The organism is Zoogloea sp. 1C4, from assembly GCF_009469605.1.
GTDB classification, from domain to species: Bacteria; Pseudomonadota; Gammaproteobacteria; order Burkholderiales; family Rhodocyclaceae; genus Zoogloea; species Zoogloea oryzae.
In genome coordinates, this window is sequence record NZ_SSXU01000020.1 from 1 (window position 1) to 56294 (window position 56294).

At 66.5% G+C, this 56294-nt stretch carries 50 protein-coding genes and 1 tRNA gene (1 of these 51 running past the window's edge); 26 read left to right on the top strand and 25 right to left on the bottom strand.

The window, feature by feature from the left end; genetic code table 11:
* Nucleotides 1–93: 93 nt before the first annotated feature.
* The 3 genes from GH681_RS18390 to GH681_RS18400 form a co-directional block, all read right to left on the bottom strand.
* On the bottom strand, nucleotides 94–429 hold the full coding sequence (locus GH681_RS18390; protein ID WP_153163000.1) for a hypothetical protein: 336 nt from the start codon (nucleotides 427–429) through the stop codon (nucleotides 94–96).
* Nucleotides 426–917: a hypothetical protein gene (locus tag GH681_RS18395; protein WP_153163001.1), complete on the bottom strand. Its 492-nt coding sequence runs from the start codon at nucleotides 915–917 to the stop codon at nucleotides 426–428. Before GH681_RS18395 ends, GH681_RS18390 begins: the two co-directional genes overlap by 4 nt.
* A gap of 71 nt (nucleotides 918–988) precedes the next feature.
* Complete coding sequence (locus GH681_RS18400) at nucleotides 989–2026, bottom strand: GTP-binding protein (RefSeq protein WP_153163002.1); 1038 nt, start codon at nucleotides 2024–2026, stop codon at nucleotides 989–991.
* 229 nt (nucleotides 2027–2255) lie between these two features.
* Here GH681_RS18400 and GH681_RS18405 point away from each other — a divergent pair, with 229 nt between their 5' ends.
* Nucleotides 2256–3407, top strand: a complete 1152-nt coding sequence (locus GH681_RS18405) for a glycerophosphodiester phosphodiesterase (RefSeq protein WP_153163003.1) — start codon at nucleotides 2256–2258, stop codon at nucleotides 3405–3407.
* A 459-nt stretch (nucleotides 3408–3866) separates the two neighbouring features.
* On the opposite strand, the gene GH681_RS18410 is transcribed toward GH681_RS18405, so the two are convergent.
* The 5 genes from GH681_RS18410 to GH681_RS18430 form a co-directional block, all read right to left on the bottom strand.
* Nucleotides 3867–4070, bottom strand: coding sequence for a YbdD/YjiX family protein (locus tag GH681_RS18410; RefSeq protein WP_153163004.1), 204 nt, complete (start codon nucleotides 4068–4070; stop codon nucleotides 3867–3869).
* Nucleotides 4071–4083: 13 nt separating this feature from the next.
* Nucleotides 4084–6144: a carbon starvation CstA family protein gene (locus GH681_RS18415; RefSeq protein WP_153163005.1), complete on the bottom strand. Its 2061-nt coding sequence runs from the start codon at nucleotides 6142–6144 to the stop codon at nucleotides 4084–4086.
* A gap of 353 nt (nucleotides 6145–6497) precedes the next feature.
* Nucleotides 6498–8459, bottom strand: coding sequence for a DNA topoisomerase IV subunit B (gene parE / locus GH681_RS18420; protein WP_153163006.1), 1962 nt, complete (start codon nucleotides 8457–8459; stop codon nucleotides 6498–6500).
* A gap of 82 nt (nucleotides 8460–8541) precedes the next feature.
* Nucleotides 8542–9027: a DUF302 domain-containing protein gene (locus tag GH681_RS18425; protein ID WP_228111977.1), complete on the bottom strand. Its 486-nt coding sequence runs from the start codon at nucleotides 9025–9027 to the stop codon at nucleotides 8542–8544.
* A 139-nt stretch (nucleotides 9028–9166) separates the two neighbouring features.
* Entirely contained in the window at nucleotides 9167–10399 is a 1233-nt protein-coding gene (locus GH681_RS18430; protein WP_153163007.1) for a porin, read from the bottom strand.
* 417 nt (nucleotides 10400–10816) lie between these two features.
* On the opposite strand from GH681_RS18430, the gene pyrF reads away from it, so the two are divergent.
* From pyrF to GH681_RS18445, 3 genes are all read left to right on the top strand, one after another.
* Nucleotides 10817–11635 (top strand): orotidine-5'-phosphate decarboxylase, encoded by an 819-nt coding sequence (gene pyrF, locus GH681_RS18435; RefSeq protein WP_153163008.1) that lies wholly within the window; start codon nucleotides 10817–10819, stop codon nucleotides 11633–11635.
* A gap of 171 nt (nucleotides 11636–11806) precedes the next feature.
* Nucleotides 11807–12685, top strand: coding sequence for a transglutaminase family protein (locus tag GH681_RS18440; RefSeq protein WP_153163009.1), 879 nt, complete (start codon nucleotides 11807–11809; stop codon nucleotides 12683–12685).
* 51 nt (nucleotides 12686–12736) lie between these two features.
* Nucleotides 12737–13261, top strand: a complete 525-nt coding sequence (locus tag GH681_RS18445; RefSeq protein WP_153163010.1) for an SHOCT domain-containing protein — start codon at nucleotides 12737–12739, stop codon at nucleotides 13259–13261.
* A 4-nt stretch (nucleotides 13262–13265) separates the two neighbouring features.
* Here the strand turns inward: GH681_RS18445 and GH681_RS18450 are convergent, their stop codons facing one another.
* Together GH681_RS18450 and GH681_RS18455 are read right to left on the bottom strand one after the other, a co-directional pair.
* On the bottom strand, nucleotides 13266–13877 hold the full coding sequence (locus GH681_RS18450) for a DUF938 domain-containing protein (protein ID WP_228111978.1): 612 nt from the start codon (nucleotides 13875–13877) through the stop codon (nucleotides 13266–13268).
* Nucleotides 13874–14776 carry a LysR family transcriptional regulator gene (locus GH681_RS18455; RefSeq protein ID WP_153163011.1) on the bottom strand — a complete coding sequence of 301 codons (903 nt, stop codon included), beginning with the start codon at nucleotides 14774–14776 and terminating at the stop codon, nucleotides 13874–13876. Before GH681_RS18455 ends, GH681_RS18450 begins: the two co-directional genes overlap by 4 nt.
* A gap of 98 nt (nucleotides 14777–14874) precedes the next feature.
* Between GH681_RS18455 and GH681_RS18460 the strand changes: the two genes are divergently transcribed.
* The 4 genes from GH681_RS18460 to GH681_RS18475 all read left to right on the top strand — a co-directional run bounded on the left by GH681_RS18460 (nucleotide 14875) and on the right by GH681_RS18475 (nucleotide 17844).
* Nucleotides 14875–16050 carry a YbfB/YjiJ family MFS transporter gene (locus GH681_RS18460; RefSeq protein ID WP_153163012.1) on the top strand — a complete coding sequence of 392 codons (1176 nt, stop codon included), beginning with the start codon at nucleotides 14875–14877 and terminating at the stop codon, nucleotides 16048–16050.
* A gap of 36 nt (nucleotides 16051–16086) precedes the next feature.
* Complete coding sequence (locus GH681_RS18465; protein WP_153163013.1) at nucleotides 16087–16482, top strand: tautomerase family protein; 396 nt, start codon at nucleotides 16087–16089, stop codon at nucleotides 16480–16482.
* A 29-nt stretch (nucleotides 16483–16511) separates the two neighbouring features.
* Entirely contained in the window at nucleotides 16512–16733 is a 222-nt protein-coding gene (locus GH681_RS18470; protein WP_153163014.1) for a 2-hydroxymuconate tautomerase family protein, read from the top strand.
* Nucleotides 16734–16827: 94 nt separating this feature from the next.
* Nucleotides 16828–17844, top strand: coding sequence for a Fe(3+) ABC transporter substrate-binding protein (locus GH681_RS18475; RefSeq protein WP_153163015.1), 1017 nt, complete (start codon nucleotides 16828–16830; stop codon nucleotides 17842–17844).
* A gap of 76 nt (nucleotides 17845–17920) precedes the next feature.
* Here GH681_RS18475 and GH681_RS18480 read toward each other — a convergent pair whose 3' ends face one another.
* Nucleotides 17921–19585, bottom strand: a complete 1665-nt coding sequence (locus GH681_RS18480; RefSeq protein ID WP_153163016.1) for an iron ABC transporter permease — start codon at nucleotides 19583–19585, stop codon at nucleotides 17921–17923.
* A gap of 40 nt (nucleotides 19586–19625) precedes the next feature.
* Here GH681_RS18480 and GH681_RS18485 point away from each other — a divergent pair, with 40 nt between their 5' ends.
* A complete protein-coding gene (locus GH681_RS18485; protein ID WP_153163017.1) occupies nucleotides 19626–20693 on the top strand; it encodes an ABC transporter ATP-binding protein in 1068 nt (355 codons plus the stop codon).
* 10 nt (nucleotides 20694–20703) lie between these two features.
* Here GH681_RS18485 and GH681_RS18490 read toward each other — a convergent pair whose 3' ends face one another.
* Complete coding sequence (locus GH681_RS18490; RefSeq protein ID WP_153163018.1) at nucleotides 20704–21372, bottom strand: pseudouridine synthase; 669 nt, start codon at nucleotides 21370–21372, stop codon at nucleotides 20704–20706.
* Nucleotides 21373–21549: 177 nt separating this feature from the next.
* Entirely contained in the window at nucleotides 21550–23493 is a 1944-nt protein-coding gene (locus GH681_RS18495; RefSeq protein WP_153163019.1) for an ATP-binding protein, read from the bottom strand.
* 461 nt (nucleotides 23494–23954) lie between these two features.
* Here GH681_RS18495 and GH681_RS18500 point away from each other — a divergent pair, with 461 nt between their 5' ends.
* Together GH681_RS18500 and GH681_RS18505 are read left to right on the top strand one after the other, a co-directional pair.
* Nucleotides 23955–25373 (top strand): circularly permuted type 2 ATP-grasp protein, encoded by a 1419-nt coding sequence (locus tag GH681_RS18500; protein ID WP_153163020.1) that lies wholly within the window; start codon nucleotides 23955–23957, stop codon nucleotides 25371–25373.
* A gap of 1 nt (nucleotide 25374) precedes the next feature.
* On the top strand, nucleotides 25375–26322 hold the full coding sequence (locus GH681_RS18505; protein WP_153163021.1) for an alpha-E domain-containing protein: 948 nt from the start codon (nucleotides 25375–25377) through the stop codon (nucleotides 26320–26322).
* An 84-nt stretch (nucleotides 26323–26406) separates the two neighbouring features.
* Here the strand turns inward: GH681_RS18505 and GH681_RS18510 are convergent, their stop codons facing one another.
* Complete coding sequence (locus GH681_RS18510; protein WP_153163022.1) at nucleotides 26407–27885, bottom strand: transglycosylase SLT domain-containing protein; 1479 nt, start codon at nucleotides 27883–27885, stop codon at nucleotides 26407–26409.
* A gap of 208 nt (nucleotides 27886–28093) precedes the next feature.
* Between GH681_RS18510 and GH681_RS18515 the strand changes: the two genes are divergently transcribed.
* Nucleotides 28094–29047, top strand: coding sequence for a diguanylate cyclase (locus GH681_RS18515; RefSeq protein WP_153163023.1), 954 nt, complete (start codon nucleotides 28094–28096; stop codon nucleotides 29045–29047).
* Between the two features lie 12 nt (nucleotides 29048–29059).
* On the opposite strand, the gene gloB is transcribed toward GH681_RS18515, so the two are convergent.
* The gene (gloB, locus tag GH681_RS18520) at nucleotides 29060–29821 is read right to left on the bottom strand and encodes a hydroxyacylglutathione hydrolase (RefSeq protein ID WP_153163024.1); all 762 of its coding nucleotides are present in this window, start codon (nucleotides 29819–29821) and stop codon (nucleotides 29060–29062) included.
* A gap of 49 nt (nucleotides 29822–29870) precedes the next feature.
* On the opposite strand from gloB, the gene GH681_RS18525 reads away from it, so the two are divergent.
* The 3 genes from GH681_RS18525 to dnaQ are packed head-to-tail and all read left to right on the top strand — an operon-like array spanning nucleotide 29871 to nucleotide 31886.
* Nucleotides 29871–30644, top strand: coding sequence for a class I SAM-dependent methyltransferase (locus GH681_RS18525; protein ID WP_153163025.1), 774 nt, complete (start codon nucleotides 29871–29873; stop codon nucleotides 30642–30644).
* Nucleotides 30645–30681: 37 nt separating this feature from the next.
* A complete protein-coding gene (gene rnhA, locus GH681_RS18530; protein WP_153163026.1) occupies nucleotides 30682–31155 on the top strand; it encodes a ribonuclease HI in 474 nt (157 codons plus the stop codon).
* A complete protein-coding gene (dnaQ, locus tag GH681_RS18535) occupies nucleotides 31152–31886 on the top strand; it encodes a DNA polymerase III subunit epsilon (protein ID WP_153163027.1) in 735 nt (244 codons plus the stop codon). Before rnhA ends, dnaQ begins: the two co-directional genes overlap by 4 nt.
* A gap of 62 nt (nucleotides 31887–31948) precedes the next feature.
* On the opposite strand, the gene fabI is transcribed toward dnaQ, so the two are convergent.
* Nucleotides 31949–32746, bottom strand: a complete 798-nt coding sequence (gene fabI / locus GH681_RS18540) for an enoyl-ACP reductase FabI (protein WP_153163028.1) — start codon at nucleotides 32744–32746, stop codon at nucleotides 31949–31951.
* Nucleotides 32747–32853: 107 nt separating this feature from the next.
* Here fabI and GH681_RS18545 point away from each other — a divergent pair, with 107 nt between their 5' ends.
* On the top strand, nucleotides 32854–35043 hold the full coding sequence (locus GH681_RS18545) for an ABC transporter substrate-binding protein (protein ID WP_153163029.1): 2190 nt from the start codon (nucleotides 32854–32856) through the stop codon (nucleotides 35041–35043).
* 248 nt (nucleotides 35044–35291) lie between these two features.
* Here GH681_RS18545 and GH681_RS18550 read toward each other — a convergent pair whose 3' ends face one another.
* Nucleotides 35292–35672 carry a rhodanese-like domain-containing protein gene (locus GH681_RS18550; RefSeq protein WP_153163030.1) on the bottom strand — a complete coding sequence of 127 codons (381 nt, stop codon included), beginning with the start codon at nucleotides 35670–35672 and terminating at the stop codon, nucleotides 35292–35294.
* Nucleotides 35673–35864: 192 nt separating this feature from the next.
* Between GH681_RS18550 and GH681_RS18555 the strand changes: the two genes are divergently transcribed.
* From GH681_RS18555 to GH681_RS18595, 9 genes are all read left to right on the top strand, one after another.
* Complete coding sequence (locus GH681_RS18555) at nucleotides 35865–36494, top strand: cyclopropane-fatty-acyl-phospholipid synthase family protein (protein ID WP_153163031.1); 630 nt, start codon at nucleotides 35865–35867, stop codon at nucleotides 36492–36494.
* Between the two features lie 514 nt (nucleotides 36495–37008).
* Nucleotides 37009–38184: a hypothetical protein gene (locus tag GH681_RS18560; protein ID WP_153163032.1), complete on the top strand. Its 1176-nt coding sequence runs from the start codon at nucleotides 37009–37011 to the stop codon at nucleotides 38182–38184.
* A gap of 6 nt (nucleotides 38185–38190) precedes the next feature.
* Complete coding sequence (locus GH681_RS18565; protein WP_153163033.1) at nucleotides 38191–39741, top strand: hypothetical protein; 1551 nt, start codon at nucleotides 38191–38193, stop codon at nucleotides 39739–39741.
* The gene (locus GH681_RS18570) at nucleotides 39738–40157 is read left to right on the top strand and encodes a hypothetical protein (protein ID WP_153163034.1); all 420 of its coding nucleotides are present in this window, start codon (nucleotides 39738–39740) and stop codon (nucleotides 40155–40157) included. The genes GH681_RS18565 and GH681_RS18570 overlap by 4 nt, the downstream gene beginning before the upstream one ends.
* 90 nt (nucleotides 40158–40247) lie before the next feature.
* Nucleotides 40248–40324: transfer RNA gene (locus GH681_RS18575), tRNA-Pro, on the top strand.
* Between the two features lie 458 nt (nucleotides 40325–40782).
* A complete protein-coding gene (locus GH681_RS18580; protein ID WP_153163035.1) occupies nucleotides 40783–41880 on the top strand; it encodes an FUSC family protein in 1098 nt (365 codons plus the stop codon).
* Nucleotides 41881–42190: 310 nt separating this feature from the next.
* Nucleotides 42191–42922: a polysaccharide deacetylase family protein gene (locus GH681_RS18585; protein ID WP_228111979.1), complete on the top strand. Its 732-nt coding sequence runs from the start codon at nucleotides 42191–42193 to the stop codon at nucleotides 42920–42922.
* A gap of 443 nt (nucleotides 42923–43365) precedes the next feature.
* A complete protein-coding gene (gene mutS, locus GH681_RS18590) occupies nucleotides 43366–45900 on the top strand; it encodes a DNA mismatch repair protein MutS (RefSeq protein ID WP_153163061.1) in 2535 nt (844 codons plus the stop codon).
* A complete protein-coding gene (locus GH681_RS18595) occupies nucleotides 45897–46865 on the top strand; it encodes a hypothetical protein (protein ID WP_153163037.1) in 969 nt (322 codons plus the stop codon). Before mutS ends, GH681_RS18595 begins: the two co-directional genes overlap by 4 nt.
* Nucleotides 46866–46867: 2 nt before the next feature.
* Here the strand turns inward: GH681_RS18595 and GH681_RS18600 are convergent, their stop codons facing one another.
* The gene (locus tag GH681_RS18600; RefSeq protein WP_153163038.1) at nucleotides 46868–47170 is read right to left on the bottom strand and encodes a hypothetical protein; all 303 of its coding nucleotides are present in this window, start codon (nucleotides 47168–47170) and stop codon (nucleotides 46868–46870) included.
* A gap of 72 nt (nucleotides 47171–47242) precedes the next feature.
* Here GH681_RS18600 and GH681_RS18605 point away from each other — a divergent pair, with 72 nt between their 5' ends.
* Nucleotides 47243–48007, top strand: a complete 765-nt coding sequence (locus GH681_RS18605) for a fused MFS/spermidine synthase (protein WP_153163039.1) — start codon at nucleotides 47243–47245, stop codon at nucleotides 48005–48007.
* 1 nt (nucleotide 48008) lies between these two features.
* Here GH681_RS18605 and GH681_RS18610 read toward each other — a convergent pair whose 3' ends face one another.
* The 7 genes from GH681_RS18610 to GH681_RS18640 form a co-directional block, all read right to left on the bottom strand.
* The gene (locus GH681_RS18610) at nucleotides 48009–48929 is read right to left on the bottom strand and encodes a hydroxymethylglutaryl-CoA lyase (protein WP_153163040.1); all 921 of its coding nucleotides are present in this window, start codon (nucleotides 48927–48929) and stop codon (nucleotides 48009–48011) included.
* Between the two features lie 13 nt (nucleotides 48930–48942).
* Nucleotides 48943–50634, bottom strand: a complete 1692-nt coding sequence (locus GH681_RS18615) for an AMP-binding protein (RefSeq protein ID WP_153163041.1) — start codon at nucleotides 50632–50634, stop codon at nucleotides 48943–48945.
* A gap of 238 nt (nucleotides 50635–50872) precedes the next feature.
* Nucleotides 50873–51148, bottom strand: a complete 276-nt coding sequence (locus GH681_RS18620) for a hypothetical protein (RefSeq protein WP_153163042.1) — start codon at nucleotides 51146–51148, stop codon at nucleotides 50873–50875.
* Nucleotides 51149–51319: 171 nt separating this feature from the next.
* Nucleotides 51320–53320 (bottom strand): acetyl/propionyl/methylcrotonyl-CoA carboxylase subunit alpha, encoded by a 2001-nt coding sequence (locus GH681_RS18625; protein ID WP_153163043.1) that lies wholly within the window; start codon nucleotides 53318–53320, stop codon nucleotides 51320–51322.
* 300 nt (nucleotides 53321–53620) lie between these two features.
* Nucleotides 53621–54409: an enoyl-CoA hydratase/isomerase family protein gene (locus GH681_RS18630; protein ID WP_153163044.1), complete on the bottom strand. Its 789-nt coding sequence runs from the start codon at nucleotides 54407–54409 to the stop codon at nucleotides 53621–53623.
* 138 nt (nucleotides 54410–54547) lie between these two features.
* Nucleotides 54548–56155 carry a carboxyl transferase domain-containing protein gene (locus GH681_RS18635; protein ID WP_153163045.1) on the bottom strand — a complete coding sequence of 536 codons (1608 nt, stop codon included), beginning with the start codon at nucleotides 56153–56155 and terminating at the stop codon, nucleotides 54548–54550.
* Between the two features lie 14 nt (nucleotides 56156–56169).
* Nucleotides 56170–56294: the final stretch of an isovaleryl-CoA dehydrogenase gene (locus tag GH681_RS18640; RefSeq protein ID WP_153163046.1), read on the bottom strand. Its footprint extends 1048 nt past the window's final position; 125 of the gene's 1173 nt are visible here — the last part of the coding sequence; its start codon lies beyond the right edge, outside the window — the gene reads right to left on this strand; the stop codon is at nucleotides 56170–56172.

A 56294-nucleotide genomic window follows, 5' to 3' on the forward strand; every position in this document is an offset into this window, starting at 1 on the left:
CCAGTCACGGCGGACAAGGTGCGCCAAGCAGAGGTCGGTGGGCATGGTGGTCTCCTGGAGTGAGGCATGGGAGCCACAGGAAACCACCAATGATTATGCGCAGGCGAGATCCGCCACCGGAGCCTGCAGAGGTGTTGGCCACGGCCATTTCAAGCCACGCCGCCGGCGACTCCGCATAATCGCGGACTGAACATAATTGCGCTTATGCTGAACTCGACATAATCGGAAGAACAGCTCCTTTTCGGGGCTGCGTCCGTCCCGCACCGCAAACATCGCCAGGGCCAGGGTGTGGGCTTCGATGGGCGTGAGGCGCACCTTCAGCGCGTCACCGAGGCGCAGCACCAGCAGCCGGCCGAGGCCGCGGTGTGTCGTGTCCGTGACGCTGAACGGGGGATTGTCGGTTTTGTGACCGCTCGCCGCCGTGCTCATACCGGCTTCCGATTGGCGAGGAGGGCGGCCACCACCGACCCGCCGACGCCGTCCTCGGGGTCGAGCTCCTCCAGCTTGGCGAGCGCCCGGGCGGAGGTGTCCTCATTGCCCCGGCGCAGCTCGATGAAGGCCAGGGCCTTCAGAAACTGCAGCAGGAAACGCCCCGGCAGCTCCGGCGCGGTAGCCCGTTGGGCAGGCGTCCAGCCTTGCCAGTCGAGGCTCATGGCGCACTGGGCCGCGGCCTGGGCGAGGCCGGCCGTGGCCGTGTCGAAGGCGGAATCGAAATCCCGCAGCTTGTTCTGCAGCTTGAACAGGCAGCGGTAAGACGGCAGCACCGCCGGCGCCACCTCGATGGCCGCGCGGAAGCAGGCCCGGGCGCGGGCCGGGTCGCTTGCATGGGCAGCGACGCCCTGTTGCAGCAGGGCGTTGACGTGTTCGGGCAGGTCACCGAAGTCGACGAGATCTTCGGTGAGGCTTGTCTGGACCATGAAACTCTCCGGGGAATAGTGATTCCGGAGGGCTTAGCAAGTATGGGGCCAGCATGCCGGCCCCGGCGGGATCAGCGGCAGGCGAGGCGGAAAGCGGCGGTGATGGCGGCCTCATCCAGGCGCCGCCCGATGACGACGATGGTCGTCTCGCGGGCCTCGCCAGCGGCCCAATCCCGCCCGTAATCAAAGCCAGTGATGCGATGCACGCCCTGAAAGACCAACCGGCGATCCTCGCCCCGCACCGCCAGCACGCCCTTGTAGCGCAGCATGTCGTTGCCGTGCCTGAGGAGCAGATCCTCCACGAAACTGCCCATCAGCCCCACATCCACCGCCCCGGCGTGGTGCAGCACCATGGACGCGATGTCGTCATCGTGGCGCACGAAGGCCCGGTGGCTGCCGCCGCCGCGGGTGAGGCCGGCGGGGGTGGCGTCGGTCAGGAAGGCCGGAATCTGCTCTAGCACGTCGGAGAGCACGAAGGCATCCAGCGCAAACAACGCGGCGAGCTCCGCCTCGGCCACCGGCACCGGCGCCAGCGGCGCCCGGGCGTTGATGCGGACGAGGCGATCCTGGAGCACGGCGAGGGCGTCGGCATCCACGCCGTCGGTCTTGGTGAGGAGCACCCGGTCGGCAAAACCGATCTGGGCCGCAGCGACGCGGTTCTCGTTGAGCTGCCGCCCGGCGTGGATCGCATCGACCACGGTGAGGATGCCGTCCAGCTCGTAGCGGTCGCGCACGCCCTCATCCACGAAGAATGCCTGGGCCACCGGCGCCGGATCGGCGAGGCCGGTGGTCTCCAGCACCAGATGGTCGAAGTCCAGCTCGCCCCGGTCCCGCCGGTCGGCCAGATCCGCCAGCGCCACCGACAGCTCGCCCCGCACGCTGCAGCAGATGCAGCCGTCGGTGAGCTCCACCACCTCGACCGCGGGCGAGCCGGCGATCAGCCCCCCGTCGATGCCCACCGCGCCAAACTCGTTCTCCAGCACCGCCACGCGGCGAGCCGGCTGGGTGGCGAGGTAGCGGTTGAGGAGCGTCGTCTTGCCGGCGCCGAGGAAGCCGGTAAGGATCGTCGCGCGGATCGGTGGGCGGGGGAGGGCGAGGGGGTTGGTCATGGCTGCGGTACGCGGCAAACACGGAAACGGCCCGCAGCTTGCCACAGCCACGCGCGGGTGGGCGGATCAATCCCGCGATTGGCGTGACGCAGGCTGCCGGGTGCGCTTTCGCTTCGTCGGGCAGATGCCGTCACGGGGCGTTCACGTGCCCTTAATTCCGGGGAGATAGATTGGTCGGGACCTATCACCCTTGCAAGCAGCGCTCTCCCACCTCGATCGGACCCTTCCCATGAAGATCAAAATCCTGATTCCCCTTCTTTCCCTCGCCTTTCTCCAGGCCTGCGGCGGCAGTGACGACGACAGCCAGCCGGCGTTCAAGACCCTCTCCGGTGGTGCGCCGCTGGTGATCGGCCACCGGGGGGCGTCGGGCAGTCTGCCGGAGCACACGCTGGAATCCTACAAGGCAGCCATCGAGCAGGGCGCCGACTTCATCGAACCCGATCTGGTGCTGACCAAGGACGGCGTGATGATCGCCCGCCACGAGCCGATGCTCGATGGCACCACCGATGTGGCGACCAAGTTTCCGGCGTCGCGCATGAGCACCCGAAACGTGGATGGCGTGCCCACCACCGCTTACTTTGCCAGCGACTTCACCCTGGCCGAGATCCGCACCCTGCGCGCGGTGCAGGCCCGCGCCAGCCGTTCGCAGGTGTACAACGGGCTGTTCGGCATCCCCACCCTCGACGAGGTGATCGCCCTGGCCAAGTCGGAAGGCGCCCGCCTGGGCCGCACGGTTGGCATCTATCCGGAGATCAAGCACTCAACCTTCCATGCCGACGAGGTGCGCTTTGGCGCCAACGTGTTCGAGGAAAAGCTGCTGACCACCCTGCACACCGCCTACGGCAACGTGGCAAGTGCGCCGGTGTTCATTCAGTCGTTCGAGGTGAGCAACCTGCAATACCTCAACACCAGGACCAACATCAGACTTGTGCAGCTGATCGACGCCGACGACGTGAAGGACGACGGCAGCATGTCGCTGGTGGCCCAGTACCACAAGCCCTACGACTTCGTGGTGAAGAATGACGCCCGCAGCTTTGCCGATCTGCTCACCTCCACCGGGCTGGACTTTGTGAAGACCTACGCCGATGCGGTTGGGCCGTGGAAACCCTATCTGGTGAAGACGGTGCGCGACGGCGTGGAGCGCACCGGCGACGCCACCCTCAACATCAACGACCGCCGGGTGGACGGCAGCACCGGGGTGATCGAGTTGGCCCACCAGAAGGGCCTGCTGGTGCACACCTGGACCTTCCGTGACGATGCCAGCGGCTACGGCTTCGCCGACCCGAAAGCCGAGATGCAGTACTACATGCGTCTGGGCATCGACGGAGTGTTCACCGATTTCCCCGCCACCGGCGTGGCCGCGCTCAACGGCATCCGCTGACCGTCACTCAGGCTTGAAGTCGGGCGCAGGGGCGACGCCTGCGCCCGAAGCCGTGTCGATTGCCTGGCTCTCCTGGGATGGAGGGCACCCATCCGACGGCGGTGGCAGCGATGCCTTGCGCGTGGATCTGTCACCCGACTTCGGCTGCGCGCGACCCTCGGCTGGACGAACCTGGAGCCGATGTCGGCTCGCCGCCCTCCGACTTCGACGAGTTGCGAGCCGACCTCGACTTCCCGGGAGGCGACCGAGGGGGCGCGCCGACCCGGGCAGGGGGTGGCGATCAGCCGATGTCGCCCAAAAATGAGGCGACTTCGGCCGGGCGCCAGCCTCACTGGGGGTGGCGCGACATCGCCGAGGATGCGCGGGAAGGCAACAGAGGGTGTTCGACGTCCGACCTTGCCTGTCGGGGAGGGGGCGTCGGATTGCCTGGAGCACCACCCCGAAGGTCGGGCACGTCCTTCAGCAACACCGCCCCGGCCGCCCATCCCCACCCCCATACCGCGCCTCCTGACGCTCCCGGAAGAACGCCTCGTAGGTCATCACCGGCTGGTCCGGGTGGGTCAGGCGCATGTGCTGCACGTAGGTGTCGTAGTCCGGCACGCCCACCATCAGGCGGGCGGCCTGGCCGAGGTATTTGCCCATGCGGGCAAGGTCGCCAAACATCTGCCGGATTCCGTCAGTTGCTGGCCGGCATCGGCTCGAACGGGGTTTCCACCGCCGTCGGCTTGCTGTTGCCCAGGGCGCGGAAGCAGGCGGGAATCGCGTAGGCGAGGATGCTCACCACCAGCAGCATGAACAAGCCCGCCAGGGCCGCATCCACGTAGTTGTTGGTGACGATCTGGTGCATCTGGTCCAGCGACTTGGCCGGGGCCAGCACTTCGCCGCGGGCGATGCCGGCTTCGTACTTGTGGGCGTTGGCCAGGAAGCCGATCTTCGGGTTGTCGTGGAAGACCTTCTGCCAGCCGGCGGTGAGGGTGCAGATCAGCAGCCACACGGTGGGCGTGACGGTGACCCACGCATAGCGCTGGCGCTTCATCTTGAACAGCACCACGGTGGCGAGGGTGAGCGCCACGCCGGCGAGCATCTGGTTGGCGATGCCGAACAGCGGCCACAGGGTGTTGATGCCGCCCAGCGGGTCGACCACGCCCTGATACAGGAAGTAGCCCCACGCGGCCACACACAGCGCAGTGGCGACGAGGCTGGCGAAGATGGAATCCATCTTGCGCATCGACGGCACGAAGGTGCCCATCAGATCCTGCAGCATGAAGCGCCCGGCGCGGGTGCCGGCATCCACGGCGGTGAGGATGAACAGGGCCTCGAAGAGGATCGCGAAGTGGTACCAGAAGGCCATCATCGCCTTGCCGCCGAGGGCGTTGGAGAGGATGTGGGCCATGCCGACGGCCAGCGTCGGAGCGCCGCCGGCGCGGGAGATGATGGTCTTCTCGCCCACATCCTGGGCGGTCTGGAGCAGCATCTCGGGGGTGACCACGAAGCCCCACTGGTTGATGACCTGGGCGGCGCTTTCGGCGGTCTTGCCGATCACGGCGGCCGGGCTGTTCATCGCAAAGTACACGCCAGGCTCGATGACCGACGCGGCCACCAGCGCCATGATCGCCACGAAGGACTCCATGAGCATGCCGCCGTAGCCGATGAAGCGGGCGTTCTTCTCGTTGTCCAGCAGCTTGGGGGTGGTGCCGGAGGAGATCAGCGCGTGGAAACCCGACACCGCGCCGCAGGCGATGGTGATGAACAGGAAGGGGAACAGGCTGCCCGACCACACCGGGCCGGTGCCGTCGATGAACTTGGTGAGGGCCGGCATCTGCAGGTTGGGGGCCACGACGGCGATGCCGATGGCGAGGCCGACGATGGTGCCGATCTTCAGGAAGGTGGACAGGTAATCCCGCGGTGCCAGCAGCAGCCACACCGGAAGCACCGAGGCGACGAAGCCGTAGCCGATCAGGAGCCAGGTGAGCTGCTTGCCATCAAACGTGAACAGCGGGCCCCAGGTGGGGCTGGCGGCGATGTCGCCACCGTAGATGATCGAGGCCATCAGCAGCACGAAGCCGATGATCGACATCTCGCCGATGCGGCCCGGGCGGATGTAGCGGCTATACACGCCCATGAGTAGCGCGATGGGGATGGTGGCGGCGACGGTGAACATGCCCCACGGGGATTCGGCCAGCGCCTTCACGACGATCAGCGCCAGCACCGCGAGGATGATGACCATGATCATGAAGGTGCCGAACAGGGCGATCACGCCGGGCACGGCGCCGAGCTCGGATTTGACCAGATCGCCCAAAGAGCGGCCGTCGCGGCGGGTGGAGATGAACAGGATCATGAAATCCTGCACCGCGCCGGCAAACACCACGCCGGCGAGGATCCACAGCATGCCCGGCAGGTAGCCCATCTGGGCGGCGAGCACCGGGCCCACCAGCGGGCCGGCGCCGGCGATGGCGGCAAAGTGGTGGCCGAACAGCACGTATTTGTTGGTGGGGACGTAGTCCAGCCCGTCGTTGTGACGCAGGGCGGGGGTCATGCGCTTGGGGTCGAGCTCCATCACCTTCTCGGCGATGAACAGGCTGTAGTAGCGGTAGGCGATGAGATAGCTGCATACCGCGGCGATGACCAGCCACAGGGCGTTGATGGTCTCTCCGCGGTTGAGCGCGACGATGGCGGTGGCAGTGGCGCCCAGCAAGGCGACAGCACCCCAGCCCAGGTGACGCTGGATGGCGTTCATGGCTTTCCTCTTTTCTTGTTGGCAAGGGCGGGCGGGCCCGGCCGACGAGAAAGAAGAAGCAACAGTTCGGGGCGACGCTGCGCGGGGAGCTGAAACTGGATCTCACACGGGGTCGGGGCACAACCCGCTGCAGGCTTGAATCCGCGGCCCGACCGCGAACTCAACCTGGGCGGATTCTTCCATACGCGTCCGTACGGTCAATCAGGGTTTTACACATCAATGGGGTGAGGTTGACCGAGATCAGACGATCGAGCCTCACGCCGACTTCGGCCGGACGCAGGTCGCCGCCAACCTGACGCAGGCGAAAAAACGGCCAGGAGATCCCGGCCGTGTGGATGCGAGTGGGGGACGGATCAGACGTCGGCTTCGACCGAGTCGCCTTTCTCTTCCATCCAGGCCCGGCGGCCGGAGGCTTCGCCCTTGCCCATCAGCAGGGTGAACATGCGCTGGGTTTCCTCGAAGGCGCCACCGCGCACGTGCACCGGCAACACCCGGCGGGTGGCCGGGTCCATGGTGGTTTCGCGGAGCTGTTCGGGGTTCATTTCGCCGAGGCCCTTGAATCGACCCACTTCGATGTGTTCGGGCTTGATGCCTTCGTGGCCGAGGCGATCGCGGAGCGAGGCCAGCTCCTGGTCATCCAGGGCGTAGAGGCGGCGCGGCGGGCGCTTCTTGCCTGAGGCGGGCACGTCGAGGCGGTACAGCGGCGGCTGGGCCACGTAGATGTGGCCGCGCTCGATGAGCTTGGGAAAGTGGCGGAAGAACAGGGTGAGCAGCAGGGTCTGGATGTGGGAGCCGTCCACGTCGGCGTCCGACATGATGATGACCTTGCCGTAGCGCAGCTCGGAGAGATCCGGCTCGGAATCCTGGGTGTGGGCATCGACGCCCAGGGCCACCGCGATGTCGTGGATTTCGGCGTTGGCAAAGAGCCGCTCCCGGTCCACCTCCCAGGCGTTCTGGACCTTGCCGCGCAGGGGGAGGATGGCCTGGGTGTCCTTGTCGCGGGCCATCTTGGCGCTGCCGCCGGCCGAGTCGCCCTCAACCAGAAAGAGCTCATTGCGCTCGATGTCCTCGGATTCGCAATCCGAGAGCTTGCCGGGCAGCACCGCCACGCCGGACGACTTGCGTTTCTCGACCTTCTGCGCGGCGCGGGCGCGGGCCTGGGCGGCCTTGATGGCCAGCTCGGCGAGCTTCTTGCCGTAATCCACGTGCTCGTTGAGCCACAGCTCGAAGGGGTCGCGCACCATCCGTGACACCAGCTGCACCGCGTCGCGACTGTTGAGGCGCTCCTTGGTCTGGCCCTGGAAGCTGGGGTCGAGCACCCGGGCGGAGAGCAGGAAGGAGGCGCGGCCGAAGGCGTCGTCGGCGGTGAGCTTGACGCCTTTGGGCAAGAGCGCGTGGTGGTCGATGAAGTTCTTGATGGCGGTGAAGATGCCGTCGCGCAGGCCAGCCTCGTGCGTACCGCCGGCCGGGGTGGGGATGAGGTTCACGTAGGATTCGCGCACCGGGGCGCCTTCCAGCGTCCACGCCACGGCCCACGAGGCGCCTTCGCCGGCCGCAAACGTCTCGTCGCCCTTGGGGGCGAACTTTTCGCCGGAGAACAGCGGGATCAGCGGCTCGTCGGTGAGGGCTTCGCCCAGGTAGCCGCGCATGCCTTCCTCGAACAGCCAGGTGCGGGTGTCGCCGCCTTCGATGGCGAGGCTCACTTCGAGGCCCGGCATCAGCACGGCCTTGGAGCGCAGCAGGCGCTCGAGCTCGGCGCGGGGCAGGTCGGGGGCGTCGAAGTACTTGGCGTCGGGCCAGGCGCGCACGGTGGTGCCGCTCTGCTTCTTGGGCGCATCGCCCAGGCGGGTGAGGGGTTCGATCACGTCGCCGCCCGAGAACACCAGCCGGTGCCGGCCGCCGTCGCGTACCACTTCCACCTCAAGCCGGTGGGAGAGGGCATTGGTGACGGACACACCCACGCCATGCAGACCGCCCGAGAAACGGTAGGCCGAGTCGTCATCGGTCTTGTTGAACTTGCCACCGGCGTGGAGGCGGGTGAACACCACCTCGACCGTCGACACGCCCTCGACCGGGTGGATCTCGACCGGAATGCCGCGGCCGTCGTCGGAAACGCTCACCGAGCCGTCGAGATGCAGGGTCACGCCGATCTTGCGGCAGAAGCCCGCCATCGCCTCGTCGGCGGCGTTGTCGATGACTTCCTGGATCACGTGCAGCGGGTTCTCGGTGCGGGTGTACATCCCCGGCCGCTGCTTGACGGGTTCGAGGCCCTTGAGAACGGTGATCGATTCGGCGGTGTAGGTTTTCTGGGTCATGCTTGAGGCGTGAATCCGGTGGGGTTTTCGAAGCGGTGCGGACTATACCGTGGGAGGCGGCTTCGGGCGAGACTCCCGGCGATCAGTCGCGGATGCTCACCCGCCCGGCGTTGTCGGCGGTCTGCCGGGCGATGCGGGCGAGCAGGACGTTGGCGGCGCGGGCGCCGGGGCTGTCACCCACCGCGGTGCGCCACGCCAGACGCACCGTGGACGGATCGCCGGGGAGGGTGAAGATCGCCATCGACAGGGGACACTGGGCCACGTTGAGGGGGTTCTCCTTCGCCATCTGCCAGGCGATGCGGGCGCTGCAGAAGTGGAGCACCTCGGCCTGGGCATAGACGGGCTTGTCTTCGCCCAGCGCGGGGCCGGTGCGGGACAGCATGTCACCAAAGACGCTCGGCGGGGAAGGAATCAACCCTTCGGCCTCGATGGCATCCACCAGCGCCTCGCGGGCGTCGGCGTAGCGGCTGGGGGTGATGCGCTGCTCGACGATGCCGTCGGCCGTGGCGGCCGGACTGGTGAGCAGAAAGGCGAGGGCGGCAAGGGCCGTGAAGAAGGGGTGCGACATCGGCGGCTCCGGTGGAACGGCGAAGATCGGACGATACAAAAAAAGATGGCGCCACGGGGGCGCCAGAAGGAGGGAGAACACAGCAAGAGACTGTTTCGATGGCGGGCCTGTGGCGGCCCGTCCATCCGATGTGTGTAGCCTAGAAGAACAGGATCGCGCCGGCGGACAAGGTGCGGTTCTTGGTTTCGCTGTCATCCACGGTGCTGGTGATCTTTTCCTGGTTCAGTTCGCCGACGAGGGTCACGAACTTGTTCAGGCTGTGATAGACGCCCAGGGTGTAGGCCTTGTTCTTGCGCTCGTTGCCGGCACCCAGGATGCCGTCGTTGTCCTTGTTCTGACCAAAGTTGATGCCGAACTTGGTCTTGTTGTACTGGTAGGTACCTTGCAGGAAGTAGCCCTTGGAGTCGGTCTTGTTGCCGAGGCCATCGGAGCCGCCGAAGAACTGGGCGCCCACGGTGGACAGGCCCAGGCCCTTGCCGGTGAAGGCGTAGGCGACAGCGCCGAAGTTGTTCATGCTGGCCTTGGCACCGATTTCGTAGCCGGAAGCGGTGAAGGACTTGTCCGGGTTACCGGTGGCACCGTCACAGGTGGAGCCCTTGGAGCAGCTGGTGCTCTGGGTGATCAGGCCGCCCCAGACCTTGCCCGGCGCCATGCCCTTCCAGTCGTAATCGACCTTGGCCTGGAAGCCTGGGGTCTTGGTCTGGTCGCCCGCGAAGGAGCTCGGCTGGAAGATGCCGGCAGAAGCTTGCAGGCCGTCGAAGTTCGGGGTGGTGTAGGTGATCTGGGCCTGGAAGCCGGTGTACATGTAACCGTGGCCGATCATGCCGAAGGTGGTGTTGAACGGGATGCCGGCGTTGGAGGTGCCGCCGACGCCCAGCAGGGTCATGTCGGACAGGATGATGTTCTGGCCGAACAGGCCGATGTCACGACCGAACTTCAGGGTGCCCCAGTCGTTGTTGCCAAACTGGAAGTACACGTTACGCACGTCGATCTGGCTGTACGGGCTGGAAGCGCCCGGCACGGCGCCAGCGCCGGTGCCGACGGTGGAGGGCAGGCCGACCACGGACGAAGAATCGTTGATACCCGGGGCGAAGCTGAAGTGAGCCTTGATGTCCTGATCAGCGGCCTTGGTGGTGACCACGAAGTTGATCCAACCCGGCAGCAGGCCGTTGGTCAGGGCGCTGTTCTGGGTCTTGGTCTCAGGACCGCCGGCGACGGTGGTCTTGGACTCGCGGTTGACGTAGAAGCCGTTGATGGTGCCGTTGATGTCGAGGGTGACATCGTTCTGGGTGAAGCTCACGGCTTGGGCGCCACCGGCGGCAGCGGCAAGGCAGGCGAGGGCGACGGACTGAGCCAGCAGGGACTTCTTCATGATCTTTTGTCTCCGGAATTTTCTGTTTGATTTCACCAGCGCAACGGCCACGGCCCTGCGCTTGTGCTCCGCTCCTCCCGTTGTCGCATTCCAGCGTCGATCGCGCCTTGAAACACGCCGTTACGGAGCGCACTACCCATTGCGAAGGCTGTGCCAGCTCGGGGCCAGATCCGGATCAAAATAGAACAAGCTTATGTTACGAAAAGGAATTTTTTGTTTTGACGCGGCGGGGACGTGATTTTTCGTCACATTTATGCTGTTCATTTCCTGAACAACTGCCCCGAGGGCGCTGAAACGGGGTGGAGCATGTTGTGACGCAACATGTGCCGTTTTGCACAGCGGCCGTCGATGTGCGCAGGGCTGGTAAAATTGCGGCCGACACTCAACTGCCCCGGCCGAACCCGGCCCGCCCTCCCCATGGATTTCCGTTCCAAGCTGGCTGCCGCCTGGCAGCGCCATGATTCCCTGCTGTGCGTCGGCCTCGACCCGGACGTCGCCCGCTTCCCGGCCCACCTGAAGGATCGCCCGGATGCCGTGCTGGCCTTCTGTAAGGGCATCGTCGATGCCACCGCCGACCTCGCCTGTGCCTTCAAGCCGCAGATTGCCTACTTCGCCGCCGCCCGCGCCGAAGACCAGTTGCAGGATCTCATCGCCCACATCCACGACAAGCACCCGCAGGTGCCCGTGGTGCTCGACGCCAAGCGTGGCGACATCGGCGCCACCGCCCAGCAGTACGCCCGCGAAGCCTTCGAGCGCTTTAAGGCCGACGCGCTGACGGTCAATCCCTACATGGGCTTCGATTCCGTCGAGCCTTATCTCGAATTTGCCGACAAGGGCCTGATCGTGCTGTGCCGCACCTCCAACCCGGGCGGTTCCGACCTGCAGAACCTGGAGATCGCTGGTGGCCGCAAGCTCTACCAGCACGTGGCCGAACTCGTGGCTGGAAAGTGGAACACCCACGGCCAGAACGCCCTGGTGGTCGGCGCGACCTTCCCGCAGGAGCTCGCCGACGTGCGCGCCATCGTGGGCGATCTGCCGCTGCTGGTGCCCGGCATCGGCGCCCAGGGCGGCGATGTGGAAGCCACCGTCAAGGCCGGTCGCACCGCCGCAGGCACCGGGCTGATGATCTCCTCGTCCCGGGCGATCCTCTACGCCGGCAAAGGCGAGGATTTTGCCGACGCCGCCCGCAAGGTGGCCCTGGCGACCCGCGAGGAAGTCAATCTGTACCGCCGCTGATCGGCCCAAAAACCGCTCAACTGCGCAGAAAACCCGCCATGTTGCAGCGCCGCAGAGTAGGATGAAGGGTCTCGCAACCGGGCCGGCGCCATGCCGCTGCCCGAGCGGAGCCTATTTGTCTTGCTGAATCAGGCGCAATCCCGCGTCAAAGCACGCTCTTTTGGAATGCCCATGATCAGGCTGAAGTTCTCGGTGGAATTGAATTACGAGGTCGCTGCCCCCGGTTGCGACTTCATCTTCAACATCCACGCCGCGCACACCCGTCGTCAGCGGGTGCTGACGGAAATGATGGAGATCGGCCAGTTCCTGCTGCCGCAGGTGCACACCGACGCCGCCACTTCCAACCGCTACATGCGCCTGAAGGCCGAGCCCGGCCCGCTGCGCCTGCGCTACAGCGCCACGGTCGAAGTCCAGCACCACGTGGCGGCGCCCGAGCTCATCGCCGAGCAGCCCGTCTCGCGTCTGCCGGCCGAAGTGCTCACCTATCTCTACCCCAGTCGCTACTGTCAGTCCGACCGTCTGTTTGACGTGGCGCTGCGCGAGTTCGGGCAGTTGCGGCCCGGCTATGCCCGGGTCAAGGCCATCTGCGACTGGGTGGCGAGCCATGTGCGCTTCAAGTCGGCCACCACCAACGCCAGCACCTCGGCGGTGGATACGCTGCACGACCGGGTTGGCGTGTGCCGCGACTTCGCCCACCTGATGATCGCCCTGTGCCGCGCGCTCAACATGCCGGCGCGCTTTGCCACCGGGATCGACTACGGCGCCGACCCGGCCCTCGGCCCCAGCGATTTCCACGCCTATGTCGAAGTCTTCCTTGGCGACCGCTGGTATCTCTTCGATCCGTCCGGCACCGCGATCCCCATGGGGCTGATGCGCTTCGGCGTCGGCCGCGATGCCGCCGATGTCTCCTACGCGACGATCTTCGGCGGCGTGCGTGCCGAGCCGCCCAACATCTCGATCATCGCCATCGAAGACGCGTTTTCCGGTGCCGAGCTCCCACGCCGCCGGCCCGAAGCCCTGTCCACCGACGACGGCCCCATCACAGCCTGACGCGCCCGAACCGGCCAAACCAATTCAGATCATTCCGACAGGAGAACCCCCATGAGCACCATCGACGACATCGCCGCCCGCCACGGTTTCAGTGCCGACGCCGGCCGCGCCGCCTATGCCGCGCTGCAGGCCGGCGGCTTCAGCCAGGCCCAGTTCAGCCACCCCGAGCTGGGTGGCATGGGCCAGTGGATGAGCGGCGGCATGATGATGATCGGCGACATGTTCAACGAAGGCCTGAAGTGGCGCGTGGGCGCGCTGCTGACCGATCTGTCCCAGCACCGCGAGCCGGTGCAGCAGGCCGCGCCGTCCTTCGGCGGCGACTTTGTGAACAACGCCAACTGGTGGCCCGCCGAGCTGGGCTATCCGTCCACCTCCGGCAGCCAGAACGACATGGCCTACGCGTGGTTCCCCAACTCTGCCAAGCTTTTGATGAAGGTGGGCAGTGACGTGTTCTCCTTCGACACCGGCGCGCTGACGATCTACGGCGTGCAGCAACAGCAGGGCGGCGGCATCGGCTCCGTGGTGCTCAACACCTCCAACGGCCCGATGGGGCTGCTCGGCCTCAACCGCTCCTGACCTTTCAGGGCCTGCGCCGCCACACCACACAGCGGTTGTTGGCGGGCATGGCCCGGTCTTCCACCAGCGCAAAGCCCCGGGCCCGGGCGAGGGCATCGACGGCCTCCAGGTCGCGGATGCCACGCTTCGGATCGTCGGCCCGCAGCGCCGCATCGAAGGCGGCGTTGCTCTCGCTGGTGAACTTTCCCCCCTCATTGAACGGCCCGTAGATCGCCAGCAGCGCGTCGGCGCCGAGCGCGCCATCGAGCCCGGCAAAGAAAGCCTCCACCTCCGGCCAGCCCATGATGTGCAGGGTGTTCGACGAGAACGCCGCGTCGAAGCCGCCCGCCGGCCATGGGCGGGTCACGTCCAGTTCGAGCGGCAGCGGGGTGTTGGGTAGCGCCGCCTGATTCAGCCACAGGCGGATGCCCGCCAGCCACTGGGGCCGGTCGCTGGTCTGCCAGACGAGGTGGGGCAGGGCTGCGGCAAAATGTACCGCGTGCTGGCCGGTGCCCGAGCCCACCTCCAGCACCCGACGCCGGTCGGCAAAGTGCTCGCGCAGCACCTCAAGGATCGGGCCGCGGTTGCGTTCGCAGGCGGCCGACCAGGGTTTCTCGGGCTGGATCTCCATCATCATTGCAGCGCTCCGTGTTCGCCGAGCTTCGCCGCAAGGCTGCCGGCAAAGGCCTCCCGCGCCGGCTGACGGCTGCGGGCCTTGTGCCAGATCATCACCGTCGTCACCCACGCCACGTCATCCGGCACCGGATGCACCCGAAGCACGCCGGCCGTTCCGGCAAGCTGCCCGCCAATGATCGCCCGCGGCACCAGGCTCACCCCCATCCCCGCCGCCACGCAACCGACGATCGCCTCGAAGGTGCCGAAGCTGCTGGTGCGGGCGATGGGCACGCCGTCGCGCCACAGCCAGTCGAGCAGGCGCTGGCGATAGCTGCAGCCCTCGCGGAAGGTGATCAGCTCCACCGGCCCGCGGGCGACAAGATCGGCGCTGGAGGCGATCGGCGCCCAGTCGGCGGCGCTGATGAGCACCAGCTCCTCGCGGATTACCGGCAGCTGTTCGAGATCCGGATGCTTGATCGGGCCTGCGACGAGGGCCGCATCAAGCTGATGGGCCAGCACGTCCTGCACCAGCCCGGCGGTGTGGGAGGTGGCAAGGCGCAGCTCGACCTGGGGATGACGCCGCCGGAAGTCCGCGATCACCGCCGGCAGGCGGGTGGCGGCGGTGGTTTCCATCGACCCCAGCCGCAGCAACCCTTGCGGTGCGGCGGCGCTGCGCACGGCGTCGCGGGCCTCGTCGGCCAGATTGAGCAGGCGGTCGGCGTAGCTTTCCAGCAGGCTTCCGGCCGGCGTGATCACCAAACGCCGATTGATGCGGTCAAACAGCGGGGTGCCAAGGCTTTCTTCCAGCAGGCGCAGGCGGGTGGTGACGTTGGACTGCACCGTGTGGAGGCGCTGGGCGGCGCGGGTGACGCTGCCTTCCTCGGCCACGGCACGAAAGAGGCGAAGATCGGCGAGATCCATGATCATCTCTTTTTGTGATGGAGTTGATCCTATTAAATCATTTTTAGTGCTGATCTGTCGCGCGTAACCTGCACGCATCCGAAACCGGGAGAGCCGTCATGCGCAGCACCACCGTTCCAGTTCCATCCGTCCTGTCCAGCCCGCCGGTCATTGCCGCCGCCGGGCTGCTCTCCTTGCTGCTGGCCATGGGCATTGGCCGCTTCGCCTTTACCGCGCTGCTCCCCCAGATGCGCGATGACGGGCTGGTGGACATCGGCAGCGCCGGCCTGCTGGCCGCGATGAACTACCTGGGCTACCTGGCAGGGGCGCTGTGGGCGGCCTTCAGCCGCAACGCCGATCCGGCCCGTCGGCTGGCTGGCGGACTCATCGCCAGTGTGCTCACCACTCTGGCGATGAGCGTCGACCTGGGCTTTGGCGGCTGGTGCGCGCTGCGCTTCGTGTCGGGCGTGGCGAGCGCGGCGGTTTATGTCTACGCCACCGGCATCGTGCTGCGCAGTTTGGCCGACGTGGGCGCGGCGGGGTGGAGCGCGCTGCATTACATGGGTGTCGGCGCGGGTATCGTCACCTCGGCCATCGTCGCGCAGAACCTTGCCGGCGGCGCTCTTGTCGGGTGGCGGATGCTGGGCCTGGTGGCCGGCGTGGCGGCTTTGGTGGTGGGCGCCGTGCTGGTGCCCCGCGGGCGCGTGGTACCGCTTGCGGGCGCAGCGCCCGTCACCCCTGCGGTGGCGCCACCGCTGGGGTGGCTGGCGGCGGCTTACGGGCTGGCCGGGTTTGGCTACATCGTCAATGCAACCTTCCTGCCGACCATCCTGCGCAGCCAGTCGGGCACCGCCGACGCGGCGCTCACCGGCTGGCTGGTGGTGGGCCTCGCGGCGCTGCCGGCTACCGCCCTGTGGGTGCGGCTGTCGTTCCGCCGCGGCGTGTATCCGGTGCTGATCGCCGCGACGTTGATCCAGGCCGTCGGCGTGGCGCTGCCGGTGCTGGTGGATGGGGTGGCCTCGGCGATGGCCGGCGCGGTGCTGCTGGGCGGCACCTTCATGGGCATCGCCGGGCTGGCCCAGTGGCTGGCGCGGGTGCCGGACGCCCAGACCACCGCCCGCCGGATCGGGCTGATCACCGCCTGTTATGGCGTCGGGCAGATCGTCGGGCCGCTGCTGGTGGCGGTGCGCGGGCGCGACGCCGGCTTCGAACTGCCGGTGCTGCTGGCCGCCGCCGCGCTGGTGCTGAGCGCACTGCTGCTGGAAGTCTCGCGCCGCCGGGAGCGGCTGGGCTGATCGGTTATCCATCTCACACGCAAAGGAGAACTCACCATGCCTTATCTGAAACTCGCCTACGCCTCGCCCGCTGCCGTCGCCACCGCAGAGCTTGCAGCGACGCTTACCCGTATCACCGTTGATCTGCTCGGCAAGAAGCGCGAGCTGACCGTGGTCGCCATCGAACCTCTGCCGGTGAGTGGCTGGTTCGTGGGCGGCGCGGTGCTGGAGGCAGGGGAGTCTGGCGCAGTGCTGGAGATCCGCATCACCGAGGGCACCAACACCAAGGCCCAGAAGGCGGCCTTCATCCGCGCCGCCTTCGAGGCGCTGGCCGCGGCGCTGCCCGGGCTGAACCCGGCGAGCTACGTGACCCTCCACGAACCGCCCGCCGACGCCTGGGGCTATTCGGGCAAAACCCAGGAATACCGTTTCATCCACAGCCAGATGCTGTAAGCCAACCCACCCGACCCCGGAGAGAAACCATGCCCTACGTGAACATCCGCATCACCCGCGAAGGCGCCACCGCCGAACAGAAGGCCGCGCTGATCGAAGGCGTCACCCAGCTCCTTCAGGACGTGCTGGGCAAGAACCGCTCGACCACCTTCGTCATCATCGACGAGGTGGAAACCGACAACTGGGGCATCGGCGGCGAGCCGGTGACAAAGCTGCGCGCGGCCGCGAAAGCCGCGCGCGGCGAGATATGAGTTTGAGAATCAGTCGCATTTACATTTTCAGGAAGTCTGGTTAGACTCGGTGCATCGAATTTTCGTATGCGCCATTTTTTCCGGAGTCCAACCGATGAACTGCAAGTCCACCGTGCTCGCCGCAGCCCTCGCTGGCATCGCCTTCGGCGCCCAGGCCGACGACAAGGAACTCAACCTTTACTCGGCCCGGCATTACCAGACGGATGAAGCGCTCTACAGCGACTTCACCAAGCAGACGGGCATCCGCATCAATCGGATTGAGGGCAAGGAAGACGAGCTCCTCGAGCGCATCCGCAACGAAGGCGCCAACAGCCCGGCCGACATCCTGCTCACCGTGGATGCCGCGCGCCTCGCCAAAGCCCACGAGCTGGGCCTGTTCGTGCCGGTGAAGTCGAAGGTGCTGGAATCGCGCATCCCGGCTCATCTTCGCGCGGACGACTGGTTCTCGTTCTCGACCCGCGCCCGGGTCATCATCTACAACAAGCTGGGCGTGAAGGCCGACGAGGTGCGTAATTATGACGACCTCGCGAAGCCCACGCTTAAGGGCAAGCTGTGTTCCCGCTCGGGTTCGCACCCTTACAACCTGTCCCTCGGCGCCTCGGTGATCGCTCACCAGGGCGAGGGCAGGGCCGAGGAGTGGGCCCGCGGCATGGTGGCCAACTTTGCCCGCGCGCCCAAGGGCGGCGACACCGACCAGATCAAGGCCGTGGCGGCGGGTGAATGCCAGGTGGCGCTCTCCAACACCTATTACATCGCCCGCATGATGCGCTCGACCAAGCCGGAAGACGTGAAGGCGATGGAGCGGGTTGGCGTGGTGTGGCCCAACCAGGCGAGCACCGGCACCCACATCAACGTGTCCGGCGCCGGCGTGCTGAAGTACGCCCCGCACAAGGAAGCCGCGGTGAAGTTCCTTGAATACCTCGCCTCGGACGACGCCCAGCGCTACTTTGCCGACGGCAACAACGAGTGGCCGGTGGTCGATTCGGTCAAGGTGAGTAACAAGGCCCTCGACGCCCTCGGCAAGTTCAAGGCCGACACCCTGCCGGTAAAGAAGCTGGAGATGTATCAGGTGAAGGCCCAGATGATCTACGACCGGGCCGGCTACAAGTAATCGCGGTGCTTCCGCACCAAACAGAAACGCCCCGCAATGCCGGGGCGTTTCTGTTTTTGCGAGCGGATGGAAGCGGCTACTTCCGATCCCGCGCGATCTGCCGGGACAGGGCGATCAGCGGCAGCAGGCCCACCGCGACGATCGCCAGCGCGGCGGTGGAGGCTTCGGCGAGCCGCTCGTCGGAAGCCAGCGTGTAGGCCTGAGTGGCCAGCGTGTCGAAGTTGAAAGGGCGCATCACCAGCGTGGCGGGCAGCTCCTTCATCACATCCACGAACACCAGCAGCCCGGCGGTGAACAGGCTGCCCCGCAGGATGGGCACATGCACCCGGCGCAGGGTGTGCCCCTGGCCCAGACCCAGACTGCGGGCGGCGTCGTCCATGCTCGGGGTGATCTTGGCGAGGCTGGCGTCCACGGTCTGCAGCGCCACCGACAGGAAGCGCGCCAGGTAGGCGTAGATCAGCGCCGCGATGCCGCCGGTAAGCAGCAGGCCCGGGTTGGTGCCGAACCACGCCTCCCACTGCCCGGCCAGCCAGTTGTCGAGCCGGGTGACGGGGATCAGCACGCCCACCGCGATCACCGTGCCCGGCACCGCGTAGCCCAGGCCGACCATCCGGTTGAGGCCGGTGGCGAGGAGCGTCTTCGACAGCCGCGCGCTATAGGCCAACAGCACCGCCAACAGCACGGCGATGAGCGCGGTGGTCCCCGCCAGGGTGAAGCTGTTGCGGCCCAGCATCACGAAGCGCTCGCCGAACTGGGCGTCGCCTTCACCCAGCGCCATCCGCAGCAGCAGCCCGCCCGGCAGCAGGAAGCCCAGCACTAGCGGGGTGAGGCAGGCGAGGGTAGCCGCCAGCCCGGCCACGCCCGACAGGCGCGGCGCCGGCGGACGATGCCGGTTGGAGGTGTTGTGATAGCGCGCGCGGCCGCGGGTGATCCGCTCGATGGCCACCAGCAGCAGCACAAAGCCAAGCAGGATCGCCGCCAGCTGGGCCGAGGCGATCCGGTCGCCGAGGGAGAACCACGCCCGGTAGATGCCGGTGGTGAAGGTGTTGACCGCGAAGTAGGCCACCGTGCCGTAGTCGGCCAGGGTTTCCATCAAGGCCAGCGCCACGCCGGCAGCGATGGCTGGGCGGGCCAGCGGCAGCGATACGCTGAAGAACGCCCGCCACGGCCCGATGCCCAGGGTACGCGCAGCCTCCAGCACGCCGCCGGCCCGCTCCAGAAATGCCGTGCGAGCGAGCAGATAGACGTAGGGGTAGAGCACGAAGACGAACATCAGCATCGCGCCGGGCAGGGTGCGGATGTCGGGAAAGTAGTAGTCGCCGAACTCCCAGCCGAAGGCGTCGCGCAGGGCCGTCTGCACCGGGCCGACAAACTGCAGGAAATCGGTGTAAACATAGGCCATCACGTAGGCCGGCATCGCCAGGGGCAGCACCAGCGCCCAGTCGAACACGCGCCGGCCCGGGAAGTCATGCATCGTGGTGAGCCACGCGGTGGCGACGCCGACGGTCGCCACACCCACGCCCACGCCCAGGCACAGGGCCAGGGAGTTCTGGATGTATTCGGGCAGCACGGTGGCGGCGAGGTGGCTCCAGGTGGCGCTGGTGCCACCGGCGAGCAGGTTGAAACCCACGCTGGCAACAGGCAATCCGGCCAGCAGCGCAACCGCTAGCGCCGTGATGACCAGCGGCGAGAGATGTCGGGAAACCGCGCCGAGCGGCGGAGAAGGAAGTCGTGAGCTCATGGCATTCTTTTTGGCCTGGATGAGAATTATAATTGATTGCATGTCCAAGCTAGAACTCAAGGCGGTTGCCCAGCGCTACGGCCAGCACACCGTCGTCAATGGCGTCGATTTTCGCCTGGAGCAGGGTAGCATCGCCTGCCTGCTGGGGCCGTCGGGTTGCGGCAAGACGACCTTGCTGCGCTGCATCGCCGGCTTTGAGGAGGTCTCCGGTGGCGAGATCCTGATCCACGACCAATCCATGAGCCGTGCCGGCTTCCGGGTGCCGCCCGAGCGCCGGCGGGTTGGCATGGTGTTCCAGGATTACGCGCTGTTTCCTCACCTCACCGTCGAGGACAACGTGGGCTTTGGCCTGCGCGGCGTGTCGGCGGCCGAGCGCGGGCAGCGGGTCGAATCGCTGCTCGCCACGGTGGGCCTGGCGGGTCAGGGGCGCAAGTTTCCCCACGAGCTTTCCGGCGGCCAGCAGCAGCGTGTCGCGCTGGCCCGGGCGCTGGCGCCTCGGCCCGAGCTGGTGCTGCTCGACGAACCGTTTTCAAACCTCGACGTGGATCTGCGCGAACGGCTGTCGGTCGAGGTGCGCGAGATCCTCAAGAGCGAGGGCATGACCGCGGTGCTGGTCACCCACGACCAGCACGAGGCCTTCGCGATGGCCGACGAGATCGGCGTGATGTACGAGGGGCGCATCCAGCAATGGGATACGCCCTACAACCTCTACCACCGGCCGGCCAACCGGTTCGTGGCCGATTTTGTCGGCAAGGGCGTGTTCGTGCCGGGCACCGTGCTCGACGCCAATCGGGTGAGGATCGAGCTGGGTGAGCTCAACTCTGGCGTGCCGGTGGAGTGCAGCGTGGGCTGTGCCGCCTGCGGCAAGGGCTGTGGCGTGGATGTGCTGCTGCGTCCCGACGACGTGATCCACGACGACGCCAGCCCGACCCGCGCCGAGGTGCGTCACAAGGCCTTTCGCGGCGCCGACATCCTATACACCCTGCGCCTGGCCAGCGGCACCGAGGTGCTGTCGCTGGTGCCGTCCCACCACAACCACGCCCTTGGCGAGGCGATCGGGGTGCGGCTGGAGGCCGACCACGTGATCGCCTTCCGGCACGGCGCCTGAGCGCTGCCGGTCAGAAGTCCGGCGGGCTTTCCAGTGTCAGTTGCGCCCCGCTCAACGGGTGGAGCAGGGCGAGACGCGTCGCGTGCAGGAGCAAGCGCGGCGCAGCCGTCCGGCTCGCCGCGTCGCCGTAAAGATCATCCCCCAGGATCGGATGGCCGATGGCCAGCAGATGCACCCGCAGCTGGTGGGATCGGCCGGTGTGGGGGGTGAGCGCCACCCGGCTGGTGTTACGCGCAGCGTCGCGGGCCAGCACCTCGAAGCCGGTGAGGGACGGCTTGCCCAGTTCGAAATCCACCTTCTGCCGCGGCCGGTTGGGCCAATCGGTGATGAGGGGCAGGTCGATCTCGCCGCTGTCTTCGGCGATCTGTCCGGCCACCACCGCCACGTAAAGTTTTTCCACCTGACGTTTCTGGAAGGCGATGCTGAGCGCCCGCTCCATCGCCGCGCCCCGGGCCAAAACGATGAGGCCCGACGTCGCCATGTCGAGGCGATGGACGATGCGCGCGTCGGGGAATTCCGCCTGAACCCGGCTGGCCAGGCTGTCCGCGTGGGCGGGGCCGCGGCCCGGCACCGACAGCAATCCGGAGGGCTTGTCGAGGACGATCAGGACCTCGTCCTGATGGACGATCTTCAGCGGTCCGGCAGGCGGCGCATAAACCGGCGGCGGCGGTAGCGACATGGGTGGAGCGGGGTGGCGACGGCGGGGGCCGCATTCTGGCACAGGGGCCGCCGCGTGTGGATAAGTCTGTGGATTGGCGCGGGAAAAGCGGTGGATCGAATGTGGGCAGCTATCAGCACCGGTGCCGAACGGGCGTTTTGTACCGGGAGTAAAAGATCAGCCCGAATTCCTTACTTTTCAGGCGGCTGAATCCAGCGTGGTGTTGCCAGCCCGCGCCTTCGGGCGATGGCGGACCAGCACATCCCGCAGCGCGCCCTGGCTGTAGGGCTTGGCGAGGAAGTCGTCCATCCCGCATTCCCGGGCGAGGGCGTGCTCGGACACGTTGCCGGTCATCGCGACGATGGCGGTGCGCTGGGGCAGCCGGCCGATCATTTCCAGTTCGCGGATGCGGCGGGTGGTGTCGTAGCCGTCGAGCACCGGCATCTGGCCGTCCATCAGGATCAGGTCGAAGGCGCGGCGTTCGAGCAGTTCGAGGACTTCGACCCCGTTGGCAGCGGTGGTGACTTCGCAGTGGAACTGCGCCAGCTGGGCGGTGGCGAGCACCTGGCTGAGGGCGTCGTCATCGGCCACGAGCACCCGCAGGCCGGCCAGCTGCGTGGCGCTCTCGCGGGTGTCGAGGGGGTGGGCCGGCGCGGAGGCGGGTTCGGCGGCGGCGCTTTGAACCGGCGCGCTGATCGTGAACCAGAAGTTCGACCCTTCGCCCGGCGTGCTCTCCACGCCGATCTCGCCGCCCATCAGATCCACCAGCTGCTGGCAGATCGCGAGGCCCAGCCCGGTGCCGCCAAAGCGCCGGGCGTAGGAGCTGTCGGCCTGGGTGAAGGGGGTGAACAGCCGCGGCAGCACGGCCGGCTCGATGCCGATGCCGCTATCGCGCACGCTGAAATGGAAGAACGACAGCGATGTGTCGTCGCCGCCATCCAGATACCGCTGATCGACGCTCAGTACGATCTCGCCGCTGCTGGTGAACTTGATGGCGTTGGCGATGAGGTTGCCCAGCACCTGGCGCAGGCGGATCGGGTCGATCTTGGCCGAGGCGGGCAGGTCGCCGGCGATCCGGCAGCGGATCATCAGGCCCTTGTCGGCCGCCTGAAACTGAAAGAAGGCGGCGATATCCTCGATGATCTCCCGCGGGTTGCACCACACCGCTTCCACGTCCATGCGGGCGGCTTCGAGTTTGGAGAAATCGAGGATGTCGTTGATCACCCGCATCAGGCTGTCGGCCGAGATGCGAATGTGGCGCAGGAGGTGCTGCTGCTCCTCGTCGAGCCGGGTGAAGGCGAGGAGATCAGCCATGCCGATGACGCCGTTCATCGGGTTGCGGATCTCGTGGCTCATGGTGGCGAGAAACATGGATTTGGCCCGGCTGGCTTCCTCGGCGGAATCCCGCGCCTCCAGCAACTGGGTGTGGCCGCTCTCGATCTGGTCGAGCATGGCGTTGAAACCATGCATCAGCGTGCCAATCTCATTGCATCCGACCGGCGCTGCGCGCACGCTGTAGTCACCGGTGTGGGTGACCTTGCCAATGTGGTGGGCGAAGTCCTCGATCGGCGCGGCGATCAGCCGCTGGAGACGGGCGGCCATCAGCCACGCGAGGAGCCCGGCAGCCACGAGGATGATCGCGGCGGTGGCGATCCGCTCGCGGATCAGGCGATTGAGGGGAGAGAGGTCGAAGTACGCCTCGATGGTGCCGAGATCGCGGTTGCCGGCGCGGATGGGCCGGGCGATCTCGAGGAAGGGCGCATCGGTCAGTGCCAGCAGCGGTTGGGCGCCAGCGTCCAGGGGCACATCGGGGCCGGGCTTGTCGGCATGGTGGCTGGCGATGGCGGAGAGGAAGTCGGCGTGGTTGGCCAGCGGGCTGCGGTAGCGGGCGAACTCGCCGCCGGCGGCATCGTGGATGGTGACGGCGATCACGTCCCGGTCGGCGCCCAGCACGGCCAGCATCTCGGCAGCCTCGGCCGGCGCGCCGCGCAGCAGGGCATCGCTGGTGTGCAGGCCGACGAGGCGCGTGAGCCGCTCGGCACTCTCGTGGCGCGCGTCGGCTGCGGCGTCCACTTCGCCCACGACGAGACACAGCAGCGCGACGATCAGCGCGAGCGAGGTCGTCACAAAGGCAATCAGCACCACCTGGTGCTTGATCGGAAGCTCATGGAGGCTGCGTCTGAGACGACTGAAGAACGGCGGCGAAGCGGTCGGCAAGATGGACGGACTTGGGCGGTGGAACGTTTGCGGGGGGGATTTCACAAAATGGGGAAATCCCAGTCTGCAGGCGGGATTGTAACGAGTGAACCTATAACTAAAGAAATAGATTTTTCGAACGAGACGATACAGATTTGGCACCCGTGCACACGCGTCCGTGTCGCTCGGATGCCGGATGCGCTCCCCTTACCCGGACGGCAAGCGTCGACGGTCACGCACCGAGATGCAGCGCCTCGATTCCCCATGCCGGTGCGGTGGCACCAAAGCGGTGCAGGACAGCCCCGAATAGGGGGACGAATTTTGGTTTTATCTCGACTTTTTTCTTGGCACGCTTCTAGCTACACAAAAAGTGGTATTTCCGCCTCACAACATGACAGGGCACAGAGATGGCCATCACAAAATTCTTCAATGAAATGACTGCGGACGACGGGAGCGTTCGTGAGCATTACGCGGCATACGCCAAGTGGCTCAGCGACACTCCGGCTGACCGAATCGCGCGTAAGCGTGCGGAGGCCGACTCCCTGTTCCATCGCTACGGCATCACCTTCGCGGTGTACGGTGAAGAATCCGGAACCGAGCGACTGATTCCCTTCGACATCATCCCGCGCATCATTCCCGCCCAGGAATGGAAGGGCCTCGAAGCCGGGATGCGCCAGCGGGTCAAGGCGCTCAACGCCTTCATCCACGACATCTACCACGACCAGGAAATCCTGAAGGCCGGGCGCATCCCCAAGGAGCAGGTGCTCAACAACGCCCAGTACCGCCCCGAAATGCAGGGCGTGGATGTGCCGTGCAACGTCTATGCGCACATCGCCGGGGTGGACGTGGTGCGAGCCGGCGCCGGTGAGTTCTACGTGCTGGAAGACAACCTGCGGGTGCCGTCGGGCGTGTCGTACATGCTCGAAGACCGCCGGATGATGATGCGGCTGTTCCCCGAGCTCTTCGCGAGCCACCGCATTGCGCCCGTCGAGCACTACCCGGACATGCTGCTGCACACCCTGCGCAGTGTGGCGCCCAAGGGCGTGGATGATCCGACTGTGGTCGTGATGACGCCGGGCGCCTACAACAGCGCCTACTTCGAGCACGCCTTCCTCGCCCAGCAGATGGGCGTCGAACTGGTCGAAGGCCAGGATCTGTTCGTCCGCGACGATCAGGTGTTCATGCGCACCACCCAGGGCCCGCGCCGGGTGGATGTGATCTACCGCCGCGTGGATGACGACTTCCTCGATCCCACCGCCTTCCGCAAGGATTCGATGATCGGTGTGCCGGGCCTGCTCAATGCCTACCGCGCCGGACGGGTGACGCTCTCCAACGCCATCGGCACCGGCGTGGCTGACGACAAGTCGATCTACCCCTATGTGCCCGAGATGATCCGCTTCTATCTCGGCGAGGAGCCGATCCTCAACAACGTGCCCACGTACATGTGCCGCAAGCCGGAAGACCTGGCCTACACCCTGGCCCATCTGCCCGAGCTGGTGGTCAAGGAAGTCCACGGCGCCGGCGGCTACGGCATGCTGGTCGGCCCGGCCTCCACCAAGGAGCAGATCGAGACCTTCCGCAAGTACCTCGTGGCCAACCCCGAGAAGTACATCGCCCAGCCCACGCTGGCCCTTTCGAATTGTCCGACCTTCGTCGAGAGTGGCGTTGCGCCCCGGCACCTGGATCTGCGTCCCTTCGTGCTCTCGGGCAGCGAGATGCGCCTGGTGCCGGGCGGGCTGACCCGCGTCGCACTGCGCGAAGGATCGCTGGTGGTGAATTCCTCGCAGGGCGGGGGCACCAAAGACACCTGGGTACTGGAGGCCTGACATGCTGAGCCGCACCGCCGACCATCTTTTCTGGATGGCACGCTACATGGAGCGCGCCGAGAACACCGCGCGCATCCTCGACGTAACCTACCGCCTGAGCCTCCTTCCCCAGAACGGGCAGGAAGTGGAAGCCATGTGGGCCGGGATGCTGAAGATCATGGAGCTGCAGGACACCTTCCATGCCAAGCATCCCGCCTTCACCACCGAGGCCGTGCTCGAGTTCATGATCTTCGACCGGGACAACCCCGGCAGCATCTACCGCTGCCTGCGGGCCACCCGCGAGAACGCCCACGCCGTGCGCGGCACGCTCACCTCCGAGCTGTGGGAGACGTCCAACGCCACCTGGCTGAAGATGCGTGACTTCTCCATGGCCAAGATGATGGAGACCGGCCCGGGCGCCTTCTTCGAGTGGGTGAAGTACCGCTCGCACCTGTCCCGCGGCGTCACCATCGGCACCATGCTGCAGGACGAAGCCCTGCGCTTCATCCGCCTGGGGACTTTCCTGGAGCGCGCCGACAACACCGCGCGCATCCTCGAGGTGAAGTACCTCAACCTGCTGCCCGGCTCCGAGAGCGACGTGGAGAGCACCGACTACTACCAGTGGAGCGCGCTGCTGCGCTCGGTGTCGGCCTTCGAGGTGTATCGCAAGGTCTATCGCGATCACATCACTCCGCTGCGGGTGGCCGAGCTGCTGATCCTGCGGGCCGACATGCCGCGCTCGCTGGCCCGCTGCATGAAGGAGGTGTATTCCAACCTTGGCCGCGTCGCCAACTCCCGTTCGGCCGAAACCGAACGCATGGCCGGCGAGCTTGAGGCGCACCTGCGCTTCGGCCGGATAGAGCGGATCTTCGAACTGGGGCTGCGCAACTACCTCGAGGAGTTCCGGGACAGCATCTTCGATCTGGGCTGCCGGATCTCCGATGACTTCCTGATCCCGGCGAGCGCCTGACACGGCGGCATCAGCGCCTTGAAAGCAGAACGCCCGATGGAGTCCATCGGGCGTTCTGCTTTACAAGCTTGGAACAGGCGGCTTTCAGCGATGCTTCCTGGCGGGCGCCGAAGGCTTTGCTGCGGCCTTGGGGGGCTCGGCGGACTTGCCAGCAGCAGCCTTGCCCGGCGCGGGCTTTGCAGGCGGCGCGGCCTTCTCGGGCTTGCCGCCTTTCTGGCGGGCGGCGGGCGCCGGCTCGGCCGCAACCGCGATCTTGCGCTCGATGACGATCTGCTTGCCGTTCTTGCCGCGCATGGTGGTCCGCTGGACCAGCGCCCGGGGTGGTGGCGGGGGAGGGGGCTCGACCGCGCCGGCCTGGGGCCGGTTGGGCATCAGGCTCGCCAGGCTGATCCGGTCGCCTTCGCTCTCGGACGGCACGATGAGCGTGTAGCCGGTGCCGATACGCGCCCGCGGCGACAAACCATTGACCTGGCGCAGGCGGCTGGCGGAAATACCCAGCCGGTCGGCCACGCCTTCGAGGCCTTCGCCTTCCTGCAGCTCGTAGGTCTTCCAGCTGGCGTTGGCCGGATCGTGCCGCTGCAGGTTGATCAGGAAGGCTTCGAGCTTCTCGGCGGGCACCACCAGCGACTGCGGGCCGGCCGTGGGCAGGATCGGCCGCTTGTAGCCAGGATTGAGGGCGAGGATCTCGTCGACCGGCGTTTCGGCCAGCCGCGCCGCGGTGGCAAGATCGAGCGGAACACGGCTCTCGACGGTGACGAAGTAGGGCCGGTTGGGGATCGCCGGCAGGGTGATGCCGAAGAGCTCCGGCTGGGCGATGATGTTCTTCAGCGCCTGCAGCTTGGGTACGTAGTAGCGGGTCTCGCCCGGCATGTTGAGGTACTGGTATTCCGCCGGCAGGCCGGCCGCCTTGTTCTTGGCCACCGCACGGCCGACGGCGCCTTCGCCCCAGTTGTACGAGGCGAGCGCCAGCTGCCAGTCGCCGTGCATCTCGTAGATGGTCTGGAGGTAATCGAGGGCGGCGTTGGTGGAGGCGATCACGTCGCGTCGTTCGTCCACCCACCAGTTCTGTTCGAGCCGGTAGCTCTTGCCGGTGGACGGGATGAACTGCCACAGGCCCGAGGCCTGGGCCGACGACAGCGCCATCGGATTGAACGCGCTCTCGACCATCGGCAGCAGCGCAAGCTCGGTGGGCATACCGCGCCGCTCGAGCTCTTCGACGATGTAGTAGAGGTAACGCTGACCGCGGGTGAAGATCTGGCGCAGGGCGCCCGGGCGGTTGATGTAGTAGATCTGCCGGTCGGTGACGAGATCGGTGTTCAGATCCGGCATCGAGAAGCCGCGGCGGATGCGCTCCCAGAGGTCGTCGGTCTCGACGGTGAGATCGACGGTGGGAACCCGGACGTGCTGCTCCCGGATCTCGAAAACCTTCGGAGGCTGGGCGCTGTCGTCCTCGAAAAGAGGGATCGAGCTGACAAAACGCGGCGCAAATCCGTCCGCCTCCTGAGCCAGCAAGGGGGTGGCACCCAGGAGCGACAGGAATAGCGCGATAACTCTCGGAAACATCAGGCTTTGTCGCGCGGAACCAAAGGGCGGATTTTAGCTGCCCGCGGCAGCCAGGGTCAAACCGGCAAAGCCGCGCGAATCACATCACACCCGATACAAAGAGGCTTCGACGGATGTCGGGAATCCGTTAAAGTACGCCCTTGGCTGCGTGGCAGCCGCCGAGCCATCCAATTTCAACGGCCTTACGAATCAATTTCCCGGGAATCCAGTGAAAGCGCTACTGATCGAGGACACGCTGACAAGTGCGACGCTGGTGTCTCATCAGTTACGCAAGATGGGGATTGAACCCATCCTGGCCCGGGATGGCGAGCGGGGCATCGAACTCTTCAAGGCCGAACGGCCCGATCTGATCCTGCTCGACATCATCATGCCGGGGATGGACGGTTTCGAGGTCGCGCGGCGCATCCGCCAGCTCGAACAGGCCGGCGAATGGACGCCGATCATCTTTCTCACCGCCCGCACCAGCGATGCCGACCTCGAAAAGGGCATCAGCGTCGGCGGTGACGACTACCTCATCAAACCGGTGTCCGAGACGGTGCTCGCCGCCAAGGTGAAAGCCATGCAGCGGATCGCCCAGATGCGTTATTCGCTGCTGGTGCTGACCCGCAAGCTCGACGACGCCAACCAGGAACTCACCCGGCTGTCGTCCCTCGACGGGCTCACCGGCATCTCGAACCGTCGCCAGTTCGACGAGATCCTGCTGCGCGAATGGCGCCGCTCGGGCCGTCAGGCCAAGCCCCTGTCGATCCTGCTGTGCGACGTCGATCACTTCAAGCAGTTCAACGACGGCTACGGCCACCAGGTGGGGGACGAATGCCTGAAGGCGGTGGCGCGCACGCTGCAATCGGCCCTGCGTCGCCCGGCCGACCTTGTGTCGCGCTACGGCGGCGAGGAGTTTGCCGCGATCCTGCCCGACACCGATCTGCCCGGCGCGCTGCGGGTGGCCGAGGTCATGCGCAGCGCCGTCGAAGGCCTGCGCATCACCCACCGTTTCACGCCCAACGGCGTGGTGACGGTTAGCATTGGCGTGGCGTCGATGGTTCCCCCGCGGGGCGAGGCCGACTCGGCCGGTCTGCTCAAGCGTGCCGACGACGCGCTCTACGGGGCCAAGCAGTCCGGGCGCAACCGCATCTCGGCGACGCCCATCGAATCGGTGGCCTGAGTCAGGCGACCATCAGAAGCGGTTTTTCCACTCGCGGATCGCCGCGAACACATCGACCGGCGCCTTGAGCGCATGCCCGGCCTGCACCTGGGCCTGCGCAATGACTTCAGGATCAGCGCTGCGCAGGAACGGATTGGTCAGAAGCTCGCCCTCAAGCGGAAACGGCACCGTCGGCGTACCGGCCGCGCGCAGGGCCTGGCTGCTGACGATGCGTTCGGTGATGGCCGCATTGGACGGCTCGACCGCGGCCGCAAAAGCCAGATTCGACAGGGTGTACTCGTGGGTGCAATAGACCTGTGTGTCGCCGGGCAGGGCGGCCAGCTTGCCGAGGGAATCGTACATCTGGGCCGGCGTGCCTTCGAACAAGCGGCCGCAACCGGCTGCAAACAGCGTGTCGCCGCAGAACAGGGCGCCTTCGCCGTAGTAGCCCACATGACCGGCGGTATGGCCGGGCAGATCGAGCACGCGGAATTCGGCGCCGAGTTCGGGCAGCAACACCTCGTCGTCCTGGCTCACCGGATGGGTGATGCCGGCGATGTCTTCCATCGCGGGGCCGAAGACCGGCACCGGATGCGCATCGAGGATCGCCTCGATGCCGCCCACGTGATCGGGGTGGTGATGGGTGACGAGAATCGCCACGAGGGTCAGGCCCTCGTCGGCAAGATGGCGGAGAACCGGCGCGGCATCGCCCGGATCGACCACGGCGGCGTGGCGACCACTGCGAAGCAGCCAGATATAGTTATCGCTGAACGCGGGAAGAGGGATAATCTGCATCCGGCGATTGTACCCCGTCGTCGGGCGTTCCTTATTCCTGCACTGCCCAATGAGAGATTCCGAATCCTTCCCCGGCCTCCACGCGTGGCTCGACACCCCGCTGGGGCGCTACGTGATGGCGTGGGAAGCAGCGCGCTTCGACGCGCAGGTGGCGGACATCTTCGGCTACAACGCGGTCCAGCTCGGCGTGCCCGAGTTCGACTTCCTGCGGGCCAATCGGATGCCTTTCCGCTTCCGGGCCGGGGCCGGCAACGTGGGCGTCGAGACCGATTACGCGGCGCTGCCGTTTGCGGCAAACAGCCTCGATCTCGTGGTGCTGCCCCATGTGCTCGAATTCGCCGCCAACCCCCACCAGGTGCTGCGCGAAGTGGAGAGGGTGCTGGTGCCGGAAGGGCATGTGGTGATCGCCGGTTTCAACCCGGTGAGCCTGTTCGGCATCAAGCGGATGCTCGCCGGCAAGACTGGCTGCTACCCGTGGCGCGGGCAGTATCTTTCGCTCCGGCGACTGAAGGACTGGCTGGCGCTCCTCAGCTTTGAAACCGGCAGCCAGGCCTCGGGCTGCTTCCTGCCGGCTGTCGAGCAGCCCCAATGGCTGGAACGCCTGCGCGGCCTCGACTGGGCCGGTGACCGCTGGTGGCCGATCGGTGGCGGCGTGTATGTGATTCACGCCATCAAGCGGGTGCAGGGCATCCGGCTCATCATGCCCAAGTGGGATCGAAAGGCGGGCGCGCGGGCGCTTGCGCCGCTGGTCCAGAAAGCCGGCGGCCAACCGGGATCGCCCGGCATGCGGCTGGATGTCGGCGACGACACGCCGCGGCCCTGACGCGCCCCCCCCCCAACAACACGCAACGAGAGAATCAGTGGAAGAAATCGACATCTATACCGACGGGGCCTGCTCGGGCAACCCGGGGCCCGGCGGCTGGGGCGCGATCCTGCGCGCCGGCCCCCACGAAAAGGAACTGTGGGGCGGCGAGCCCGCCACCACCAACAACCGGATGGAGCTGCTGGCGGTGATCCGCGCGCTGGAGATGCTCAAGCGCCCGGTCGCGGCGCGGGTGCATACCGACTCCCAGTACGTGCAGAAGGGCATTTCCGAGTGGATTCACGGTTGGAAGGCCCGCGGCTGGAAGACCGCCTCGAAGGAGCCCGTCAAGAACGCCGACCTGTGGCGCGCGCTGGACGAGGCCGCGTCACGCCATCAGATCAAATGGCTGTGGGTCAAGGGCCACGCCGGTCATGCCGAGAACGAGCGCGCCGACGCGCTGGCCCGACGGGGCGTGGAGGCCGTGCGCAAGGCCGGCCGAGTTGTGGAATCAGAGGACATCAAGGCATGAGACAGATCGTACTGGATACGGAAACCACCGGCCTCGACTGGAAGAGCGGCGACCGGGTGATCGAAATCGGCTGCGTCGAGCTGCTCGACCGCAAGCTCACCGGGCGCCACTACCACGTGTACATCAACCCGCAGCGGAACATCGACGCCGGGGCGATGGCGGTGCACGGGATCACCAACGAGTTCCTGACTGACAAGCCGGTGTTCAAGGACATCGTGTCGGAGTTCGAGGCCTTCGTGGATGGCGCCGAGCTGGTGATCCACAACGCGACCTTCGACGTGGGCTTCCTCAACTACGAGCTTGGCCTGCTCGGCCGTCCGCTGCTCACCGCGATCTGCCCGAGCGTGATCGACACGCTCAAGCTCGCCAAGGAGCAGAACCCCGGCAAGAAGGCGTCGCTGAACGCCCTGTGCTCGCTCTACGAGATCGACAACACCCACCGCGCCCTGCACGGGGCGCTGCTCGATGCCGAGCTGCTGGCCGACGTCTACCTGGCGATGACCCGCGGCCAGGAGAGCCTCATCATGATGCTCGACGAGCCCGCGCCCCAGCAGGACGACGCTGACACCGGCGGCGGTCTCCTCGAACGCGTGCCTCTGCGTGTGCTGCGGGCCACCAACGAAGAGCTCGCCGGCCACGACAAGGTGCTGGCCGAGATCGCCAAGGCCAACAAGGGCCACTGCCTGTGGATTCCGCCGGAGCCTGTCGAGCAGGCCGCTCCGGCTGCCTGACGGATCGACAAAACAAAAGGGCGACCCGTGGGTCGCCCTTTTTGCGCAGAACAGAACCGGGCTTACTGGCCGAGCGGTTCGGCGTTGCCCAGCGCGGTGGTGTTGAAGCCACCGTCCACGTACATGATCTCGCCGGTCATGCCGCTGGCGAGGTCGGAACACAGGAAGGCAGCGGCGTTGCCGACTTCCTCGATCGTAACGTTGCGACGCAGCGGGGCATTGTGCTCGTTGAACGAGAGCAGCTTGCCGAAACTGCCGATGCCGGACGCCGCGAGGGTCTTGATCGGGCCGGCGGAGATGGCATTGACGCGGGTGCCTTCGGGGCCGAGGGTGACCGCCATGTAGCGCACCGAGGCTTCGAGGCTGGCCTTGGCCATGCCCATGATGTTGTAGTTCGGCATGGTGCGCACCGCGCCCAGGTAGGACAGGGTGAGCAGCGAGCCGTTGCGGCCCTTCATCATCGGACGCGCGGCCTTGGCCAGCGCCGGGAAGCTGTAGGCGCTGACTTCCTGGGAGATGCGGAAGGCCTCGCGGGAGAGGCCGTCGAGGAAGTCGCCTTCAAGGGCTTCGCTGGGCGCGAAGGCGATGGAGTGCACCAGGCCGTCGAGGTAATCCCACTTCTGGCCGAGCTGCTCGAAGAGCCTGGCGATTTCCTCGTCGTTCTGGACGTCGCACGCGAACACCATCGAGCTTCCGAATTCGGCCGCCATTTTGGTGACGCGTTCCTGGAAGCGTTCGTTCTGGAAGGTAAAGGCAAGTTCGGCGCCTTCGCGGTGCATCGCCTTGGCGATCCCGTAGGAGATCGAGCGATTGGACAGCAGCCCGGTGATGAGAATGCGCTTGCCGGCAAGAAAGCCCATGTAAGGTGTCTCCTGTGAATAACCGCACAATTATAACGGATGCTCCCGGAGCGTGTGCTGCCGCTAATTTCGATGGCACCCGCAGAGTGATCCGGTAGACTCGCCCCATGCGCGCGATCCATTGCCCCACTTTATACCGGCGCCTTGTCGCTGTCCTGCTGGCCACCCTCGCGGCCGGCTGCGGCGAGGTGTGGAACGACCCCTATCCCGCCGTCGAGCGCGGCCGGAACATCCTGTATTCCGCCTTCACCCAGCGGCCCAAGCATCTTGATCCGGTGCAGTCCTACAGCGAGGACGAGGCCACCTTCCTGTACCAGATCTACGAGCCGCCGCTCCAGTATCACTACCTCAAGCGCCCGTTCCAGCTGAACACCGCCGCCGCCGCGCAGATGCCGGTGCTGCGCCAGTTCGACGCCGCCGGCAAGCTGCTGCCGCCGGATGCCGACCCGGCGCAGATCGCCCGCAGCGAATACGAGATCACGATCCGGCAGGGCATCCGCTTCCAGCCGCATCCGGCCTTTGCGGTCGACGCCAAGGGCCAGCCCCTTTATCTCGCGCTCTCCGACAAGGATCTCACCGACAAGCGTGCTCTGGGCGACTTCCCGGCCACCGGCACGCGCGAGCTCACCGCCGACGATTTCGTGTACCAGATCAAGCGACTCGCCCACCCGCGGCTGCATTCGCCGGTGCTTGAGCTGATGGGCGACTACATCGTCGGCCTGAAGGATCTCCACGCCAGGCTCGTCGCCGACGAAAAGAAGCGTGCGGCCGAAGGCAAGGGCGGCGTGTGGATCGATCTGCGCGACTACCCGATGGAAGGCGTGGAGGTGGTCGACCGATACACTTACCGGATCCGGCTCAAGGGCACCTATCCCCAGTTTCCGTACTGGCTGGCGATGCCGTTCTTCGCGCCGGTGCCCGTCGAGGCCGACCGTTTCTTCGCCCAACCCGGCATGGCCGAGCGCAACCTGACGCTCGACTGGTGGCCGATCGGCACCGGCCCCTACATGCTCCGCGAGAACAACCCCAACGCCCGCATGGTGCTGGCCCGCAACCCCAACTTCCGCGGCGAGACCTATCCCTGCGAGGGCGAGGAGGGCGACAAGGCCGCGGGCCTGCTGGCCGATTGCGGCAAGCCGCTTCCGTTTGTCGATGAGGTGGTCTTCACCCGCGAGAAGGAAAGCATTCCTTACTGGAACAAGTTCCTGCAGGGCTACTACGACGCATCCGGCGTGTCGTCCGACAACTTCGACCAGGCGGTGCAGATGGGCGGGCAGGGCGACGTGACCTTGTCCGACGAGATGGTGGAGAAGGGCATCAAGCTCAACACCTCGGTGGCGCCCACGGTGATGTACATGGGCTTCAACATGCTCGACCCGATCGTGGGCGGCACCAGCGAGCGGGCTCGCAAGCTGCGCCTGGCGATCTCCATCGCCATCGACCAGGAAGAGTTCATCTCGGTGTTCCAGAACGGCCGCGGCGTGCCGGCGATGCACCCGATCCCGCCCGGCATCTTCGGCTACAAGGCCGACGAATCGGGCGTGAATCACGAGGTGTACGACTGGGTGGACGGCCAGCCGCGCCGCAAGTCGGTGGATGAAGCCCGCCGCCTGCTGGCTGAAGCCGGCTATCCCGGCGGGCGCAACGCCAAGACCGGCGAGCCGCTGGTGGTCAACCTCGACACCACCGGCGGTGGCATGGGCGACAAATCCACCGTGGATTGGCTGACCAAGCAACTGCGCAAGCTGGACGTGCAGCTGGTGGTGCGCGCCACCGACTACAACCGCTTCCAGGACAAGATCCGCAAGGGCAACGCCCAGCTGTTCTACTGGGGCTGGAACGCCGACTACCCCGACCCCGAGAACTTCCTGTTCCTGCTCTACGGGCCCCAGGGCAAGGTGAAGAGCCAGGGCGAGAACGCCGCCAACTACGAAAACCCCGAGTACGACCGGCTCTTCGAGCGCATGAAGGCGATGCCCGACAGCCCCGAGCGGGCCGAGATCATCCAGCGCATGCTCACCATCCTCCAGCACGACGCGCCGTGGGTGTGGGGAATGTATGAAAAGGCCTACACGCTCCAGCACGGCTGGCTCTACAACCGCAAGCCGGGCAAGATCATCCGCAACACGCTCAAATATCAGCGGGTGGACGTGGCCCAGCGGGAGCGGATGCGCGCCGAATGGAACAAGCCGATGGTGTGGCCGCTGGCGCTGGTGGCGCTGCTTGGCGTGGCGATGGTTGCGCCAGCGGTGGCTCACTACCGGCGGCGTGAGCGGGCAGCGGCGGCCGAAAAGTAGGCGCGGCAGGATCGATCCGGGCAGGGCCTCAGGCGGGCATGCGACGCAGCCGGCGCGCCCGGATCACATGCACCGCCAGTGCGCCTAGCTGGCGATCGCCCGCCATTCCTCGTTGGCCAGGCAGTGCAGCCCATACCTGGTCAGCGCCAGCAAGGTGGCCGCACCGGCATGGCCCAGGGAAAAAGGGGTGATTTTCGTGCGGAAAAATTGACGGCGCGCAAGATTTACGCGCCGGGCGGGCGGTTGAATCAGTCAAAAGCAGGCATGGCGGGCTTCGCGACCGGCTTGCCGGCTGCAACCCAGGCGTCGAATCCGCCGGTGATGGACCGCACCTGGAGATAGCCCATCTCCTGCAGCGCAGCGGCGGCAAGGGCGGCGCGGCCGCTGGTCTTGCAATAAAGCACGATGGCTTGATCCCGGGCGGCGAGTTCGGGCGCGCCGCTCATGCGAAACTCCAGTACGCCGCGAGAGATGTGGATGGCGCCAGGAATGTGGCCGGCCGCGTACTCGTCGGCTTCGCGTACATCGATCAGGACCTGGGCGTCACGGATGGCCTGTTCGGCGTCGGCAAGAGGAACTTCCTGAATGCGGCTTTTGGCGGCAAGAACCAGATCGTGGGCAGACTTCATACGGGGTTTTCTCCTCAATGGACGATGCGCGGCAAGCGCGGGACGCTCATTATATTAGACTTCTCTAATTTTAAAGGTGGCGAGCTTCCGGCAGGGGCATCCGGTCCGCGTTTTGAACGAAGTGCGGATTGATCCGTCTCTTCTGGAAACCCGCTCGCGCGTGACAACGATACCCAATCAAGGAGACAAGCCATGACTCAGGAAAGCATCTGGAGCACCCGCTACCGCGACGCCGGCGAGGAATACCTCTTCGGAACCGAACCAAACCGCTTTCTGGCCCGCCGCCAGGGCCTGCTTGAAGGAGGGCGGACGGCGCTGTCGGTGGCCGACGGTGAAGGGCGGAATTCCGTATGGCTGGCCGAACAGGGGCTGGACGTCACTGCCATCGAGCTCTCCGCCGTCGCCATTGAAAAAGCCCGCCGCCTGGCCGCCGGTCGAAAGGTGAGCGTGGATTTCATCCAGGCCGACATGCTGGCGCCGGGTTGGCCGCCAGAGGCGATGCAGGGGCGCTTTGACTGGGTGATCGGCGTCTTCATCCAGTTTGTCGGGCCCGAATGGCGGGAGCGCCAATTTGAAACGATGAAGGCGCTTACTGCGCCCGGCGGCTGCATCCTGCTGCAGGGCTACACGCCGAAGCAGCTCGAATACCGCACCGGTGGGCCGTCGGCCGTCGAGAATCTCTACACCGAAGAAATCCTCCGCGCGGCCTTCGCCGACTGGACGATCGAGGAACTGGCGAGCTACGAGGAAGACATCACCGAAGGCACAGGTCACAAGGGCCGCTCGGCGCTGATCGGCATGGTGGCCCGAAAGCCGGGCTGAAGTCCGCGGTGGCGCCGAGCAGTTGTGTCGCTCGGCGTCGAGGCAAAAAAGCTACCGGCACGATTGCCGGAGTTTGCCGAGGCGATGCGTGGATTCGTTGGATAGACGTACGCCGCGGCAAACGCAGGTTTCAACTCCCCATTTCATGTGTTCTGAAAATTACTGTTTTCAGAACTAAAGCGTTCCATGGATACGCCTCCTCAGCGCACTCCATGACCTATCCACTCATCGCCCCCGCCCGACGTAAACGCGCCGTCTTCAATCCTCGGCCACACCGCCAGCAACCAACGATTGTCGGCCCGGGTGCTCCGCTCGTCGGACCAGAGGCTCCCCCGATAGCTGGAAAACGAATCGCTCGGAAGTGCCAACACCCTTGCGTGGCATGACCGGGCGCGATTTTGCGGACACTGCCTGATCGACATCGAGCCGGTAAATCCGCCTAGACTACCCAATCAGACTAGCGACGGCTCCGCTACAATGGCCGGAAGTCCATTCGAGGAATGCTTCCACACCCATGGCAACGCCAGTTAACGACACCTACACCGTGCCCGCCGGCCAGTCGATCAATGCCGGCCGATCCTTGTCGGTCGCTGCACCGGACGCAACGGGTGGCACGGTTGCCCAGCTGCTTGCTGGCTGGTCCGGCACCGGTTTCCAGTTGCTCACCACCCTGCCCGATCTCCCCATCTACGACGCTTCCGGCCACGCTGGCAGTGCCTGGGACGAGGGCCGGCAGCGGCTGTGGATCTTCGGCGCTGAAACCCACGGCACCGCCCAGACCCGCAACGCCATCTACTGTTGGGATGCCAGGGACGGCCTCCTCAAGCGCCAGTACGCGCCAGATCCGTGCCCCGGCGCCTATCACATCAGCGCCGACGGTTTTCTCTACGCCGATGCCGCCAACAGCCGCCCTTGGGGCATGCACGCGTTTCGAACCCTGTGGTTCGACGCTGCAACCAAAGAGGTCGGCGTTGCCTACGATGCCTACGACCACGCCCTGTGGACGCCGCCCTACGATGCGCCTGCGATCGACATCGAATCCCGCAAATGCCCTTTCTGGTACTACAACACCGTCACCGGAAAATGGCGCAAGCAGGATTCTCCCGCGATCACGGCGTATAACCGGGCTGGCACGGGTACCGCATCCACCCGCGTCCCTGGCGACGGCTGGTACCGGGTGAACGACGCCTACATCTGGCACCTGTCGGAGGACGGCACCACCCGCACCGTGGGCAACTACTCCGGCAAGGTTCCGCCGCTGATCCAGCACTTCGCGCATCTGGTCGGGCGGACCATCGTGCAGATCGGCGGCTACTACGACACGCCGGGCAGCTTTCTCGGCTCCATTCATCCCCTGGACGATCTCGCCGCATCCCGGGTGCTGATGGTTTCGTCCTTCCCTGCCCTTGCCGGCTGGGATGTGTCCAACTGCTGGTCGGCGTCGATGCCCGACGGCCGGATTGTTTTCGGTGCCCAGCAGACCGGCACGGGCCAGATCGGCGCGTTCATCCTCGACTGGAACAAGACCACGCCTACCGTCACCGACACCGGCCACCGGCTTGGCATCACCACCAGCAGAACGGTGGACCACTACGAACTCAAGGCCGCCTGGTCGGCCACCCACAACTGCGCCATTTTCATCACGAACCGGATGGGCGCAGGCGAAAAGGTTTTCGGACTGAGGATTTAATCTGACATGGCTCTGGCTCTGAATGCTTCCCACCCGCTGGCATCGCGCGTAAAGGTGCTGATCGGCGTTGATCCCGCCACCGGCACCCTTGTCGACCTCGCCCGCACGGGCGTCACCTTCACCCTCGATGCCGGTGTTTCCGGCTCGGTGGACACCCCTATCGGCAAGGGCATCCGCTGCACCGGATCGGGCACCGATTCGAGAGGTTTCAGCTTTACCGACTTCTCGATCGCCACCCAGGTTGCCCACGAAGGCACCCTGTTCATCGTCGTCAGCAAGATGACGGGCTACGGCGGCAACGGCTCGCAACCCATCCGCCTGCCTGGCAGCACGCTGGCCTCCAACGCGATGATGGTCGGCTTCAGCCAGACCACCGGCAACGTGGGCCTCAACGACGGCAACCTGAGCAGCGCGCTCACCGAAATCAGCCCGACACGCAACATCGTTGGCGACAATCAGTGGCACTCCTTCGCCGTCCAGCAATGGAGCGCCGGCGGATGGACAGCCCTCAATGGCGCGCTGTTCATGGATGGCGTCGACACCGGCGTCGCCATGTCCAACAAACCCGCCGACCGGATGCACATCAACGGCTTTGCGCGGAACATGTCCACCTCGTGGGCGGGTGATTTTGTCTGGATGGCGTTTTTCGACAAGAAACTGACAGCCGCCGAGATCTCCGGCCTTCACACCAGCATCGGCGCCGGCAACGCCTTCGCGCTCGTCACGGGCAGCGGCGCTGTCGTCACGCCCCCTTCCGGCGTGGTGACGATTACCACCGTCACCCCGGCAACCACCAGCGCCAGCGTTGCGTACAGCTACAGCGCGTCGGATGCCACCGCTTACGAATATCGCCTCAATGGCGGCACGGCCGCAGCCCTCGGCGCTTCGCCTGCCACCCTTTCCGGCCTCACCGCCGGCACCACCTACACCCTCGAGATCCGCGCCACCAACGGTTCCGGCGCCAGCGCCTGGTCGGCCGCCCGCAGCTTCACGACCGCAGCCACTCCGCCGGCCGACACCACGGCGCCGACCCTTGCTGGAACCATCACCATCAGCAGCCTTGGCTCCACCAGCTACACCGCGAGCTGGCCAGCAGCAACCGACAACGTCGCCGTCACCGGCTACGAATACCGGATCAACGCCGCCTCAAGCTGGACATCCACCGGCACCGGGACGAGTGCGAACATTGCCGGCCGAACCCCGGGTGCCACCGACACGTTTGAGGTCCGGGCCTACGACGCCGCAGGCAACCGCTCGGCAGCCCTCTCGAAAACCGTGACGCTCGCCGCTGCCGCAGCAGGTGGCCGGCTCTCGGTGGTTGATCCGCTCAAGAACAACGCCGGCGCGGTTCAAGCCAACCTGACCGGCATCATCGCGACGGTCCTCCGGGCGTCGGACTTCACCGCGGTCGCAACGGTTGCCAACTTGACGACGGGCAGCACCGGCATCCTCGCCAGCGTCACCCACGCCTCGATCGTCGCCGGCACCCAATATCACCTCGCTCTCAAGACAGCAGGAGGCGGCATCGGGATCACCGGGCCGATCACCGCAGCATGAGCATCCGCATCGACACCAATCCGCTGATTGTCGGCGCTGTCGTCGTCGGCACGCCGGGCCTTGGCGTGCGAGCCGAGACCATCCCCTCAAGCGGCGACAACGGCCCGTCCATCCTCTACAACGACATCGCCCTCCCCGCTGACGCCGGAAAGGAAATCCGCGCGCAGGTCACCACCTGGCCAAGCGGCGGAACGCTCGATATCGGCGAGGATGGCGGCTTCACCTACACCGGCCCCTCCGGCTCCTTCCGCTATCAGCTATACGTGGATGGCGTCGCGGTCGGTGCCCCCGCAACCGTCACGCTCACCGTCGGCACGCCGCCGGCCGTTCTCCCCGGCTACCCCAACCCCGCCGACGTTCGCGCCGGCGTGGTGTACGGGCCGAACGGTGAGTACGTCGGCACGCTGGTGGTGTGACCCTTCATCCGCACCACCGCGCCTGGTTCTCGAATTTTGCTAATGAGTACTTGGCAAAGCGATTATCGATGTCTATAATGCGCAGCTTGTCGGGGCGTAGCGCAGCCTGGTAGCGCACTTGCATGGGGTGCAAGGGGTCGCGAGTTCGAATCCCGCCGCCCCGACCAAAGAATCAAGCAAAAAAGGTCAGTCTTCGGACTGGCCTTTTTGCTTTGTTCCGCCGATCTCCCCTCCTCCCGTCCAAACCTGCTTCAACGCCTCCGCACTTCGATTCGACCTCCCCGAAGTATCTTCGGCACCGCCGGACGACGTTCGGCGCTGGCAAGCACACTTCGTCCCGCAGAGGACGTTGTTTGGTGACGCCAAACACACTTCGCCGCCGCCAAACTGTGTTCGTCGCGAGCGAGATTGAGTTTGGTGAAAAATATCGACGTTCGACAGTGCCAAACTGACGTCGGCGGCGAAAAAACAATCTTCCGCCGCGCGGAATCCTTATTTTTACGGTGAGTGAGCTGCATCTCGGCCGTTTTTTTATACCTCTGCCGTGCAGGCCACGCTTTGCCCGTGACCATCTGCCCGAAGCGCGTTACCCTTGCTTCTCGCTCCCCGCAGATCACTCCCGACCATGCCCCCACCGGCACCCCGCCGCCGCGCCATCGACTTCGTCCGTGACGAACTGCGCCAGCTTGTCACCATCAAGCCCAGCGACCGGCCGTGGCAGATGCCCTTTGCCGCAGCGCTGGCCAACGGGCTTCCGCTTTTCGTGGGGGCGTTTTTCGGGCATCTGGAGTACGGGTTGATCTCATCCCTGGGCGGGCTGGTGTTTCTGTACCTGCCGGAAACCCCCATGGCCCACCGCATGGTGTCGCTGATGGCCACGGCTTTCGGGATGATCGCCTGCTACGCCCTGGGGGTGATGAGCCACCTCTTGCCGGCGGTGATGACGCCGGTGCTCACCTTCATCGCCATCCTGGTGACGATGGTGTGCCGCTTTTACCGGGTGGGCGTGCCGGGCAGCCTGTTCTTCATCATGGCGGCGGCCATCGGGGCCTATTCGCCGGGCGACATCCTGCAGATTCCCCAGAAGGTCGGGCTGATCGCCATGGGCAGCCTTCTGGCCTGCCTGATCGCCTTCTTCTACAGCCTGTTCATCCTCAGCCGGCGCGCACCAAAGCCGGTCGAGCCGATCCCGCCCGCCACCTTCGATTTCGTGGTCTTCGATTCGCTGGTGATCGGCCTGGCGGTGGGTTTGTCCCTCGCCCTGGCCCAGCTGCTGCAGATGGAAAACGCCTACTGGGTGCCGATCAGCTGTCTTGCGGTGATCCAGGGGATGTCGCTCCGGGCGGTGTGGGAGAAGCAGCTCCAACGCCTGCTGGGCACCGCCATCGGGCTGGTGCTCTCGTGGGCGCTGCTGTCGCTCCCGCTGGAGAAATGGAGCATCGCGGTGACGATCACCCTGCTGGCCTTCATCATCGAGACCGCCGTGGTGCGCCACTACGGCTTTGCGGCGATCTTCATCACCCCGCTCACCCTGCTGCTGGCCGAAGCCGGCAACCTGGGCCAGCTCGATCCAGGCACGCTGGTGCAGGCGCGCTTCCTCGATACGCTGCTGGGCTGTGCGGTCGGGCTCGCCGGGGGCGTGTGCCTGCACGACCCACGCGTCCGGAGCGCCATCGGCAGGCCCATCCGGCGCCTGCTGGGCGTCCGGCCCGATCTGCAGTGAGATCTCACGGGCCAATCCCCGTGGCCAACGCGCGCATCGTGCAACGCTGAAACAGCCGCAACGGCGCCCGGTCCAATCGGCGGACAAGTTCTGACGCTCCCGCAAGCTTGCCGAAAGGTTTTCTTCAAAGGCGTGTAAGGCGCGCTCAGGAGAATCTCGTGTTGCAGTCTGATAAAGCAGGGCAACACCGCTCCGAACGCCCATTCCCCACGAGAAACACCGAGTCATGACCCGGATCAACATACTGACGTATCACCGCGTCGGAGATTTCCCCCAGCGCATGCCCAGCCACCGCGGCCAGTATTGCCACGTGACGCGATTCGAATCGCAGATGCAGATGCTGAGCCGCGCCGGTTACGCGGTGATCAGCCTCGACCAAGCGGCCGCAGGCCTGCGCGGCGAGACCGTGCTGCCGCCACGCCCGGTCGTGCTCACCTTCGACGATGGCTACGTGGATTTCCTCGAATATGCGGCCCCGATCCTCGACCGGCACGGCTACCCCGCCGTCGTCTATGCCGTTGCCGGGATGCTGGGCGAGACGTCGCAATGGGTCGCACCCGAGGGTTTGACACCGGCCCCGCTGATGACGGCCGCGCAGCTCCGGGAGGCGCAGTCGATGGGCTTCACCATCGGCTCCCACACCCTCAGCCACCCCAGGCTCGCCAGCCTCAAGACCCAGGCTGTCGTCGAGGAAGTGTCGGTCAGCAAGCGGATGCTCGAGGACGTGCTGGGCACCCGCGTCGACCACTTCTGCTATCCCTACGGCAGCCATGACATCCGCGCCGTCGAAGCGGCCGCCGATGCGGGCTACGTCACGGGCACGACCTGCTTGCGCGCCATCGCCACGCCCGAGGACGACCTGCTCTCCCTGCCCCGCAAACCCGTGTCGCAAGGCAACACCGCGTTCGGCGTGCTGTGGAAGCTCCTCACCAAGAACACGCCCCGGTCGGCACCGATCCGGCGCGGCAAGCGGCCGGAAACGACGCTTCAGGATCGACGGATTGGCGAACACGGAATGGGGCCGTCAAGCGCCGGCGCGTAAACCCGGCTGAGGCCGGGCGCAGCACCGCCCGCGCCCCAGCCAGCCCTCTCCAGCGCTATCCTCACCCGCATCCCGGCGACGTTTCCGCCCCGCCCATGCGACAATCGCGGCCGAAACCGACACCACCGGCCAGCGCCCGATCTGCACCCGCCGCCAGCCCCCATCAACCGGGCTTCCATGACGGTCGATCCGCGAAACACACCGTGCCCCCGCTGGCCCGGATGGTCGTCGAGAACAAGGACTTTCCCAGGTACAGGCAGCACGGCCACCCGCGCATGCAGACGGGTCATGGCGTCATTTTCTGACCACGCCGCAGCCCACCGCACGCCCCGCCAGGGCCGCCGCACCACCGACACAGTTTCGTAAGCAGGATCAACGGCTTGAGTAAGAAAACCGAGAAAATTCAGGGCCTCACGGACGACGAGATAAGCTCTCACACCCCGATGATGCAGCAGTACCTTCGCATCAAGCGGGATCACCCGGACACGCTGCTCTTCTACCGGATGGGCGACTTCTACGAGCTGTTCTTCGAGGACGCCGAGAAGGCCGCGCGGCTGATGGACATCACCCTCACCACGCGGGGGGCGTCCGCCGGGCAGCCGATCAAGATGGCCGGCGTGCCCCATCACGCGGTCGAGCAATACCTCGCGCGACTCGTCAAGCTGGGCGAATCCGTGGTGATTGCCGAGCAAGTGGGCGACCCGGGCGCCACCAAGGGGCCGATGGAGCGCGCCGTGTCGCGCATCGTCACGCCCGGCACGCTCACCGACGCCGCGCTGCTCGACGACAAGGCCGACGCGCCGCTGCTGGCGGTCAATCTGCATCGCGGTGTGCTGGGCCTCGCGTGGCTCAACCTCGCCAACGGTGACTTCCGGGTGCTCGAATGCGATGCGCCCCAGCTCGCCGCCCAGTTCGAGCGCCTGCGCCCGGCCGAGGTGCTGATCCCCGATGGCCTGCGCCTGCCGCTGCTGGATCAGCTCGCCCCCAGCCTGCGCCGGCTGGCCGACTGGCAGTTCGACGCCGAAACCGCCCGCCGCCTGCTCACCACCCATTTTGGCACCCGTGATCTGGCCGGCTTTGGCGCCGACGAGATGCCCGTGGCCCTGGCCGCCGCGGCTGCACTCTTCGACTACGCCCGCGCCACCCAGCGCCAGGCCCTGGCCCACATCACCGCGCTCACCGCCGAGCGCGATTCGGCCTACCTGCGCCTCGACGCCGCCACCCGGCGCAACCTGGAGCTCACCGAAACCCTGCGGGGCGAGGCTGCGCCCACCCTGCTGTCGCTCCTCGACACCTGCGCCACCAGCATGGGCTCGCGCTGGCTGCGCCACGCGCTGCACCACCCGCTGCGCGACCGCAGCATCGCCGCCCATCGCCATGCAGCAGTGGCCGAGCTGGGCGAAGGCCCGGCCGAGATCACCCGTCGCGTGCTGCGCGGCGTGTCGGACGTGGAGCGCATCACCGCCCGCGTGGCCCTGCGCAGCGCCCGTCCGCGGGATCTTTCGGCACTGCGCGACAGCCTCGGTCGCCTCGCCGAACTCCGCGCCGCCCTCGGCACGCCCCAGGCGCCGCTGCTCCAACGGATGATGGAAGAGCTCGCCACGCCGGAGGCCGCGCTCGACCTGCTCGTCGCCGCCATCGCGCCCGAGCCGTCCACGGTGCTGCGCGACGGCGGCGTGATCGCCGAAGGCTTCGACGCCGATCTCGACGAGCTGCGCGGCATCCAGACCAACTGCGGCGCCTTCCTGCTGGAGCTCGAAGCCCGCGAGCGCGAACGCACCGGCGTGCCCAACCTCAAGGTCGAGTTCAACCGCGTCCACGGCTTCTACATCGAAATATCGGCCGCCAATGCTGCCAAGATCGAGCTGCCCGACGACTACCGCCGCCGCCAGACGCTCAAGAACGCCGAGCGCTTCATCACGCCCGAGCTGAAAGCCTTCGAGGACAAGGCGCTGTCCGCCCAGGAGCGCGCCCTCGCCCGCGAGAAGCTGCTCTACGAAGAGGTGCTCGACAAGCTCGCCGCCGACATCCCGCGCTTCCAGCGCATCGCCCGGGCCTGCGCGGTGCTGGACGGCCTGTCGGCCTTCGCCGAAGCCGCCGCCCGCTACGGCTACGCCCAGCCGCAGTTCTCGGATCAGCCCGGCATCGAGATTGTCGCGGGCCGTCACCCGGTGGTCGAACGGCAGGTGGAGAACTTCATCGCCAACGATTGCCGGCTTGATCCGACCCGCCGGATGCTGCTCATCACCGGCCCCAACATGGGCGGTAAATCGACCACCATGCGGCAGGTCGCGCTCATCGTGCTGCTCGCCCATGTGGGCTGCTTCGTGCCGGCAAGCGCCGCGCGGATCGGGCCGGTGGATGCGATCTTCACCCGCATCGGCGCGTCGGACGATCTGGCCTCGGGGCGTTCCACCTTCATGGTCGAGATGACCGAGGCGGCCAGCATCCTCCATGGCGCCACCGACCAGAGCCTGGTGCTGATGGACGAGATCGGCCGCGGCACTTCCACCTTCGACGGCGTGGCGCTGGCCGTTTCGATCGCCCGCCACCTGCTCGAGAAGAACCGCTGCTGGACGCTGTTCGCCACCCACTACTTCGAGCTCACCCGCCTCGCCCAGGATTACCCCGAGTGCGCCAACGTGCATCTGGATGCGGTCGAGCACAACCACGGCATCGTCTTCCTGCACGCGCTGGAAGAAGGCCCGGCCAGCCAGAGCTACGGGATCGAGGTGGCGGCCCTCGCCGGCATCCCCGGCACCGTCGTCCGCGACGCCAAGCGCCGCCTGCGCGCGCTGGAGAACCGCGAGATCAGCGGCGGCCCCCAGGCCGACCTGTTCGCCAGCCTGCCGCCCGAGGAGCCCGAGACCATGTCGCACCCGGTGCTCGGCGCCCTGGCCGACATCGACCCGGACGCCCTGACCCCGCGGGAAGCCCTCGAAGCCCTGTACGAACTCAAGCGCCTGGGCGCCGGATGATGCGCCCCGCCCTGCTCCGCCGCCTGCTCGCCGGCTTCGCCCTTGCCCTTGCGGGCGGCACGGCGCTGGCTGCGGAGGGCTTCGCCTTCGGCCTCTTCGGCGACACGCCCTACAACGGCTTCGAGCGCCGCCACCTGCCGCTGCTCATCGCCCAGATGGACGCCGAGCCGCTGGCCTTCGTGGCCCACGTGGGCGACATCAAGGCCAGTAGCGAGCGCTGCGACGACACGCTGTACGCGGCCCGGCTGGCGGATTTCCAGGCCAGCTACCACCCCTTCGTGTTCGTGCCCGGCGACAACGAATGGACCGACTGCAACCGGCGCGCCGCCGGCGGCTACGATCCGGTCGAGCGCCTGGCCCGGCTGCGCCAGCTCTTCTTTGCCGATCCGCGCAGGAGCCTCGGTCGCAACCCGATGCCCGTCGAGAGCCAGGCGGATGATCCGGCCTTTGGCAAATGGATCGAGCACCAGCGCTGGCAGAAAGGGCCCGTGCTGTTCGCCACCCTCAACGTGCCGGGCAGCGACAACAACTTGGGCCGCGCGGCGGGCCCGTCGGAGGAGTTCATCCAGCGCTCGGCGGCCGTCAAGGCCTGGGTGGCGGATGCCTTCCGGCTGGCGCGGGAAAAGAAGCTGGAGGGCGTGGTGCTGATCCAGCAGGGCAACCCGGATCTGGAGGATTTCAGCGCCGGCCGGCCCAACCGGGCCTATCGGCAGCTGCTGGATCAGCTCCTCGCCGAGACCCGCAGCTTTGCCGGCGAGGTGCTGTTCGTGCACGGGGACACCCACGTGCACCGCATCAACCAGCCCCTGGCCGACCCGGCCAGCGGTGCGCTGGTGGAGAACTTCACCCGCGTGGAAACCTTCGGCTCACCCTTCATGGGCTGGGTGAAGGTGGACGTGACGCCGGGAGCGAAGCCCCTGTTCCGCTTCGACTCCCGGCACTATTCGCCGGGTACGAACAATTGAGCTTACTGCTGGACGGGGCGCAGCCGGGCCTGGACGCGCTCCAGCGCCCGCCGCACGCCTTCCGCCGCGGCCTCGACGCCGTCGATGGCCGCCGCTTCCTGCACCACGTGGTAGTGCAGCACCAGCAAGCCGCGCATCTTGTCCCAGGCGAGCTGGTTGGTGACATTGCACAGGCTGGTGTCGCCCCGCAGCACGGCCTCGGCCACGCCGGGCTCCAGCAGATGCACGTCGCACAGCTGGGCCAGCCGGGCGATCTCGAGGTCGATGGATTCCAGCTCGTGATTGAAGTTTTCGAAGGTGCTCATGATCGGTTTCCTTGAATCGCGCCGCCGCAAGACCGGCGCCGTCGCTGCGTTGCAGCATACACCTGTTCGACCATGAATAACGACATCGACATCAGCGAGGAAGGCGGCGTCCGCTACCTGCACTTTGGCTCCGACTGGGTTCAGGGCGCGATGCGCATCCGCAAGCCGGATGCCCTCGAGCTCGACTACACCCGCGAGATGATGGCCGGCCTGCTGCTGCGCGATGCGCCGTGGCCGGCCCGGGTGCTGCTGATCGGCCTGGGCGCCGGTTCGCTCGCCAAGTTCGTCCACCGCCACCTGCCCCAGGCGCAGGTCACGGTGGTGGAGATCCTGCCCGAAGTGCACGCGGTGGCGAGCCAGTTCTTCCGCCTGCCGGATGAAGACGAGCGGCTGCGCGTGGTGATCGGCGACGGCGCGGCCTTCGTGGCCGAGGACGACACCCAGTGGGATCTGATCGCGGTGGATGGCTTCGACAGCAAGGCCAGCGCCGGCGCGCTGTCGGGCCAGCCGTTCTACGAAGCCTGCCGCGCCCGGCTGTCGGACCAGGGGCTGCTGTCGGTCAATCTGTTTGGCCAACTGCGGGGCTTCAAGACCCAGCTCCAGCGCATCCGCAAGGCCTTTGGCGGCCGGGTGCTGGCGCTGCCCGAGGTGGCCAGCGGCAACGTGGTGGCCTTTGCGACCACCGGCGCAGCGGTTGAACTGAGCCTTGCCACCCTGCGGGAGCGGGCCAAGGCGCTGAAGGATGCGACGGGGCTTGATCTCGCCCCGACGATCCGCCGGATGGAGAAATCCGGCACTTATTGGGACAAGAGCGCAGACAAGACCGTCCGGCTCTGATTCAGCCCTGGCAGGCCGCGGCCCGCTTCGCCAGCACCGCCCGCGCCACCTTGGAGGCCGGCGGCCGGCCCAGGCGTTCGCTGATCCAGCCTGCCGTATCGACGAGCTTGTCGAGGTCGATGCCGGTGTGGATGCCGAGGCCGTCCAGCAGATACACCACGTCCTCCGTCGCCACGTTGCCCGACGCGCCCGCCGCGTAGGGGCAGCCGCCGAGCCCCGCCACCGCCGCGTCGAACACCGCCACGCCGGCTTCCAGCGACGCGTAGATGTTGGCCACCGCCTGGCCGTAGGTGTCGTGGTAGTGGCCGGCGAGCTTTTCAACCGGCACGCGGCGGGCCACCACGTCCAGCATCTGCCGTGTCTTGCCCGGAGTGCCGACGCCGATGGTGTCGCCCAGGCTCACCTCGTAGCAGCCCATCTGGTAGAGCGTGGCGGCGACATCGGCGACGGCCTGGGGATCGACTTCGCCCTCGTAGGGGCAGCCCAGCACGCACGATACGTAGCCGCGCACCTTCACCCCCGCCGCCTGGGCTGCGGCCATCACCGGCTCGAAGCGCTTGAGGGATTCGGCGATGCGGCAGTTGATGTTCTTGCGGCTGAAGGATTCGGACGCGGCGCCGAACACCGCCACCTCCGTCGCTCCCACCGCCAGCGCCGCCTCGAAGCCCTGCAGGTTGGGGGTGAGCACCGGGTAATCCACGCCCGGCAGGCGCTGGATGCGGCGCATCACCTCGGCGTTGTCGCCCATCTGCGGCACCCACTTGGGCGACACGAAGGATGTGGCTTCGATGGCGGGCAGGCCGGCGGCACCGAGCCGGGCGATCAGCTCGACCTTGGTTTCGGTACTGACCACCTGCTTTTCGTTCTGCAGGCCGTCGCGGGGGCCCATCTCGACGAGGCGGACATGGGTGGGGAGGGTCATCGTGGGTGCTCCGTCAGGCGGTCGCGGCTTCCTGGAGGCCGAGGGTCTGCTTCATCTTCTCGCGGATCTGGAACTTCTGGATCTTGCCGGTCACCGTCATCGGGAAGCTGTCCACAAAGCTGATGTAGCGCGGGATCTTGTAGTGGGCGATCTGGCCCTGGCAGAAGGCGCGCACCTCGTCCTCGGTGAGGCGCTGCCCTTCGCGCACGATGATCCAGGCGCACAGCTCCTCGCCGTATTTCTTGTCGGGCACGCCCACCACCTGCACGTCGAGCACCTTGGGGTGGCGGTAGAGGAATTCCTCGATCTCCCGCGGGTAGATGTTCTCGCCGCCGCGGATCACCATGTCCTTGATGCGCCCGACGATGTTGCAGAAGCCCTCCTCGTCGATGGTGGCGATGTCGCCGGTGTGCATCCAGCCGGCCTTGTCGATTGCCTCGGCCGTCTTGGCCTCGTCGCCCCAGTAGCCGAGCATCACCGAATAGCCGCGGGTGCACAGCTCGCCCGGGGTGCCGGGGGGTACGATGCGGCCTTCGTTGTCGACGATCTTCACCTCGCAGTGGGGCTGCACGCGGCCCACGGTGGACACGCGGCGCTCGATGGGGTCGTCGGTGCCGCTCTGGAAGCTCACCGGCGAGGTCTCGGTCATGCCGTAGGCGATGGTCACCTCGCCCATGTTCATCTTGTCGATGACGCGCTTCATCACCTCGATGGGGCACGGGCTGCCGGCCATGATGCCGGTGCGCAGGCTCGACAGATCGAAGCGCGCGAACTCCGGGTGATCCAGTTGGGCGATGAACATCGTGGGCACGCCGTAGCTGGCGGTGCACTTTTCTTCGGCCACGGCCTCGAGCACGGCCAGGGGCTCGAAGGCCTCGGCGGGATAGACCATGGTCGCGCCGTGGGTCAGGCAGCCCAGATTGCCCATCACCATGCCGAAGCAGTGGTACAGCGGCACCGGGATGCACACCCGGTCGCCGGGCACCAGGCGGATCGCCTCGCCCACGAAGAAACCGTTGTTGAGGATGTTGTGGTGGGAGAGCGTGGCGCCCTTGAGGTTGCCGGTGGTGCCGGAGGTGAACTGGATGTTGATCGGGTCGTCGAACTGCAGCCCCTCGCCGAGTTCTTCCAGCTCGCCCAGCTCGTCGCGGCCGGGGCTGACGAACAGGTCGTCGAAGTTGAGCATGCCGGCGCTGTGCTCGGCACCCAGGCGGATCACGATCTCCAGGCTGGGCAGCTTGTGGGCGCGCAGCAGGCCGGCCTCGCAGTGGGAGAGCTCCGGCGCCAGATCGGCGAGCATCGTCAGGTAATCGCTGCTCTTGAAGCTGGGCGACAGGATCAGCGCCCGGCAGCCCACCTTGTTGAGGGCGTATTCGAGCTCGCTGCGGCGGTAGGCCGGGTTGATGTTGACCAGCACCAGCCCCGCCTTGGCGGTGGCGAACTGGGTCAGCGCCCACTCCACGTTGTTCTGGGACCAGATGCCGATCCGCTCACCGGGCGCGAGGCCCAGCCGGCGCAGGCCGCAGGCCAGGGCATCCACCTTCTGGCGCAGCTCACCGTAGGTCAGGCGCACCTTCTGATGCCGCACCACCAGCGCCTCGCGGCTGCTGTGGCGGGCACAGGCTTCATCAAAGTAACGGCCGATGGTCTGGCCGATCAGGGGCTTGTCCGACGCGCCGTGGACGTAGCTCAATCGATTGCTCATGTGTCTCCTCACACCCGATACTCGGTTTGCACCTGCCAGCTGTACCGCTGGTACTTGTAGGTCGGACTTCAGTCCGACAACCGTTGCCGGATTAGAGCGTGGTTGTCGGACTGAAGTCCGACCTACATGCCCGATCTGCCGATCTCTGCAAGCACCAGCCTTGGCAGGTGCGGCTTGGCGAACGTCCGTCTTCGCGGCTCATCCGCCCGATCCGACTGCAGCAAAGTGCTGCAATCCCTTACAAAAGAACCTGTGCTGCAACGCCCGATGGCGCAAAGGCCTGGCACAAGGCCTTGCGATCCGGGTTCTGCGCTGTGCGGGCGGAGCAGAAAGCCTCGCCTTCACGCTTTTCAGCCAGCCCCGCCCGCCCGAAAGCCTTGCGGGCGAAGCCTGATGCTTCGGTCGCAAAGCGCGAAACCCTGCGATCCGGGCAATAAACCTTGCGCTTGCAGCCCGCAGCCTTGCACGCAAGGTAAAAAGCCTCGCCGCCTATGCCCAAAGCCTCGGGGGGCAAGGCTCAACGCCTTGCGACCGTCCCGAAAAACCTCGCAACCCCGGCTCATACCCTTGCGGTGCAAGGCTTTGAAGCTTGCGGCCGAGGTTTTGGATTCTGCGGTGCAAGGCCCAAAGCCTTGCTATCAAGGCCGCGGGCCTTGCAGCATCTGCCGCAGGGCCCGCGGGAGGATCACGCCGCCACCTCGAACTCCACCAGCTCCGCCCCGTCGCCCACCTGATCGCCCACCGCGAAGCGGAAGGCCTTGACCGTGCCGGCGGCCGGCGCGGTGATCGTGTGCTCCATCTTCATGGCTTCGAGGATCAAGAGCGGCGCGCCCTTCTCGACCGTTGCGCCTTCGGCCGCCACCAGCGCGATGACCTTGCCGGGCATCGGGGCCAGCAGGCCGCCTTCGGCACCGCCGCCCTCGCCGCCGTGGTGCAGCGGGTCCACCGCCGCAAACTGCCACGCCCGGCCCTGGCCAAACACGTGACGGCGCTCGCCGGCAACGATCACCGTGGCGGTGGTGCGCAGGCCGTCGAACTCGGCCCGCAGCAGACCACGGGGGTTTAGGGTGCCGGAGATGTGGCTCACGCGGCCGTCCAGGGCCACATCAAAGCTGTTGCCGCGATGGGTGATGGTGAGGTGCTTTTCCACCTCGCCCAGACGGTAGATCTTGCTGCGGCTGGGTGACGAATTCACGCGCCAGCCGTCGCGCCGGTGCCAGGGCGAATCGGGTTCGCAGTGGCGGGCAGCCAGGCCCTGGGCGTGCTCGCGTTCGCGCAGCAGATCGGCCAGGGCCACGGCCAGCCAGGCTTCCCGGGCGGGCTCGACCTGCTCGGGGAAGAGGTAATCCTTCTCGCGCTCGATGAGGCCGGTGTCGAGATCGGCGTTGGCAAAGGCCGGGCAGGCGGTGAGGCGCGACAGGAACTCGATGTTGTTGGCGACGCCCACCACCCGGTACTCGGCCAGGGCCTGGAGCATGCGAGCCAGGGCGCGGTCGCGGTTCACGTCCCACACGATGAGCTTGGCGATCATCGGGTCGTAGAAGGGGCTGATCTCGTCGCCCTCCTCCACGCCGGTATCCACGCGCACGTGCAGGTTCTCTTCGGGCGGCGACAGGTGCGCCAGCCGGCCGGTGGAAGGCAGGAAGCCCTTGGCCGGGTCTTCGGCGTAGATGCGCGCCTCGAGTGCGTGGCCGTTGATGGCCAGTTGCTCCTGGGCCAGCGGCAGCGGCTCGCCGGAGGCCACGCGGAGCTGCCACTCCACCAGATCGAGCCCGGTGATCATCTCGGTGACCGGGTGCTCCACCTGCAGGCGGGTGTTCATCTCCATGAAGTAGAAGGTGCCGTCCTGGTTGGCGATGAACTCCACCGTGCCGGCACCCACGTAGCCCACGGCCTTGGCGGCATCCACCGCGGCCTTGCCCATCGCGGCGCGGCGCTCGGCCGTCATGCCGGGGGCTGGCGCTTCTTCGAGCACCTTTTGGTGGCGGCGCTGCACCGAGCAGTCGCGCTCGAACAGATACACCACGTTGCCGAAGGTGTCGCCGAACACCTGAATCTCGATGTGGCGCGGGCGGGTGAGGTATTTCTCGACCAGCACGTGGTCGTCGCCAAAGCTCGACGCCGCCTCGCGCTTGCAGGAGGCCAGCGCATCGATGAAGTCCTCGCTCTTCTCGACAAGGCGCATGCCCTTGCCGCCACCGCCGGCCGCGGCCTTGATGAGCACCGGGTAGCCGATGGCGTCGGCCTGCACGTTGAGGAAGGCCGGCTCCTGGTTGTCGCCGTGGTAGCCGGGGGTGAGCGGCACCTGGGCCTTCTCCATCAGCTTCTTGGCTTCGGACTTGGAGCCCATCGCCCGGATCGCCGACACCGGCGGGCCAATGAAGACGATGCCGGCGGCGTCGCAGGCGTGGCAGAACTCTTCGTTCTCAGACAGGAAACCGTAGCCCGGGTGGATCGCCTCGGCGCCGGTCTGCTTGGCTGCCGCGATGATCTTGTCGATGACGAGATAGCTCTCCCGGGCCGCGGCCGGGCCGATATGCACGGCCTCGTCGGCCAGGCGCACGTGGCGGGCGCCGGCGTCGGCGTCGGAATACACCGCGACGGTCTTGATGCCGAGGCGCCGCGCCGTCTTGATGACGCGGCAAGCGATCTCCCCGCGGTTCGCAATCAGGATCTTGTTGAACATGCTTGTCTCCCCCGCCCCGGCACACGCGTGCCCGAAGCTGCTGATTCTGTAGGTCGGACTTCAGTCCGACATCTGTGTGTGTCTCGTTTGCTGCGGCAAGTTTCGTAGGTCGGGTTAGCGCAGCGTAACCCGACGCCCCAAGCACGCCATCGACGCGCTATCGTTTCCAGTTGCAGCCTTTTCACTCCACCCCGTCGTCCTCCGGCCGCCGTCAGACGACCTGACAGCGAGGTGTGGTCGGGGCCGATCCCTCGATGTCGGGTTACGCTGCGCTAACCCGACCTACCTCAAGTTGCGAATTCAGTTCGGCACCCACGCCGCCGGGCGTTTGTCGAGGAAGGCGGCGAGGCCCTCCTTTGCCTCTGGCGTGGCGCGCAGCTCGGCGATGCGGCGGGCGGTGTCTTCCACCACGGCGTCGCTCACCGGCTGGTCGGCCACGGCGCGGATCAGATCCTTGGCGGCTGCCTGGGATTTCGGCCCGCCCTGCATCAGTGCGGCGACGATCGCCGCCACCTTGGCGTCGAGCTCTTCCGGCGCGACGACTTCGTGGGCGAGGCCCAGCGCCTTGGCCTCGGCCGCGGAGATCCGCTCGGCGGTCTGGAAATAACGCCCAGCCTGACGGGCGCCGATGGCGCGCAGCACGTACGGGCTGATGGCCGACGGGATGATCCCGAACTTCACTTCGGAGGTGGCGAAGCTCGCCGCCGTGGAGGCCACGCAGATGTCGCAGGCCGACGCCAGCCCCATCCCGCCACCCAGCGCTGCGCCCTGCACCCGGGCGATGGTCGGCTTGGTGAGTTCGGCCAGGGCCCGCAGCATCCCGGCCAGCTTGCGGGCATCGGCGAGGTTTGCTTCCACCGACGCATCCGCCGCGCGGCGCATCCAGTTGAGGTCGGCGCCGGCCGAAAAGCTCTTGCCCCGCCCGGCGAGCACCACCACGCGCACCGTGTCGTCGGCGTCGAGCTGCCGGCAGGCGTCGGTGAGTTCGGCGATCAACGCCTCGTTGAAGGCGTTATGGACATCCGGACGGTTCATCCAGATGGTGGCGATGCCGCCGTCGCGGATAATTTCGAGGGTTTCGAAGTGCATTTGTGCGCAATCTCCGGTGGGTCGCAGCAGTTCGAGGTCGTTGTGGTCGGACTGTAGGTCGGACTTCAGTCCGACATCGCGGATGAAACAGGCACAAGTTGTCGGACTGAAGTCCGACCTACAGGACCGACCTGCTTGTCACATCCGGAACAGCCCGAACTTGGTCGGCTGGATCGGGGCGTTGAGGCTGGCCGAGAGCGACAGGCCGAGGATGCGCCGGGTCTGGGCCGGGTCCACCACGCCGTCGTCCCACAGGCGGGCGGTGGCGTAGTACGGGTGGCCCTGATCCTCGTATTGCTGGCGGATCGGCGACTTGAAGGCTTCTTCCTCGTCCTTGCTCCAGGCGCCGCCCTTGGCCTCGATGCCGTCGCGACGCACGGTGGCGAGCACGCTGGCGGCCTGCTCGCCGCCCATCACCGAGATGCGGCTGTTGGGCCACATCCACAGGAAGCGCGGGCTGTAGGCGCGGCCGCACATGCCGTAGTTGCCGGCGCCAAAGCTGCCACCGATGAGCACGGTGAGCTTGGGCACCTGGGCGGTGGCCACGGCGGTGACCATCTTGGCGCCGTCCTTGGCGATGCCGCCGTTCTCGTACTTGCGGCCGACCATGAAGCCGGTGATGTTCTGCAGGAAGACCAGCGGCACGCCGCGCTGGGCGCACAGCTCGATGAAGTGGGCGCCCTTCTGGGCCGATTCGCCGAACAGGATGCCGTTGTTGGCGACGATGCCGATGGGCATGCCGTAGAGGTGCGCAAAGCCGGTGACCAGGGTGGTGCCGTAACGCGCCTTGAACTCGTCGAAGCGCGAGCCATCGACGATGCGGGCGATCACCTCACGCACGTCGTAGGGCTTGCGGGTGTCGGTGGGGATGATCCCGTAGATCTCGGACGGGTCGTACAGGGGCTCTTCGCTGCTTGCCAGGTTGAGGCCCACCGGCTTGACGCGGTTGAGGGTGCTCACGATGCGCCGGGCGATGGAGAGCGCGTGGGTGTCGTTCTCGGCCAGGTGGTCGGCCACGCCGGAGACGCGGGTGTGCACGTCGCCGCCGCCCAGATCCTCGGCGGTCACCACCTCGCCGGTGGCGGCCTTCACGAGGGGCGGGCCGCCCAGGAAGATGGTGCCCTGGTTCTTGACGATCACCGTCTCGTCGCTCATCGCCGGCACGTAGGCGCCGCCGGCGGTGCAGGAGCCCATCACCACCGCGATCTGCGGGATGCCCTCGGCCGACATGTTGGCCTGGTTGAAGAAGATCCGGCCGAAGTGGTCGCGATCCGGGAAGACCTCATCCTGCTTGGGCAGGAAGGCGCCGCCTGAATCCACCAGGTAGATGCACGGCAGCTTGTTCTGCTGGGCGATCTCCTGGGCGCGCAGGTGCTTCTTGACCGTCATCGGGTAGTAAGTGCCGCCCTTCACGGTGGCATCGTTGGCGACGATCATGCACTCGACGCCATTCACCCGGCCGATGCCGGCGATGACGCCCGCCGACGGGGCCTCGTTGTCGTACATGCCGTAGGCGGCGAGCTGGCCGATCTCGAGGAAGCCGGTGCCGGGGTCGAGCAGGTGATCCACCCGGTCGCGGGGCAGCAGCTTGCCGCGGGCGGTGTGCTTGGCGCGGGCCGATTCGCCGCCGCCGAGGGACACCTGGGCGGCCTTCTCGCGCAGGTCGGCGACGACCTTGCCCATCGCCTCGGCGTTGGCCTGGAATTCGCTCGATCGCGTGTTGATGCTGGATTTGATGACGGTCATGGGGGCTTCCTTGCTCAGGCCGTCTCGGAGAACAGTTCGCGACCAATCAGCATGCGGCGGATCTCGCTGGTGCCGGCGCCGATCTCGTAGAGCTTGGCGTCGCGCCACAGGCGGCCGGTGGCGTATTCGTTGGTGTAGC

Excerpts from the sequence above, each read along its gene's own strand:
- GH681_RS18390 (WP_153163000.1), bottom strand. The coding sequence starts at position 429 with ATGAGCACGGCGGCGAGCGGTCACAAAACCGACAATCCCCCGTTCAGC.
- GH681_RS18395 (WP_153163001.1), bottom strand. The coding sequence starts at position 917 with ATGGTCCAGACAAGCCTCACCGAAGATCTCGTCGACTTCGGTGACCTG.
- GH681_RS18400 (WP_153163002.1), bottom strand. The coding sequence starts at position 2,026 with ATGACCAACCCCCTCGCCCTCCCCCGCCCACCGATCCGCGCGACGATC.
- GH681_RS18405 (WP_153163003.1), top strand. The coding sequence starts at position 2,256 with ATGAAGATCAAAATCCTGATTCCCCTTCTTTCCCTCGCCTTTCTCCAG.
- GH681_RS18410 (WP_153163004.1), bottom strand. The coding sequence starts at position 4,070 with ATGTTTGGCGACCTTGCCCGCATGGGCAAATACCTCGGCCAGGCCGCC.
- GH681_RS18415 (WP_153163005.1), bottom strand. The coding sequence starts at position 6,144 with ATGAACGCCATCCAGCGTCACCTGGGCTGGGGTGCTGTCGCCTTGCTG.
- parE (WP_153163006.1), bottom strand. The coding sequence starts at position 8,459 with ATGACCCAGAAAACCTACACCGCCGAATCGATCACCGTTCTCAAGGGC.
- GH681_RS18425 (WP_228111977.1), bottom strand. The coding sequence starts at position 9,027 with ATGTCGCACCCCTTCTTCACGGCCCTTGCCGCCCTCGCCTTTCTGCTC.
- GH681_RS18430 (WP_153163007.1), bottom strand. The coding sequence starts at position 10,399 with ATGAAGAAGTCCCTGCTGGCTCAGTCCGTCGCCCTCGCCTGCCTTGCC.
- pyrF (WP_153163008.1), top strand. The coding sequence starts at position 10,817 with ATGGATTTCCGTTCCAAGCTGGCTGCCGCCTGGCAGCGCCATGATTCC.
- GH681_RS18440 (WP_153163009.1), top strand. The coding sequence starts at position 11,807 with ATGATCAGGCTGAAGTTCTCGGTGGAATTGAATTACGAGGTCGCTGCC.
- GH681_RS18445 (WP_153163010.1), top strand. The coding sequence starts at position 12,737 with ATGAGCACCATCGACGACATCGCCGCCCGCCACGGTTTCAGTGCCGAC.
- GH681_RS18450 (WP_228111978.1), bottom strand. The coding sequence starts at position 13,877 with ATGATGATGGAGATCCAGCCCGAGAAACCCTGGTCGGCCGCCTGCGAA.
- GH681_RS18455 (WP_153163011.1), bottom strand. The coding sequence starts at position 14,776 with ATGGATCTCGCCGATCTTCGCCTCTTTCGTGCCGTGGCCGAGGAAGGC.
- GH681_RS18460 (WP_153163012.1), top strand. The coding sequence starts at position 14,875 with ATGCGCAGCACCACCGTTCCAGTTCCATCCGTCCTGTCCAGCCCGCCG.
- GH681_RS18465 (WP_153163013.1), top strand. The coding sequence starts at position 16,087 with ATGCCTTATCTGAAACTCGCCTACGCCTCGCCCGCTGCCGTCGCCACC.
- GH681_RS18470 (WP_153163014.1), top strand. The coding sequence starts at position 16,512 with ATGCCCTACGTGAACATCCGCATCACCCGCGAAGGCGCCACCGCCGAA.
- GH681_RS18475 (WP_153163015.1), top strand. The coding sequence starts at position 16,828 with ATGAACTGCAAGTCCACCGTGCTCGCCGCAGCCCTCGCTGGCATCGCC.
- GH681_RS18480 (WP_153163016.1), bottom strand. The coding sequence starts at position 19,585 with ATGAGCTCACGACTTCCTTCTCCGCCGCTCGGCGCGGTTTCCCGACAT.
- GH681_RS18485 (WP_153163017.1), top strand. The coding sequence starts at position 19,626 with ATGTCCAAGCTAGAACTCAAGGCGGTTGCCCAGCGCTACGGCCAGCAC.
- GH681_RS18490 (WP_153163018.1), bottom strand. The coding sequence starts at position 21,372 with ATGTCGCTACCGCCGCCGCCGGTTTATGCGCCGCCTGCCGGACCGCTG.
- GH681_RS18500 (WP_153163020.1), top strand. The coding sequence starts at position 23,955 with ATGGCCATCACAAAATTCTTCAATGAAATGACTGCGGACGACGGGAGC.
- GH681_RS18505 (WP_153163021.1), top strand. The coding sequence starts at position 25,375 with ATGCTGAGCCGCACCGCCGACCATCTTTTCTGGATGGCACGCTACATG.
- GH681_RS18510 (WP_153163022.1), bottom strand. The coding sequence starts at position 27,885 with ATGTTTCCGAGAGTTATCGCGCTATTCCTGTCGCTCCTGGGTGCCACC.
- gloB (WP_153163024.1), bottom strand. The coding sequence starts at position 29,821 with ATGCAGATTATCCCTCTTCCCGCGTTCAGCGATAACTATATCTGGCTG.
- GH681_RS18525 (WP_153163025.1), top strand. The coding sequence starts at position 29,871 with ATGAGAGATTCCGAATCCTTCCCCGGCCTCCACGCGTGGCTCGACACC.
- dnaQ (WP_153163027.1), top strand. The coding sequence starts at position 31,152 with ATGAGACAGATCGTACTGGATACGGAAACCACCGGCCTCGACTGGAAG.
- fabI (WP_153163028.1), bottom strand. The coding sequence starts at position 32,746 with ATGGGCTTTCTTGCCGGCAAGCGCATTCTCATCACCGGGCTGCTGTCC.
- GH681_RS18545 (WP_153163029.1), top strand. The coding sequence starts at position 32,854 with ATGCGCGCGATCCATTGCCCCACTTTATACCGGCGCCTTGTCGCTGTC.
- GH681_RS18550 (WP_153163030.1), bottom strand. The coding sequence starts at position 35,672 with ATGAAGTCTGCCCACGATCTGGTTCTTGCCGCCAAAAGCCGCATTCAG.
- GH681_RS18555 (WP_153163031.1), top strand. The coding sequence starts at position 35,865 with ATGACTCAGGAAAGCATCTGGAGCACCCGCTACCGCGACGCCGGCGAG.
- GH681_RS18560 (WP_153163032.1), top strand. The coding sequence starts at position 37,009 with ATGGCAACGCCAGTTAACGACACCTACACCGTGCCCGCCGGCCAGTCG.
- GH681_RS18565 (WP_153163033.1), top strand. The coding sequence starts at position 38,191 with ATGGCTCTGGCTCTGAATGCTTCCCACCCGCTGGCATCGCGCGTAAAG.
- GH681_RS18570 (WP_153163034.1), top strand. The coding sequence starts at position 39,738 with ATGAGCATCCGCATCGACACCAATCCGCTGATTGTCGGCGCTGTCGTC.
- GH681_RS18580 (WP_153163035.1), top strand. The coding sequence starts at position 40,783 with ATGCCCCCACCGGCACCCCGCCGCCGCGCCATCGACTTCGTCCGTGAC.
- mutS (WP_153163061.1), top strand. The coding sequence starts at position 43,366 with ATGATGCAGCAGTACCTTCGCATCAAGCGGGATCACCCGGACACGCTG.
- GH681_RS18595 (WP_153163037.1), top strand. The coding sequence starts at position 45,897 with ATGATGCGCCCCGCCCTGCTCCGCCGCCTGCTCGCCGGCTTCGCCCTT.
- GH681_RS18600 (WP_153163038.1), bottom strand. The coding sequence starts at position 47,170 with ATGAGCACCTTCGAAAACTTCAATCACGAGCTGGAATCCATCGACCTC.
- GH681_RS18605 (WP_153163039.1), top strand. The coding sequence starts at position 47,243 with ATGAATAACGACATCGACATCAGCGAGGAAGGCGGCGTCCGCTACCTG.
- GH681_RS18610 (WP_153163040.1), bottom strand. The coding sequence starts at position 48,929 with ATGACCCTCCCCACCCATGTCCGCCTCGTCGAGATGGGCCCCCGCGAC.
- GH681_RS18615 (WP_153163041.1), bottom strand. The coding sequence starts at position 50,634 with ATGAGCAATCGATTGAGCTACGTCCACGGCGCGTCGGACAAGCCCCTG.
- GH681_RS18625 (WP_153163043.1), bottom strand. The coding sequence starts at position 53,320 with ATGTTCAACAAGATCCTGATTGCGAACCGCGGGGAGATCGCTTGCCGC.
- GH681_RS18630 (WP_153163044.1), bottom strand. The coding sequence starts at position 54,409 with ATGCACTTCGAAACCCTCGAAATTATCCGCGACGGCGGCATCGCCACC.
- GH681_RS18635 (WP_153163045.1), bottom strand. The coding sequence starts at position 56,155 with ATGACCGTCATCAAATCCAGCATCAACACGCGATCGAGCGAATTCCAG.